This window comes from Bradyrhizobium sp. Ses1 (assembly GCF_059512365.1).
On sequence record NZ_JCAMOQ010000057.1, the window covers coordinates 1 to 53662 of the forward strand.

General features: G+C 62.3%; 44 protein-coding genes, 5 pseudogenes and 1 riboswitch. Of the genes and pseudogenes, 19 read left to right on the forward strand and 30 right to left on the reverse strand.

All coding sequences use genetic code 11. The annotated features are described in order from the left end of the window. Nucleotides 1-426: 426 nt before the first annotated feature. A complete protein-coding gene (locus AC5ZG5_RS38630) occupies nucleotides 427-867 on the forward strand; it encodes a VOC family protein (protein WP_456646068.1) in 441 nt (146 codons plus the stop codon). A 35-nt stretch (nucleotides 868-902) separates the two neighbouring features. On the opposite strand, the gene AC5ZG5_RS38635 is transcribed toward AC5ZG5_RS38630, so the two are convergent. From AC5ZG5_RS38635 to alaS, 7 genes are all read right to left on the reverse strand, one after another. Further along, nucleotides 903-1436: a class I SAM-dependent methyltransferase gene (locus tag AC5ZG5_RS38635; protein ID WP_456646069.1), complete on the reverse strand. Its 534-nt coding sequence runs from the start codon at nucleotides 1434-1436 to the stop codon at nucleotides 903-905. A gap of 223 nt (nucleotides 1437-1659) precedes the next feature. After that, entirely contained in the window at nucleotides 1660-2508 is an 849-nt protein-coding gene (locus AC5ZG5_RS38640) for an SDR family NAD(P)-dependent oxidoreductase (protein ID WP_456646070.1), read from the reverse strand. Between the two features lie 183 nt (nucleotides 2509-2691). Next, entirely contained in the window at nucleotides 2692-3708 is a 1017-nt protein-coding gene (locus AC5ZG5_RS38645; RefSeq protein ID WP_456646071.1) for an AraC family transcriptional regulator, read from the reverse strand. Nucleotides 3709-3716: 8 nt separating this feature from the next. Further along, a complete protein-coding gene (locus AC5ZG5_RS38650; protein WP_456646072.1) occupies nucleotides 3717-4547 on the reverse strand; it encodes an oxidoreductase in 831 nt (276 codons plus the stop codon). A 267-nt stretch (nucleotides 4548-4814) separates the two neighbouring features. After that, nucleotides 4815-5285, reverse strand: coding sequence for a DUF2147 domain-containing protein (locus AC5ZG5_RS38655; protein WP_456646073.1), 471 nt, complete (start codon nucleotides 5283-5285; stop codon nucleotides 4815-4817). A gap of 363 nt (nucleotides 5286-5648) precedes the next feature. Beyond that, nucleotides 5649-6923, reverse strand: a complete 1275-nt coding sequence (locus tag AC5ZG5_RS38660) for a cyclic nucleotide-gated ion channel (protein WP_456646074.1) — start codon at nucleotides 6921-6923, stop codon at nucleotides 5649-5651. Between the two features lie 106 nt (nucleotides 6924-7029). Then, nucleotides 7030-9702, reverse strand: a complete 2673-nt coding sequence (alaS, locus tag AC5ZG5_RS38665; protein WP_456646075.1) for an alanine--tRNA ligase — start codon at nucleotides 9700-9702, stop codon at nucleotides 7030-7032. 203 nt (nucleotides 9703-9905) lie between these two features. Beyond that, a riboswitch (glycine riboswitch) is annotated at nucleotides 9906-9995 on the forward strand. A gap of 133 nt (nucleotides 9996-10128) precedes the next feature. On the opposite strand from alaS, the gene gcvT reads away from it, so the two are divergent. From gcvT to gcvP, 3 genes are read left to right on the forward strand one after another with little or no spacing between them, the layout of a single operon-like run. Beyond that, entirely contained in the window at nucleotides 10129-11274 is a 1146-nt protein-coding gene (gene gcvT, locus AC5ZG5_RS38670) for a glycine cleavage system aminomethyltransferase GcvT (protein ID WP_456646076.1), read from the forward strand. 12 nt (nucleotides 11275-11286) lie between these two features. Beyond that, on the forward strand, nucleotides 11287-11652 hold the full coding sequence (gcvH, locus tag AC5ZG5_RS38675; protein WP_028163506.1) for a glycine cleavage system protein GcvH: 366 nt from the start codon (nucleotides 11287-11289) through the stop codon (nucleotides 11650-11652). Nucleotides 11653-11661: 9 nt separating this feature from the next. Next, on the forward strand, nucleotides 11662-14535 hold the full coding sequence (gcvP, locus tag AC5ZG5_RS38680) for an aminomethyl-transferring glycine dehydrogenase (protein WP_456646077.1): 2874 nt from the start codon (nucleotides 11662-11664) through the stop codon (nucleotides 14533-14535). 153 nt (nucleotides 14536-14688) lie between these two features. Here the strand turns inward: gcvP and AC5ZG5_RS38685 are convergent, their stop codons facing one another. Both AC5ZG5_RS38685 and recA read right to left on the reverse strand, forming a co-directional pair. After that, nucleotides 14689-15669 carry a hypothetical protein gene (locus tag AC5ZG5_RS38685; protein ID WP_130228481.1) on the reverse strand — a complete coding sequence of 327 codons (981 nt, stop codon included), beginning with the start codon at nucleotides 15667-15669 and terminating at the stop codon, nucleotides 14689-14691. Between the two features lie 107 nt (nucleotides 15670-15776). Then, nucleotides 15777-16865, reverse strand: a complete 1089-nt coding sequence (recA, locus tag AC5ZG5_RS38690; protein WP_130228480.1) for a recombinase RecA — start codon at nucleotides 16863-16865, stop codon at nucleotides 15777-15779. A gap of 259 nt (nucleotides 16866-17124) precedes the next feature. Between recA and AC5ZG5_RS38695 the strand changes: the two genes are divergently transcribed. The 4 genes from AC5ZG5_RS38695 to AC5ZG5_RS38710 all read left to right on the forward strand — a co-directional run bounded on the left by AC5ZG5_RS38695 (nucleotide 17125) and on the right by AC5ZG5_RS38710 (nucleotide 18977). Next, nucleotides 17125-17304, forward strand: a complete 180-nt coding sequence (locus tag AC5ZG5_RS38695; RefSeq protein ID WP_130228479.1) for a hypothetical protein — start codon at nucleotides 17125-17127, stop codon at nucleotides 17302-17304. Between the two features lie 130 nt (nucleotides 17305-17434). Continuing rightward, nucleotides 17435-17602 (forward strand): hypothetical protein, encoded by a 168-nt coding sequence (locus AC5ZG5_RS38700; RefSeq protein ID WP_165435424.1) that lies wholly within the window; start codon nucleotides 17435-17437, stop codon nucleotides 17600-17602. Nucleotides 17603-18422: 820 nt separating this feature from the next. Then, the gene (locus tag AC5ZG5_RS38705) at nucleotides 18423-18632 is read left to right on the forward strand and encodes a hypothetical protein (protein ID WP_130228478.1); all 210 of its coding nucleotides are present in this window, start codon (nucleotides 18423-18425) and stop codon (nucleotides 18630-18632) included. Nucleotides 18633-18743: 111 nt separating this feature from the next. After that, nucleotides 18744-18977: a DUF6894 family protein gene (locus AC5ZG5_RS38710; protein WP_130228477.1), complete on the forward strand. Its 234-nt coding sequence runs from the start codon at nucleotides 18744-18746 to the stop codon at nucleotides 18975-18977. 27 nt (nucleotides 18978-19004) lie between these two features. On the opposite strand, the gene AC5ZG5_RS38715 is transcribed toward AC5ZG5_RS38710, so the two are convergent. Both AC5ZG5_RS38715 and AC5ZG5_RS38720 read right to left on the reverse strand, forming a co-directional pair. Then, nucleotides 19005-19235, reverse strand: a complete 231-nt coding sequence (locus tag AC5ZG5_RS38715) for a hypothetical protein (RefSeq protein WP_028163513.1) — start codon at nucleotides 19233-19235, stop codon at nucleotides 19005-19007. Nucleotides 19236-19315: 80 nt separating this feature from the next. Further along, the gene (locus AC5ZG5_RS38720) at nucleotides 19316-19594 is read right to left on the reverse strand and encodes a hypothetical protein (RefSeq protein ID WP_130228476.1); all 279 of its coding nucleotides are present in this window, start codon (nucleotides 19592-19594) and stop codon (nucleotides 19316-19318) included. Between the two features lie 192 nt (nucleotides 19595-19786). Here AC5ZG5_RS38720 and AC5ZG5_RS38725 point away from each other — a divergent pair, with 192 nt between their 5' ends. Beyond that, nucleotides 19787-20248, forward strand: coding sequence for a PaaI family thioesterase (locus AC5ZG5_RS38725; protein WP_028163515.1), 462 nt, complete (start codon nucleotides 19787-19789; stop codon nucleotides 20246-20248). Nucleotides 20249-20262: 14 nt separating this feature from the next. Here AC5ZG5_RS38725 and AC5ZG5_RS38730 read toward each other — a convergent pair whose 3' ends face one another. The 3 genes from AC5ZG5_RS38730 to AC5ZG5_RS38740 all read right to left on the reverse strand — a co-directional run bounded on the left by AC5ZG5_RS38730 (nucleotide 20263) and on the right by AC5ZG5_RS38740 (nucleotide 24172). Next, nucleotides 20263-22278, reverse strand: a complete 2016-nt coding sequence (locus AC5ZG5_RS38730) for a pyrroloquinoline quinone-dependent dehydrogenase (protein WP_456646078.1) — start codon at nucleotides 22276-22278, stop codon at nucleotides 20263-20265. 67 nt (nucleotides 22279-22345) lie between these two features. After that, complete coding sequence (locus AC5ZG5_RS38735; protein ID WP_456646079.1) at nucleotides 22346-23806, reverse strand: caspase family protein; 1461 nt, start codon at nucleotides 23804-23806, stop codon at nucleotides 22346-22348. 132 nt (nucleotides 23807-23938) lie between these two features. After that, a complete protein-coding gene (locus tag AC5ZG5_RS38740; protein ID WP_130228473.1) occupies nucleotides 23939-24172 on the reverse strand; it encodes a hypothetical protein in 234 nt (77 codons plus the stop codon). A gap of 146 nt (nucleotides 24173-24318) precedes the next feature. Between AC5ZG5_RS38740 and AC5ZG5_RS38745 the strand changes: the two genes are divergently transcribed. From AC5ZG5_RS38745 to AC5ZG5_RS38755, 3 genes are all read left to right on the forward strand, one after another. After that, a complete protein-coding gene (locus tag AC5ZG5_RS38745) occupies nucleotides 24319-24732 on the forward strand; it encodes a hypothetical protein (protein WP_130228472.1) in 414 nt (137 codons plus the stop codon). A gap of 147 nt (nucleotides 24733-24879) precedes the next feature. Then, nucleotides 24880-25218: a hypothetical protein gene (locus AC5ZG5_RS38750; RefSeq protein ID WP_028163520.1), complete on the forward strand. Its 339-nt coding sequence runs from the start codon at nucleotides 24880-24882 to the stop codon at nucleotides 25216-25218. A 199-nt stretch (nucleotides 25219-25417) separates the two neighbouring features. Further along, nucleotides 25418-26641, forward strand: a complete 1224-nt coding sequence (locus AC5ZG5_RS38755; protein WP_456646081.1) for a GNAT family N-acetyltransferase — start codon at nucleotides 25418-25420, stop codon at nucleotides 26639-26641. Nucleotides 26642-26758: 117 nt separating this feature from the next. Here AC5ZG5_RS38755 and AC5ZG5_RS38760 read toward each other — a convergent pair whose 3' ends face one another. The 12 genes and pseudogenes from AC5ZG5_RS38760 to AC5ZG5_RS38815 form a co-directional block, all read right to left on the reverse strand. After that, the gene (locus AC5ZG5_RS38760) at nucleotides 26759-27397 is read right to left on the reverse strand and encodes an NIPSNAP family protein (protein WP_456646082.1); all 639 of its coding nucleotides are present in this window, start codon (nucleotides 27395-27397) and stop codon (nucleotides 26759-26761) included. Nucleotides 27398-27527: 130 nt separating this feature from the next. Beyond that, entirely contained in the window at nucleotides 27528-28193 is a 666-nt protein-coding gene (locus AC5ZG5_RS38765) for a DsbA family oxidoreductase (RefSeq protein WP_456646083.1), read from the reverse strand. Between the two features lie 60 nt (nucleotides 28194-28253). Beyond that, nucleotides 28254-29075, reverse strand: coding sequence for a helix-turn-helix domain-containing protein (locus AC5ZG5_RS38770; RefSeq protein ID WP_456646084.1), 822 nt, complete (start codon nucleotides 29073-29075; stop codon nucleotides 28254-28256). A gap of 410 nt (nucleotides 29076-29485) precedes the next feature. Beyond that, entirely contained in the window at nucleotides 29486-30004 is a 519-nt protein-coding gene (locus AC5ZG5_RS38775) for a hypothetical protein (RefSeq protein WP_456646085.1), read from the reverse strand. Nucleotides 30005-30754: 750 nt separating this feature from the next. After that, nucleotides 30755-33855 (reverse strand): annotated as a pseudogene (locus AC5ZG5_RS38780) (DEAD/DEAH box helicase). Nucleotides 33856-34382: 527 nt separating this feature from the next. Continuing rightward, a pseudogene (locus AC5ZG5_RS38785) lies at nucleotides 34383-34659 on the reverse strand (non-homologous end joining protein Ku); the annotation flags it as partial. A 167-nt stretch (nucleotides 34660-34826) separates the two neighbouring features. Next, nucleotides 34827-35804, reverse strand: coding sequence for an AAA family ATPase (locus tag AC5ZG5_RS38790; RefSeq protein ID WP_456646086.1), 978 nt, complete (start codon nucleotides 35802-35804; stop codon nucleotides 34827-34829). Next, the gene (locus AC5ZG5_RS38795; protein ID WP_456646087.1) at nucleotides 35804-36079 is read right to left on the reverse strand and encodes a hypothetical protein; all 276 of its coding nucleotides are present in this window, start codon (nucleotides 36077-36079) and stop codon (nucleotides 35804-35806) included. The genes AC5ZG5_RS38790 and AC5ZG5_RS38795 overlap by 1 nt, the downstream gene beginning before the upstream one ends. A 33-nt stretch (nucleotides 36080-36112) precedes the next feature. Then, on the reverse strand, nucleotides 36113-36343 hold the full coding sequence (locus tag AC5ZG5_RS38800) for a hypothetical protein (protein WP_456646088.1): 231 nt from the start codon (nucleotides 36341-36343) through the stop codon (nucleotides 36113-36115). A gap of 150 nt (nucleotides 36344-36493) precedes the next feature. Then, nucleotides 36494-37141 (reverse strand): carbonic anhydrase, encoded by a 648-nt coding sequence (locus AC5ZG5_RS38805; RefSeq protein WP_456646089.1) that lies wholly within the window; start codon nucleotides 37139-37141, stop codon nucleotides 36494-36496. 57 nt (nucleotides 37142-37198) lie between these two features. Next, the gene (locus AC5ZG5_RS38810) at nucleotides 37199-38026 is read right to left on the reverse strand and encodes a hypothetical protein (RefSeq protein WP_456646090.1); all 828 of its coding nucleotides are present in this window, start codon (nucleotides 38024-38026) and stop codon (nucleotides 37199-37201) included. 498 nt (nucleotides 38027-38524) lie between these two features. Next, on the reverse strand, nucleotides 38525-39571 hold the full coding sequence (locus tag AC5ZG5_RS38815; RefSeq protein WP_456646091.1) for a hypothetical protein: 1047 nt from the start codon (nucleotides 39569-39571) through the stop codon (nucleotides 38525-38527). Nucleotides 39572-40408: 837 nt separating this feature from the next. Here AC5ZG5_RS38815 and AC5ZG5_RS38820 point away from each other — a divergent pair. Next, nucleotides 40409-40765 carry a PilZ domain-containing protein gene (locus AC5ZG5_RS38820; RefSeq protein ID WP_456646092.1) on the forward strand — a complete coding sequence of 119 codons (357 nt, stop codon included), beginning with the start codon at nucleotides 40409-40411 and terminating at the stop codon, nucleotides 40763-40765. 166 nt (nucleotides 40766-40931) lie between these two features. On the opposite strand, the gene AC5ZG5_RS38825 is transcribed toward AC5ZG5_RS38820, so the two are convergent. Then, nucleotides 40932-41408 (reverse strand): hypothetical protein, encoded by a 477-nt coding sequence (locus AC5ZG5_RS38825; protein ID WP_456646093.1) that lies wholly within the window; start codon nucleotides 41406-41408, stop codon nucleotides 40932-40934. 577 nt (nucleotides 41409-41985) lie between these two features. Then, nucleotides 41986-43713, reverse strand: coding sequence for a T3SS effector NEL-type E3 ubiquitin ligase NopM (nopM, locus tag AC5ZG5_RS38830; protein ID WP_456646094.1), 1728 nt, complete (start codon nucleotides 43711-43713; stop codon nucleotides 41986-41988). A 246-nt stretch (nucleotides 43714-43959) separates the two neighbouring features. Between nopM and AC5ZG5_RS38835 the strand changes: the two are divergent. From AC5ZG5_RS38835 to AC5ZG5_RS38845, 3 genes and pseudogenes are all read left to right on the forward strand, one after another. Beyond that, nucleotides 43960-44685, forward strand: a pseudogene (locus tag AC5ZG5_RS38835) (ISL3 family transposase); the annotation flags it as partial. A gap of 43 nt (nucleotides 44686-44728) precedes the next feature. Continuing rightward, on the forward strand, nucleotides 44729-45022 hold the full coding sequence (locus AC5ZG5_RS38840) for a VRR-NUC domain-containing protein (RefSeq protein ID WP_456646095.1): 294 nt from the start codon (nucleotides 44729-44731) through the stop codon (nucleotides 45020-45022). A gap of 93 nt (nucleotides 45023-45115) precedes the next feature. Then, nucleotides 45116-46204, forward strand: coding sequence for a hypothetical protein (locus AC5ZG5_RS38845; protein ID WP_456646096.1), 1089 nt, complete (start codon nucleotides 45116-45118; stop codon nucleotides 46202-46204). Nucleotides 46205-46850: 646 nt separating this feature from the next. Here the strand turns inward: AC5ZG5_RS38845 and AC5ZG5_RS38850 are convergent. After that, the gene (locus tag AC5ZG5_RS38850; RefSeq protein ID WP_456646097.1) at nucleotides 46851-47342 is read right to left on the reverse strand and encodes a calcium-binding protein; all 492 of its coding nucleotides are present in this window, start codon (nucleotides 47340-47342) and stop codon (nucleotides 46851-46853) included. A gap of 96 nt (nucleotides 47343-47438) precedes the next feature. Here AC5ZG5_RS38850 and AC5ZG5_RS38855 point away from each other — a divergent pair. The 3 genes and pseudogenes from AC5ZG5_RS38855 to AC5ZG5_RS38865 all read left to right on the forward strand — a co-directional run. Beyond that, nucleotides 47439-47631: pseudogene (locus AC5ZG5_RS38855) on the forward strand (IS5/IS1182 family transposase); the annotation flags it as partial. A gap of 620 nt (nucleotides 47632-48251) precedes the next feature. Then, entirely contained in the window at nucleotides 48252-50417 is a 2166-nt protein-coding gene (locus AC5ZG5_RS38860; RefSeq protein WP_456646098.1) for an anthranilate synthase component I, read from the forward strand. A gap of 962 nt (nucleotides 50418-51379) precedes the next feature. Continuing rightward, nucleotides 51380-51847, forward strand: coding sequence for an IS4/Tn5 family transposase DNA-binding protein (locus AC5ZG5_RS38865; protein WP_456646099.1), 468 nt, complete (start codon nucleotides 51380-51382; stop codon nucleotides 51845-51847). Here the strand turns inward: AC5ZG5_RS38865 and AC5ZG5_RS38870 are convergent. Beyond that, nucleotides 51793-52038 (reverse strand): annotated as a pseudogene (locus tag AC5ZG5_RS38870) (hypothetical protein); the annotation flags it as partial. The gene AC5ZG5_RS38865 and the pseudogene AC5ZG5_RS38870 overlap by 55 nt on opposite strands. Between the last annotated feature and the right edge of the window lie 1624 nt (nucleotides 52039-53662).

Genomic DNA, 53662 nt, shown 5'->3' on the forward strand with positions numbered 1-53662 from the left:
TCGGATCATCCTCCGCGCAAGGCTGTCGGTATTCGTCGGGTATCCCGGATACTGACAATTAAAGTCGGATAGCAACCCTTTGAGTAAGATTAGTAGCGGTCTCGGTGCATCGATCGATTTTACCTCGGGCGTTGGTTTCGGCAATTGCCCGCTCTCTAGTTGGTTTTGCCGTTGTATCTGTCCCTTAAGCTGAAGAGAGGTAACGCCGGTTCCTGTGCGACTTTCGCAAGTGGAGGGCAATAGCGTCGCAAAAATCGGGAACTTCCGAGTCTGGCCCGAAGCAGACTTCGCCGCGGGCCAGCCCGCCTACCGTGCGACGGAGCGAGCTGGTAGCCTTGCAAGAGCCGAACGGCCAGTTGCGCACAGCTCCGCCCGGCCGAGGTAAGCGCTGCCGAGTGTGCGGCGTTGATGATAGGGAGTGGTGAGATGATACTCAATCCAGATCATGTTACGATCGCAGTGGCGGACGCCGGCCCGGCGATCGCGTTCTTCGCGCTGCTTGGCTTCACAAAGGATCACGTCGCGACGATCGACGGTGGCCTTCCCGCCCGGTACATGGGCATGCCGGGCATGAAAGCGCAGCACATCACCCTCGCGCTCGAAGGAGCGGATCCTCCTTTCGAGATCCAGCTGCTTGAGTTCGACCCGACACCAGGGACCGATCCGGGTGCGCACCCGACGAATCTGCGACAACGGGGCTTCAATCACCTCGCATTCCGCGTCGACGACATTGAGGCGGCCACCGCGCACCTCCTGGCCCACGGCGTAACCGTGCTGAGCGACGAGATGGACTATATCAGCCGAAAGCTGCGGCTCTTCGAGGGTCCTGAGGGCATCACCGTTGAGTTGGTCCAGCGGGGCGGCTGAGGCGCGTCTGGCTAGGGCCTCCTGGGCCCGCTCGGTTATAGACTTCCTTGTTTGCCCAGATCGTCGCCGTTGTAAGGTAGCTGTGTTCCCTCGATGCGCCTCTGTGGGCGCCGCCGGATGCGGTAGACGGAGGCCGGGGGAATATTCAATGCCGTCCTCGCGACGAGGCTGGCCTTCAGCCCGAGACGATCAAGAATTGGCCGTGGCACCGGACAGCGCGGCCCATACGTGAACTGATAGAAGGTGCCGTCATCGCGCATGTGGCGGAAGGCGCCGCTGAGAATTGCGATCACCTTGCGCGGCGACATCGACAGGAGCGGAAGTCCGCTGACCACCGCGGCGGCGGGGGCCATGAAGGGCTCGTATTGCGAAAGCTGACGCGCATCCATCCACAGCACCCGCGCCCTCGGGAAGCGCTCTTGCAGCAAACGGACGAAGTCCGAGCCGTATTCGACCAGCAACAAGTCGCGTTCCGGAACGCCGCGCCGGATCAGCGCATTGGTGAAGGTGCCCGTCCCTGGTCCCAGCTCGATGACTGGCCCGGCGCCGGGAACGATCTCCTGCGTCATCAGACGAGCCAGCGTCTGGCCCGACGGGGCGATCGCAGAGACTTGCCTCGGATTTGCAACGAAGGCGCGGATGAACTCAAAGAAGTCCAAAACGGCAGCGGAACCCAAGGAGACGCTCCTCTCTGGTTGCGAGTAAAATTGTTCGGCACGAGTTTCCGGATTTTCTCGACGAAAGCGGTCGACCTCCAGCCGACGCCGGAGCGCCGAGGCCGGCTCCTCGGCGCTACGATGCGATGTTGTGCTGCCTTGCCTCGCCTTGGGCGGCGTTGGAAAGAGCTTCCCACGCTTCCCAGGTGGCGAGGCGGTCGGCGTAGGCGGCACGGGCGCGCGGCAGACCTTCCGTGCCGACGAAGAACCGCAACGGCGGGTCCTCCGCGTCCACGATCTTCAGGATCGCATCCGCCGTTGCTTGCGGATCGCCAAAGCCGAGCTTGGCACCCGCCGCAAACACCTCGGCTCGGGTATTGCTGTAGGCCGCGATGACGGGCGTGATCTTCAGCGAGGACATGCTGGCAAATCCTGTCGCATACGCGCCCGGCTCGAGCATCGTGACCTTCAGCCCGAAGCCCTTGACCTCCTGCGCGAGGCTTTCATGAATGGCTTCGAGCGCGAATTTCGAGGCGTTGTAGAATCCAGTGATGGGCCCGGCGACGATGCCGGCGACGCTCGACACGCCGATGATATGGCCGCTGCCCTGTCGCCGCAGCAGAGGAAGCGCGGCCTGGATGACGCGAAGAGTGCCGAAGACATTCGTGTCGAACTCGGCGCGCACATCGGCCTCGAGCGCCTCTTCGATCGCCCCGACGAGCGCATAGCCCGCGTTGTTAAGGACGACATCGAGCCGCCCGAAATGCGCGAAGGCCTTGGTAACGACGTTCTGGACTGCCACGGCGTCGGTCACGTCCAACGCCAACGGCAGTACGGCGTCGCCATAGCGTTCCGCAAGATCGGCCACGTCCGCCAAGACCCGGGCGGTGGCCGCGACCTTGTCGCCACGCTTGAGGGCGGCCTCGGCCCAGATGCGGCCGAAGCCGCGGGATGCGCCGGTGATGAACCAGACTTTGTCTGACATGCGATCTTCCTTGGTGAGTTGACTTTCAGCAAATGCTGTCGGGTTCTTCGTATCGCTGGAGCAGCCAACCGGCAGTGGCGAACCACGCCAATGGACTTGCAGCAACCGCCAAAGAAGTGGGCCAGGCCGAAATCGAGGAGCTGCATGCAGCGGCCGCCTCAATGTTCATCCGGATTCCGTTGCCTAGTGAAGTTTGTTGCCGTGCAGCTCCCGCCAGCGGCTTGGCGTCACGCCTTCCCAATATCGGAAGGCTCGATAGAACGAACTCGCATCCTGATAGCCCAGGAGGCACGCGACTTCGTCAATTTCGGCCGACGGGTCGGACAGAAGCTGCCGCCCGAGCTCTTGGCGCGCTTCGACCAGAAGATCGCGGAAGCTTGTGCCCTCTTCGGTGATGCGGCGCTGAAGGGTGCGCTCGCTCAGGCCTAGATCACGCGCGACGTCCGACAGCTCCGGCCGTCCGCTCGCAAGGCTCCGCTTGAGCACGACCTTGACCTGCTCCTTGATGGAGCTGCGCGCCTGCAGTTCTCCGAGTGCGGAGGTCAGCGCCGGCGTGAGCATCTCGAGCAGCGCCTGATTGTATCCGGGAAACGGACGATCGAGATCGGTCGGTTTCAGGATGAGCGCGTTGCGTGCCGCGCCGAAGCGGATGGGGCATTCGAAATATTTCTGGTAGACGTCACCCTTCGGACGAGGGCGGACGAGCTCGACGCGCTTCGGCGTCAAATGCTGTCCGGTGCCACGACGCCCGAGCTCGACCAAGGACGCGAAGGTCACGTCCGTCGAAATCGCGGGCTCCGGCTCGCTTGCGTGAGGCCATTCGACCGTGACGGCGCATTCGTCCTTGCTTTCCGCGACACTCAATTGCTCCGGCGAGCAGAGCCGCTTGAAACGCGCGATGCGAAGCAGCCCGTCGCGGTAATCCTTCGCGTAGAATGCGACGAGGCTCGAGGGGGGATGCACCGCCGTGTCGGTCCGCTGCACCAGCTCGATTCCGAGCCCGGGCTCCGGCTTCAGCTCCTCGAGGGCCTTCCAGAGAGCAAAGAACTGATCCGTGGTGACATGCCCCTGCTCGTTCAGGTGCAAGGTCGCCGGCAGGCGCGCCTGCCGCAGCAGAACGGGCGCCGGCACGCCGATGCGCTCGACCGTCTGCCAGAAGGCCTGTGGCACCTTGCATCTGTCTGCGGCCGCTCCACTCATGGCTGGTCCTAGCGCATCTGGCTCATGATCACGCGATCGAACATGCGGTCGCCGAACCATTCGCGGATCTTGATCATCGGCTGGGCGTATTTGCCCGCAACGTAGCGCGTGCGCGGCTTACTCTCCCTTACGGCCTTGGACACGACATTGGCGATCACGCTCGGATCGGTGCCGCGGCCCTGGCCGTACGCATCGCGGGTCGACTTCGCGACCGCCTGGGTCAGCTTGGCGTAGGGACCTGCACCCGACCGCTTGAGCAGCCCATTGGCGACCACGTCGCCGAACCCCGTCTCGATCAGGCCGGGCTCGACCACCACGACCTTGATGCCGAAGGCGGCGAGCTCGAGCCGGAGGCAATCCGACCAGCCTTCGAGCGCATGCTTGGTGGCGTGATACCAGGCGCCCAACAGAGTATAGATCTTGCCGCCCATCGAGGTGATGTTGATGATGGTGCCGGCGCGCTTCTCCCTCATCTTCGGCAGCAGAAGCTGCGTCAGGCGGGCGGCACCGAACAGATTGACCTCGAACTGATATCGCGCCTCCTCGATGCTGACGTCCTCGACGGGACCATACAGGCCGAAGCCGGCGTTGTTGACGAGCACATCGACACCGTTCACCTCGCTGAGAATGGCGTCGACCGCCGCCTTGATTTCGACCTCCTTTGAGATGTCCATGCGCAACGCCCTGGCTCCGAGCTCGACCAGGTCATCCATCTTGTCGATGTGGCGCGCGGCGACGTACACCTGAAAGCCGTCCTTGATCAGGCGTTTTGCGATTTCCTTGCCCATGCCCGAGGACGCCCCGGTCACAAATGCTGTCTTCTTGCGTCTATCAGTCATCTCAACCTCTCAGTGGTTGGCTAACCCTACGGCCTCCAGGCGCCGCGACACTGACGAAGTCCGCCAAAAGACTTGCACATTGCGCCAACCGACGCCAGCGAAGCCAAACAGAGAGTTAACAGCGGCAGGAATTTTTCTCCGAGGCACTGGATGACAATCCCAACCAGGCCGAGATCCAGAACACGGCGGGACGCCTCTAACGGTCTCGGATGCTGGAGCCGCCGTGCGGCCCCGAACACCGGTTTCTGGCTTGTTGCGTCGAGCGCGTCATCCGCGAACGCGATGGAAGACCCTGGTCTGTCCCATGGCCGAAATGCCCAGAAACCCCCTTAGGTGCATCTTGCCGTCCTTGAGCGCCGCCTTGCAGTTGTAGGTGCGTCCGGAGGAGGCATCGTAGATCGAACCGCCGCTCCACTCGCCGTCGGCCCAGCGGAGACCCGTCACGACGACGACATTTTTAAGCGAGCGCGAACGCAGCGCGGGGTCAGGGTTGTTGGCGTCCTTCTTGAAGGTAACGTTGTCGGCCTCGACGATCTCGTTCCCGTAGAGCATGCGCGCCTGGATTTCCGATCCGGCCTTGTACATGTCGAGCTTGACCGTGCCGTCATCCGCCTCCCAAACTCCGACGATCGCGTCGGCCGGCAGCGGCTCGGCACTCGCCACAGGCGCAAGGAACAGGGCCGAGGTGGCGAGCGCGAGCACAAGCGCTGCGCGCCGTGAAAGTCGAGGTGTGTTCATTCTGAGAGTCCTTGATTTGTTAGGGGCGCGTAGGCAACCTGTTCGACACCATGCTCAGGCTATGGTGTGACCTGACCTCCGGTTACCTCACGAAACTGACCCTAGATGCTTGGGATGGGCTGCGCTGTGGCCGTAGACGCCAAATGAATTGCAGCCCCCGCCATTGGTCGAACCTCTTCGCAACGAACGCACTGGCGGAGCAGCCGATCGACGTGTTCTGATAGCCGCAGCCGTTCCTTATTGGCGCATCCGAGGCGCGAGGATCCGACCAGACGTCTGCTTTGCGCCAAGAAGCTGCCGCTCTGACGAGGTTGCCTCCTGCGTCGATATTGGCTTGTCTGCTCTTGCGCCGCTCTTCAGGATTCAGCGGGCATGATCTTTTGAATGCACAGCCTGATCGTCGTTTCCGCTGCTGCTCCCAGCCAGCTCCGCCTGTGCGATCTCGGCCGCGGCGATATCGCCCTTGCTGACTTCCCCGGTGTCGGCGATCCGCGCCTCTGCCGTTTCCTTCACATGCGCGGCCAGCGCCGGCAGGCGTTCGATCAAAGCGTGGAAATCCTGCGCGTCGAGCGCCAGCAGCCTCGTCTTGCGTGTCGCTGTCACGGTGCCGGAGCGGCTGGTGCGCTTGAGCAATGCGATCTCGCCGAAGAAGGTGCCGTCGGACAGCCGGACCCGCTGGCTCGGCAATTCGATCTCCACCTCGCCTGCGGTGATGAAATACATCGAGGACGCGACGTCGCCGCGGCGGACCAGCACTTCGCCCTGTTCGATGGTCTGGGCGCGCAACAGGCGCATGATATCCGCGATCTCGGCGGCGCCGAGATGGGAGAACAGCGGCACCCGCGCCAGCATGCCCCAGGTGACGACGAAATCGCGCCGGCGCACCTCGTCGGCGAAGGCGGTCGAGATGATCGCGACCGGGAGCGCGATCATGGCAAATCCGAACACGATCGCGAACGTCGTGACGATCTTGCCGAGCGGCGTCACCGGAATCACGTCGCCATAGCCGACGGTGCCGAGCGTCACCATCGCCCACCACATCGCCTGCGGGATGGTGCCGAACTTGTCCGGCTGGACCTTGTGCTCGATGGCGTAGAGCAGCGAAGCGAACAGCAGCACTGCGCCTGCGAGGATCACGAGGCAGCCGACCAGCGTGCGCCGCTCGGCGTGCAGCGCCGCCAGCAGCGAGCGCATCGCCGGCGAATAGCGCACCAGCTTCAAGAACGGCAGCATGCCGAACATCACCACCGCGGTCTTGTCGCCCAGCATCAGCGCGATCGCCGACGGCACGAACGCGATGAGGTCGATGATGCCGAAGCTCGAGAACACATATTCGAGCCGCGCCCGCACGGCCGTCGTCGCGTGCAGGGAGTGACCGGCCACGCTCCAGATCCGCACCGCATATTCCAGCGCGAACACGATGACCGCGGCGACCTCGATGGTCGTGAACAGCGTCCCGAACGAGGCGTCGAACTCCGGCACCGACGCCAGGATCGCCGCCAGCACATCGATGGCGATGATCAGGACCAGCAGCCCGACCAGGCGCGCGCCGGGCGTATAAGGCAGATGATCGTGTTCGAGCAGCTCGTAGAGCCGGTCCCGCAACTCAGGGGCACCGGTCTCGCGCTTGCCCGGCATGGTCAATGAGATCGTGATGCGATTAGACGGAATCGCATCACGATCTCATCTCTTTGCTTGAGCATGATCTCTTCGGAAAACCGGGTCCACTTTTCCGGATCATGCTTTACACGCCGGCCAAAGCTTGCTCGATCGCGGATAGCGCCGCATTGGCCTTCCCACCGTCAGGTCCTCCGGCCTGCGCCATGTCGGGCCGGCCGCCGCCGCCCTTGCCGCCGAGCGCCTCCGATCCCTTGCGCACCAGATCGACCGCGTTGAAACGCGAGGTGAGATCGGCGGTGACGCCGACCACGATGCCGGCCTTGCCGTCCTCGGTGACGCCGACGATCGCGACTACGCCGGAGCCGATCTGTTTCTTGCCGTCGTCGACCAGGCTCTTGAGGTCCTTGGTCTCGACGCCCTCGACCGCGCGCGCCAGCAGCTTGACGTTACCAACCTCGCGCACGCCGGCGTCCCCGCCGTTCGAGGCGGCGCCGCCGCCCATCGCAAGCTTCTTGCGCGCATCCGACAGGTCGCGCTCGAGCTTCTTGCGCTCTTCCATCAATGAGGCGATGCGCGCCGGCACGTCCTCGACCGAAGTGCGCAGCTCCTGCGCCGCGGTCTTCGCCAGCGCGATGGTGTCGTTGGCATGCTTGCGGGCGTAGCTACCCGTCAGCGCCTCGATGCGGCGGACGCCAGAGGCGACCGCGCTCTCGCTGGTCACCGAGATCAGGCCGATGTCGCCGGTGCGCCGCACATGGGTGCCGCCGCACAATTCCACCGACCAGCCAAACGCGTTCTGGCCCTGCTCGCGCGGGCCCTTGCCCATCGAGACCACCCGGACCTCGTCGCCATACTTCTCGCCGAACAGAGCGCGGGCGCCGGCTTCGCGGGCGTCATCGACCGCCATGACGCGGGTGGTGACCTCGTCGTTCTCGAGCACCACGTCATTGGCGATGTCCTCGACCCGGGCGAGTTCCTCCGCCGTGATCGGCTTCGGGTGCACGAAGTCGAAGCGCAGCCGGTCCGGCGCCACCAGCGAACCGCGCTGGGCGATGTGGTCGCCGAGCACCTGCCGCAACGCCTCATGCAGGAGGTGCGTCGCGGAGTGGTTGCGCCGGATCGCCGAACGCCTGCCGTGATCGACGTCGAGTTGCAGCGCGGTGCCGGCCTTCAGCGTGCCCTGCTCCACCTGGCCGATGTGGACGAAGAGATCGCCGGCCTTCTTCTGGGTGTCGGTGACGCGGAAGGTGACGCCCTCGCCGGTGAGCAGGCCGGTGTCGCCGACCTGGCCGCCGGACTCCGCATAGAACGGCGTCTGATTCAGGACCACCGCGCCGCTCTCGCCGGCCTTCAGGCCGTCGACCTCGGCGCCGTCCTTCACCAGTGCCGCGACCACGCCCTCGGCACGCTCGGTCTCGTAGCCCAAGAATTCGGTCGCGCCGAGCTTCTCGCGCAGCGGGAACCAGATGCTCTCGGTCGCAGCCTCGCCGCTTCCGGCCCAGGCCGCACGCGCCTTCTCGCGCTGGCGCTCCATCGCGTCGGTGAAGGAGGCCTGATCGACGCTGATGCCGCGCGACTTCAGTGCGTCCTGGGTCAGGTCGAGCGGGAAACCATAGGTGTCGTAGAGCGTGAACGCAGTGTCGCCATCGAACATGTCGCCCTTTTTCAGGCCGGCGCTCTTCTCATCGAGAATGGCAAGACCGCGCTCCAAGGTCTTGCGGAAGCGGGTCTCTTCCAGCCGCAGTGTCTCTTCAATCAGTTTCTCAGCGCGCACCAGTTCCGGATACGCCTGGCCCATCTCGCGGACCAGCGCCCAGACGAGGCGATGCATCAACGGCTCGCGCGCGCCGAGGAGCTGCGCATGGCGCATCGCGCGGCGCATAATGCGGCGCAGCACGTAACCGCGGCCTTCGTTGGAGGGCAGCACGCCGTCGGAGATCAGGAACGAGGACGCGCGCAGGTGATCGGCGATCACGCGCAGCGAGGCTTTCTGCTCGCCTTTGGGATCGGCGCCAGTGAGATCGGCGATGGCGCGGATCAGCGAGACGAACAGGTCGATGTCATAATTGTCGTGGACGCCCTGCAGCACGGCGGCGACGCGCTCCAGCCCCGCGCCGGTGTCGATCGAGGGCTTCGGCAGCGGATTGCGCACGCCGCCCGCGAGCTGCTCGAACTGCATGAACACGAGATTCCAGATCTCGATGAAGCGGTCGCCGTCCTGCTCCGCCGAGCCGGGCGGCCCCCCCCAGACCTTGTCGCCATGGTCGTAGAAGATTTCCGAGCACGGGCCGCACGGGCCGGTATCGCCCATCTGCCAGAAATTGTCGGAGCCGGCGATGCGGATGATGCGCGATTCCGGCAGGCCGGCGATCTTCTTCCAGAGATTGAAGGCCTCGTCATCGTCGATATAGACGGTCGCCGTCAGCTTGTCCTTCGGGAGCCCGAATTCCTTGGTGACCAGGTTCCAGGCCAGCTCGATCGCGCGATCCTTGAAGTAATCGCCGAACGAGAAGTTGCCGAGCATCTCGAAGAAGGTGTGATGGCGCGCGGTGTAGCCGACATTGTCGAGGTCATTGTGCTTGCCCCCGGCGCGCACGCATTTCTGCGAGGTGGTCGCGCGCTGATAGGGGCGCTTCTCGACGCCGGTGAAGACGTTCTTGAACTGCACCATGCCGGCATTGGTGAACATCAACGTCGGGTCGTTGCGCGGAACCAGCGGCGACGACGGCACGATCTCGTGGCCGTTCTTCGCGAAGAAATTCAGAAAGGTCGACCTGATGTCGTTGACGCTGCTCATAGCCATCCAACCGGAAAAGGGGCCCGGAATCCGCCACAAAAGGGTTAATCTTCCGGCCGAACGCTTTTAGACAAGGCGCACGGCGGTGTCCAGAAACTGTGCAAGCACATCATAGGCTTGCCGCGATCGCGTAAACCGGCCGTTGATAGTTGCCGCAGCCGCGTTGACAGCCTTGGCCGCGCCGTGTTTCCCTCTTATCTAGTATCAGTCACGTCGGGAGAGACCGGCCTTGAGCCGGCGCCGAAGGAGCAACCGCCCCGGAAACTCTCAGGCAAAAGGACCGCGTGACCACTGACATCTGGAAAGAGGCGCGTGAGGCTTCAAGCCGGGCGCGCCCGCCGACGGGATAATACTCTCAGGCAAAGCGACAGATGGGGCTTTTGGGTTTCCAGGGGATGGTCCCCAGGGAACCGCGAGGGCCCTACAATGCTTGCGCGAGACGAATCCGACCTCAAACGCACTCCGCTTTATGCGCTGCACCTCGCCCGCGGAGGCAAGATGGTGCCGTTCGCGGGCTACGAGATGCCCGTGCAGTTTCCCGCCGGGGTGCTGAAGGAGCACCTTCATACGCGCGCCGCCGCCGGGCTGTTCGACGTCTCCCATATGGGCCAGCTCGCGCTGCGGCCGAAATCCGGCAAGGTTTCCGACGCAGCTTTGGCGCTGGAGCGGCTGGTGCCGCAGGACATCCTCGGCGTCGCGCCGGGACGGCAGCGCTATGCCCAGTTCACCAACGCCGACGGCGGCATCCTCGACGACCTCATGGTCGCGAATTTCGGTGATCACCTGTTCCTGGTGGTGAATGCGGCCTGCAAGGCCGAGGACGAGACGCATCTCCGGCGACATTTGTCCGATGCCTGCGATATCGATTCGCTGTCGGGCCGCGCGCTGATTGCGCTGCAGGGGCCCAGGGCCGAATCGGCGCTGGCGAAAATTTGTGCAGACGCGCCGTCGATGAAGTTCATGGACGCCGGCCCGCGCCGCGTCGCTGAGTTCGACTGCTTCGTCTCCCGCTCCGGTTACACCGGCGAGGACGGGTTTGAAATCTCCGTTCCCGCGGAGCATGCCGAAGCGCTGGTGACCCAACTCCTGGATAATCCGGATGTGTTGCCGATCGGGCTCGGCGCGCGCGACAGCCTCCGGCTCGAGGCCGGGCTCTGCCTCTACGGCCACGACATCGACACCACGACCACGCCGGTCGAAGCCGCGCTGGAATGGTCGGTCCAGAAGAGCCGCCGCAAGGGCGGCGCCCGCGCCGGCGGCTTTCCGGGCGCGGACAAGATCCTCGACCAGTTCGAGCATGGCGCCCCGCGCCGCCGCGTCGGCTTGAAGGCGCAGGGACGCGCGCCGGTGCGCGAGGGTGCGCCGCTGTTTGCCGATGCTGATACGGGCGCGGCGATCGGCAAGGTGACGTCGGGCGGCTTTGGCCCCAGCCTCAATGCACCGGTCGCGATGGGCTACCTGCCCACCCCGCTCTCCGCCATCGGCACCAATGTTTTTGCGGAGGTGCGCGGCCAGCGCCTGCCGCTTGCGGTCGCCGCCACGCCTTTCGTTCCCAACACCTATAAACGCTAGAGGACACTTTTCATGACGACGCTCTACACGTCCGACCACGAATGGCTCAGCATCGAGGGCGATGTCGCCACGATCGGGATCACCGATTACGCGCAGCAGCAGCTCGGCGACGTCGTGTTCGTCGAGCTGCCGAAGGTCGGGCGCGCGCTAAAGAAGGCGGAAGCCGCCGCCGTCGTCGAATCCGTGAAAGCGGCCTCCGACGTGTACGCGCCGATCTCGGGCGAAGTGCTCGAGGTCAATGATGCGCTCGCCGCCGAGCCGGCGCTGGTCAATTCGGATGCCGCAGGCAAGGCCTGGTTCTTCAAGCTGAAGATCGCCGACAAGGGCGAACTCGGCGGCCTGATGGACGAAGCCGCCTACAAAGCCCACACCGCCTGAGAGGTTGCCATGAACGCGCCGTTCAAACCGACCAGTGAAGCCGCGGCCACCTTCGTGCGCCGCCACATCGGCCCCTCGCCGCGCGACGTCGATGCGATGCTGCAGACCGTCGGCGCCACCAGCCTCGCCGCGCTGATGGGCGAGACGCTGCCCTCATCAATCCGGCAGAAGGCCCCGCTCGATCTCGGCCGTGCGCTGAGCGAGACCGAGGCGCTGGCCCACATGACCGAGCTGGCCGCGCAGAACCAGGTGTTCACCTCGCTGATCGGCCAAGGCTATTCCGGCACGATCCTGCCGGCGGTGATCCAGCGCAACATCCTGGAAAATCCGGCCTGGTACACGGCCTACACGCCCTATCAGCCCGAGATCAGCCAGGGCCGGCTGGAAGCGCTGTTCAACTTCCAGACCATGATCTGCGACCTCACCGGGCTCGACGTTGCCAACGCCTCGCTGCTCGACGAGGCAACCGCTGCGGCCGAAGCGATGGCCCTTGCCGAGCGACACTCGCAGGTGAAGGCGCAGGCATTCTTCGTCGACCACGAAGTCCATCCGCAGACGCTTGCGGTGCTGCGCACCCGCGCCGAGCCGCTGGGCTGGAGCCTGATCGTCGGCGATCCCCTCACCGATCTCGACAAGGCCGACGTGCTCGGCGCCCTCCTGCAGTATCCCGGCACATCAGGCGCGGTGCGCGACCTGCGGCCCGTGATCGCAGCGCTGCGTGCCAAGGGCGCGCTCGCGATCGTCGCCGCCGATCTTTTGGCGCTGACGCTGCTGGCGTCGCCGGGCGAGCTCGGCGCCGACATCGCGATCGGCTCGGCGCAGCGCTTCGGCGTGCCGATGGGCTATGGCGGCCCGCATGCCGCCTACATGGCGGTGCGCGATGCGTTGAAGCGCTCGCTGCCCGGCCGCATCGTCGGTCTGTCAGTGGATTCGCGCGGGATGCCTGCCTACCGGCTGGCGCTGCAGACCCGCGAGCAGCATATCCGCCGCGAGAAGGCGACCTCCAACATCTGCACCGCACAGGTGCTGCTCGCCGTGATCGCCTCAATGTACGCGGTCTATCACGGCCCCGAGGGCCTCACTCATATCGCGCGCAATGTGCATCGCCGCGCGTCCGTGCTGGCGGCGGGATTGCGCAAGCTCGGCTTTGCGCCGACGCGCGAGGCGTTCTTCGACACGCTGACCGTCGAGGTCGGCGCGAAGCAGAGCGAGATCGTCGTTCGTGCGCGCACGGAGAAGATCAATCTGCGGATTGGCGACAGTACGCTCGGCATCGCCGTTGACGAGACCACGACGCCCGAAATCATCGAGGCGGTGTGGCGCGCATTCGGCGGTACGCTTGCCTATGCCGGCATCGAGACGGGCGCGCGCGAGGCGCTGCCAACGGAATTGAAGCGCACCACCGCGTTCCTGACCCATCCCGTGTTCCACGCGCATCGCTCCGAGACCGAGCTGCTCCGCTACATGCGCAAGCTGAGCGATCGCGACCTCGCGCTCGATCGCGCGATGATCCCGCTCGGCTCCTGCACGATGAAGCTGAACGCGACCACGGAGATGGTGCCGCTGACCTGGCCGGCGTTCGGCAGCCTGCATCCGTTCGCGCCGGCAGATCAGGCCAAGGGCTATCAGGCGCTGTTTACGCGATTGGAAAAATGGCTGTGCGACATCACCGGCTATGCCGCGGTGTCGCTGCAGCCGAATTCCGGGGCGCAAGGCGAATATGCCGGCCTGCTCGCGATCCGCGGCTATCATGCCGCGCGCGGCGAGGCGCATCGTAAGATTTGCCTGATCCCCTCCTCCGCCCACGGCACCAATCCGGCATCCGCCGCGATGGCCGGCATGGACGTCGTGGTGGTCGCCTGCGATGCGCGCGGCGACGTCGACGTCAACGATCTCCGCGCCAAGGCGGAGAAGCATTCGGCGAATCTTGCGGCTGTGATGATCACCTATCCGTCGACGCATGGCGTGTTCGAGGAGCACATCAGCGAGATCTGCGATATCGTGCATGCCCATGGCGGACAGGTCTATCTCGACGGCGCCAATTTGAACGCGCAGGTCGGACTGTCGCGGCCCGGCGATTACGGTGCCGACGTCAGCCATCTCAATCTGCACAAAACGTTCTGCATTCCGCATGGCGGTGGCGGCCCCGGCATGGGCCCGATCGGCGTGCGGGCGCATCTGGCGCCTTATCTGCCCGGCCATCCCGCAACCGATGGCGCCACGCCCCATCCGGTCGGGCCGGTGTCGGCCGCGCCGTTCGGCTCGGCGTCGATCCTGACCATCTCCTACATCTACATCCTGATGATGGGCGGCGAAGGCCTGACGCGCGCCACCGAGATCGCGATCCTCAATGCCAACTACATCGCCGCGCGCCTGCAGGCGCATTTCCCGGTGCTGTACCGCAACGCCAAGGGCCGCGTCGCGCATGAATGCATCGTCGATCCGCGGCCACTGAAGACCTCGGCGGGCGTCACCGTCGACGACATTGCAAAACGCCTGATCGATTACGGCTTCCACGCGCCGACCATGAGCTTCCCGGTGCCGGGCACGCTGATGATCGAGCCGACGGAATCGGAATCCAAGGCCGAGATCGATCGTTTTTGTGATGCCATGATCGCGATTCGCCAGGAGATCGCCGAGATCGAGAGCGGCCGCTTCAAGGTCGAAGCCTCACCGCTCCGGAACGCGCCGCACACCGTGCACGATATCGCCGACGACGAATGGAATCGCGCCTATAGCCGCACTGAGGGCTGCTTCCCCGACGGCGTCTCCCGGTCAGACAAATATTGGAGCCCGGTCGGCCGCGTCGACAATGTCTACGGCGACCGCAACCTGGTGTGCTCCTGCCCGCCGGTCAGCGACTACGCACAGGCCGCGGAGTGAGGTGACGCCGTCATTCCGGGGCGCGCAATGGCGCGGCCCCGGAACCTCGAAATTGCAGAATTGTAGGATGGGTAGAGCGCAGCGAAACCCATCGCGCCCGTGCGCTTGGCGGCAATGATGGGTTTCGCTGCGCTCTACCATCCTACGGCCGTGTCACGGCGCGACGAGCCTCGGATTCCAGCGCCAGAGGTTATCGTTGGTCAAATGTGTGCCGCCCCACCAGCGGTCGATCGGGTTGTGGCGGCTGAAATCTTCCTTGTGGGCGACGACGGCCTTGCCAAACTTAGTGAGCGACAGCCGGCTACGCAGGAGCGCCGTATGCCGGTCCCGCAAGTTATCCCGTCTGATCGTCCGCAGCTCTTCGTCGAGTCCCGCGACCGCAGGCGTCGGGCCGAGCCCAAGCCCGTCAAGCAGGTAACCCCGCTCCCACTCGTTGAAGACGCGCGTTTGGCGAAGCTTCCTGAGGTGGAAAAGCGGGTTGATGTTCGCATAGCCCCTTGAGATCAGCTCCAGCATCCGCATTTCCGTAGCACCCAGCCCGGTGGAAGCCGAGGGAAGCTCTTCGAGCAGATCAATCAGAGTTCGCCTGAGCATCGGCAGCGCACTCAAATCCTTGCCCAGGAGGTGAAAGCAAGGTTCTGACGTCGGCGCCCTATACGCCTGCCAGCTCATGCTTCCCGTTTCAAGCATTGCCCCGGTAACATCGACTTTGCGAACGTGCTGCGCGGCCGGCCCCTCGTGGTCCATCATGATCAGATCGAAGTCGACAATGCGCAACTTCAACTTGGCTGCTGTTTCCGGGTAGGAACGAAAGAAATCAAGCAGCAAGATCAGCTTCAACTGATCATCGGGCTCTGGATCAAACCATAGTTCGATAGTCTTGTATGGCTTGCAGAAGTCGACCAAGGCGAGGTCCTTGCGAGCTTCGCTGTCGTTGCGAAACTCGCCGACGAAGTCCGACCAATGAGATCCCGGACCGTGTTGCTCCGAACGCGCGGCGACATAGGTGGCGAGATCGTCGGGAGACGGCAAGCGCCCCCATACAAGACGAGTGGTGAAAGGAATGACAGCTTCAGCGAGGTCCATGCGCATGAGGCCGTAGCCGGACGAACTGGTCAGGATCAGGCGCTTCATGGCCCCCTCGGCAATCGCGCAAAAAACAAAACGGGCGCCGAAGACGTCGGCAACTCAACGTCCTCAGCGCCCGCTTCCCGCGAAGAAATCGGATATTTCGAAAAAACTTACTCTTCCGCCGGCTCCTCGCCGTCGGCGTCACGCTCGGGGGTGCCCGCGAGGATCTGCTCGGCGATCAGGCCGGAGTTCTGCCGGATCGCAAGCTCGATCTTGCTGGTGATATCGGGGTTGGAGCGGAGGAACGCCTTGGAGTTCTCGCGGCCCTGACCGAGCCGCTGGCTGTCATAGGAGAACCAGGCGCCGGACTTCTCGACGATGCCGGCCTTGACGCCGAGGTCGAGGATTTCGCCCATCTTGGAGACGCCTTCGCCATACATGATGTCGAACTCGACCTGCTTGAACGGCGGCGCCAGCTTGTTCTTCACCACCTTCACGCGCGTGGTGTTGCCGACCACCTCGTCGCGCTCCTTGATCGCGCCGATGCGGCGGATGTCGAGGCGAACGGAAGCGTAGAACTTCAGCGCATTGCCGCCGGTGGTCGTCTCGGGCGAGCCGTACATCACGCCGATCTTCATGCGGATCTGGTTGATGAAGATCACCATGGTGTTGGACTTGTTGATGGAGGCGGTGAGCTTGCGCAGCGCCTGGCTCATCAGGCGCGCCTGCAGGCCGGGCAGCGCATCGCCCATCTCGCCTTCGAGCTCGGCCTTGGGCACCAGCGCCGCCACCGAATCGACCACCAGCACATCGACCGCGCCCGAACGCACCAGCGTGTCGCAAATCTCCAGCGCCTGCTCGCCGGTATCCGGCTGCGAGATCAGAAGCTCGTCGATATTGACGCCGAGCTTACGCGCATAGACCGGGTCGAGCGCGTGTTCGGCGTCGATGAAGGCACAGATGCCGCCCTTCTTCTGCGCTTCCGCCACCGTGTGCAGCGCCAGCGTGGTCTTGCCCGACGACTCCGGCCCGTAGATCTCGACGATACGTCCCTTCGGCAAGCCGCCGACGCCAAGCGCGATGTCGAGCCCAAGCGACCCCGACGATACCGTCTCGATATCCATCGAGCGGTCGCTCTTGCCGAGCTTCATCACCGAGCCCTTGCCGAACTGGCGCTCGATCTGGGACAGCGCAGCAGACAGAGCTTTGGATTTATCCATAGAGGATCCTTCGACAATACGCAGCGTAGTGGCGGACATTGGATGTGCTCCTTATGACGGGGATTCGCTAGCGGGACAAACGGGGCGCGATTAAGAAATCGATGGTTTATTGCGTTGGAAATTCTGTACCACCTTTGTTCCATGTTCGCAATATGTTCTTTTTGCCCCCAGCCACTTCGAACCAAACCTGCACCGTCCGAGTTGCCCGTCCATCATCGGCAGCGGATCCGCCCCGTAGGCGTCGGTGGCTGAGAGACCAATCGCGCTCCCGCCTGCATAAATCTGAGGGAGCCCGAACATGATCGACTGGCGCACTCATATTTGCCGCCCTTCCCGGACACAGGACGATGTCATCGCTACACGGTCGCGCGAGATCGTCGCCCAGTCCTTCGAACTCCTCGAACAAAGTGCAAAGCCTGACACGTTCCTGGGACGTCAAACCTTTGAGCCGTTTCCGAGAGAGGGCGACAATCCGTAGTTCTCCGACCGAGAACGAAGTTCCTTTCGAGCTTAACGCAAGTTAGCGGGCATCCGGGTTTCCTTCCTTGCGAGGGAGCATCTCTTCCGTTCCGGAATTGTCTTTCAGACAGATCAGAACGGGAAATGCCATGAGGAACACGCTGCAAGACCCGCGCTACTGGCGAGAGCAAGCGGAGGAAACCCGTACCAAAGCAGAGTCGTTTGCGTACCGTAGCTCGCGCGAAAGGCTGCTTAAGATCGCCGAAGAATATGAGCGGCTGGCTGTCTACGCCGAGCAATGGCAGTTGCAGCAATAAGGCCGCCATCCCGTCGAGATGGTTGGGAAGAACTAGCAGTCGTGAACTCGACTGCGATCGATCAGGCGCTCGCGCAAAGCTCGTCGCGTGCCTTGCGAAGGTTCCTCGAACACGCGCTCCAGATCGACGCTTGCGCGCAATGGCTTGCTCGCTGGCATCCGATCGCCGCCAACGGCAAGCACTGGAGCGACAGCCCGCGCAGCCTGCAGTCCCATCGCCCAGCTACGATTGCTCCGCCCCGATGACAGCGATCGTCCGCGACTGAAACCCAATGTGGGCGAGCACTGGGTGTCCATGTACCGATCGAGCCCGCGCGGGCGCCGTAGTTCTCCGGACAAGAACAAAGTTCCATCAAAATGTTCGCGATTTGGTGCATCTGCCCGAGAACGCACGAGTTTTCGAACGGGCCTGCTTGACGGTATCCCTCCACACCTGACGGGATCGTAGAGTGCTTCCGGCTCCTCGGACGACAAGTTGCTCGTCGGTCCGGACGCGTCCGAGCTTGCCCAAGGGCCGCCGCGGCTACCACGTTTCGAGATGGTTCCGTCACGCATCGCATGACGCAGTTTGATCGACCGCGTCGGCAACGGCGTGTCCAAGCGGAACTGCCAAACCCTGGGAAAAATATGCAGCCGCTGGAACGGTCGAATTCGATCGATGTTAACCTGCGTTAAACTCGGGGACGGCGATTGAGGTTTGGGAATACCGGGACTGGCGATCGGATCGCGCAAGGCTGCGGCAACTGCCCTTCGGCAGACTGCAAGGTGGCGCAACATTCGTTCGGCCCGGAATACCGCCGGGTGTGCGCGGAGCCTAAAAGATGATCCATAAAGGCGTCGAATATACCGTCACACCGGCCACCCCCGGTGTGTGGAAGTGGCAGTTTCAGATCGGCGATACAATCAAGACCGGCAAGACCGAGGCGAAGCTTCAGTTGCTCGCGATCCGACGGGTTCAGTTACGCATCGACCGCGAGCTGAAGAAAGCCAGCCGCGAAGCGAGCAGCGCCGCAGGCTCATCATTGCGCTGACAGCACTCCCGTAAACAACCGGGATTGATCTTTCCCCCGTCAGGACCTCCACTGAGTTTTTACTCCCAGTGGGTTGCCGGTCGGCGGCCATTGATGCGCCGGTGCCATCTCATGCCGCTCTATTTCTTTCGCATCCGAACCGCCGACGGCACCGGCATCTGCAACGACGGTGCCGAGTTCGCTGATCGCGACGCTGCGTGGAAGGAGATGACGCGTGTCTGCGCCGACATGATCGGCGGCGTGTCGCGTCATCTTCAGGAAAATGCGGAGTGGCAGATAGAACTGCTGGACGAGGCCAAGAGCCTGGTCTTCCGGATCCGGCTGGTCGCGAAAACGCTGGAGTAGATCAACACGGTTTGGGAGTCTGGCTCGTCAATCGGCGCTGGCGAGACGACGCATCGTGAATTCGATCCGGTCGCCGGGCAATTCGCGCCAGCTTTCCACCGCGCTCATATAGGCGGCCTTCGGATACCGGTTGAGGAAGTCGCGCGCCTTCAACCGCGCCTCGTCGCGTGGCAGGGTAAAGGTCTCGCGCAGGAAGCCGTCGCCCCGCTTTCGCCGGGCGGCCATTCGGCTCGCGAGATCACGCGGACGCAAGGCCATGTCGCAATTCCAAACCAGGTGACGACAGGCCAAATATAGGGCGAGCGGAGACCGAATCCGAGTCTCCGCGCGGGCCGGCGCTACTGCTGCGCGCTGCCCGTCTTGGTCTTCGGCTTGGCCGGGGTAGCGGCTTTGGGGGCCTCGCTCCGCACATTACCCCACGGATCGGATGAGGTCTTGGCATCCGGAATCTTCTTCAGCGATTCCCTGTAGGCCTTGTCCCTGACCTGGTCCTGCTCGATCTCGTCCGGCGTCTTCGTCGGCCCGTCGGAAAGCAGATTGATATGGGGGGTCGATATTTGCGCGTAGGCCGGTGTTGCCAGCATCGCCACGACAGCGATGGCGCCCAGAATTCTCATGAAATGCTCCCTTGCTACTCCCCTGGGGATTGGCCTCGCGTATAGCATCGCCCAAGCCGCACCGCAAAGCAGCGCCTCGGGCGCGATCCGGCGCCAAAAGTCTGGCAATTTCAAGCCGGCCGCCCTGCTGTTCCCTTGCCCGAAATGCCCTCTAGAATACCGTCATCATCCAGGGAGAGGAACGAGCACCCCATGCAGCAGGAAGAGGTCACGGAATTCGGCATTGATGATGCGCGGCGGGTGCTGGCCGAGGTCTTCGCCCCCTGGGTGCTCGATCTCAATCTCTCGATCGAGGGCTTTGATGCTGCGCCGCCGCAGGAGGCCGGCGCCGATTGGCAGCCCGGCGCGCTCTTGCGCATGCCGTTCTCCGAACGGCTGTGCCGCAACGGCGGCGTCGTCTGCGGTCAGGCACTGATGGCGTTCGCGGACACCTCGATGGTGATTGCCAACCTCGCCGCCAACCGCAGCTATCGGCCGATGACCACCGTCGACCAGACCACGCATTTCATGCGCGCGGTCAGTGCCGCCGACGTGCTGGCGGACGCCCGGGTCGTCCGCCTCGGCCGCACCATGAGTTTCGGCCGCGTCACGCTGCTCTCCGCCACCGACAACAAGCCGGTGGCGATGGTGTCGAGCGCGTTTGCAATGCTGTGACCGCACAGCATTGCTTAGCGAGCATCGCTCCGGCGACGCCAGCGCCACGCCCCAGCCGCGATGAGCGCAACAACGAGCCCCGCCGAAATCGCACCGCCTAGGAAGCGTCCGCCCGGCCGGTCGATCGTGCGCGACCACAGCGATGGCGCTTCGCCCTGCCGCGGCAAACGGAAAGCCACTACGCTGTCGCCGATCGTGGTGCCCGCTTCCGAATGGCCGCCGGCGCTGATCACGACATATTGCTCGCCCCTCCACAGATAGGTCATGGGATTGGCAACGCCGGGCACCGGCAGCCGGCCCTGCCACAACTCCCGGCCGGTTTTGGCATCGAACGCGCGCAGATAAGCATCCATCGCGCCGGTGAAGACGAGCCCACCCGCGGTGACCACGACGCCATTCACCAGCGGCGTGCCCCAGGGGCGTGCAATGCCGAGCGGCGCGCGATCCTCCGTCGTGCCGACCGTCGAACGCCAGAGAATCTTGCCGGCCCTGAGGTCAACCGCGACCATCTCGCCCCAGGGTGGCTTGTTGCACAGCAATCCGAGCGGCGACATCACCACTGCGCGCGACATCGCGAAAGGCGCGCCCTCCTGCCGGCCGAAATCATGGCCGGGCGGCGGATTGAAGCCAATCGCCTGCTCGCGCGGGATCAGCTTCACCAGATGCACGGCACGGCTGACATTGGCGTAGAGGATCTGATGGACCGGATCGAACGCGACGCCGCCCCAGTTCACGCCGCCGCCGGTGAATGGAAACAACAGCGTGCCTTGCGTCGATGGCGGCGTGTACAGGCCCTCGCTGCGCGCGCTTGCAAATTGCTCCTTGCAGGTGGAGCGGCCGAGCAGCGGAAACGGATCGAACGCGTCGTCGACCGAGATCTTCTGTGGCACCAGCGTCGGCACATGGGTCGGGAATGGCTGCGTCGGCGAAGGCCTCTCGCCCTCCGCCGTGCCTTGCGGCACCGCGCGCTCCTCGACCGGCCACACCGGCCTGCCGCTGTTACGGTCGAGCACGAAGAGGAAGCCTTGCTTGGTCGGCTGGATCACGACATCGCGCATCGCTTCGCTGACATCGATCCGCGCCAGCGTCGGCTGCGCCGGCAGGTCGTAGTCCCATAGATCGTGATGCACGGTCTGGAACGACCACACCAGTTCACCCGTCTCGATCCGCAGCGCGACGACCGAGTTGGCATGCTCGTTGTTGCCCGAACGCTTGCCGCCCCAGAAATCCGGGCTCGGCGACGTCGTCGGCAGGAACAGCAGGCCGCGCACTTCATCCACCGACATCGGCGCCCAGACATTGGCGTGGCCCGCCTCAATGCCGTCATGCCGCAGCGGATCGAAATTCCAGCGCGGTGCTCCGCTGCGCGCATCGAAGGCGCGCACCACGCCGCGCGGTGCGTCGACGCGGCGGTTGTCGCCGATCGCAGAGCCGACCACGATCACGCCGCGGCCAACCACCGGCGGCGAGGTCACCTGAAATTCGCCCGGCCATTCCAGCGTCATGCCGATATCGAGCCTGACCTCGCCGGCATTGCCGAAACCGGTGCAACGAATCCCGCTCTTGGCATCGAGTGCGATCAGACGGGCATCGTTGGTGCCCATGAATATCCGCGATCGGCAAACGGCCCCCGCAGGCGCATTGTCGTCGACCCAATAGGCGACGCCGCGGCAGACATAGCGGTTGGCGGGACGCTGGCGGGTGCTGATACCGGGATCGTAGCGCCACTTCTGCGCGCCGCTCCCGGGATCGAGCGCGATCACCTCGTTGAACGGCGAGCAGAACACCAGGCTGTCTTCGACGAACAGCGGCGTCGCCTGGAATTTCGTCCGCCGCATCACCTCTGGCGCGCGGCGGTCGAGATCGCCGGTCCGGAATTCCCAGGCGCGGATCAGGTTGGCGACATTGTCAGGCGTGATCTCTTTGAGCGGCGAGAAGCGCGATCCGCCGCGATCGCCACCCCAATGCTCCCATGCAAGGGCCGGCGTCGCGACACACAACACGGCAAGCAGGCGGACGAGATGGCGCATGGCGTCCCGCTGAAGATGCGGTCATGGACTGCTGCACCTTCCCCGGATGATTTACGCCATTACCTGGTCAGTATCCACTCCTGCGACCGCTCCAGCCATCGCCGCCGCGGCCGCCATAGCCACCATAGCCGCCGGGCCGGCCATAGCCACCGCCGACGCCGATCCCGATTCCGATCGAGACCGGCGGTCCGGCGGGTTCGTAGACGACGCGCGGCGGCGGACGGCGCACGACCACGACGTCCTCCTCCTCGACGAAGCGGCGCGGCGGCGTGCTGGCGCGCTTGGGCGGCGCCGGCTCGGCGCGCTTCCTGGCCGGCGTATCGACCCTCTTGATCGGCGCCGGTTGCGACGGCGCGTTGCAGGGACAGGTCAGCGCGGCGTTGGTCGCGGGCACGCTGACGGGCGCTGCGAGAGCCAGCGCCATGTTCGGGCGGTTGCGCTGCCGCTCCTCCAATTTGCGCGCGGTCGCGGTGAGATCGCTGTCCGGATATTGGGCGAGGAACGCGCGATAACCGGCCGCGGTGTTGATCAGGACGGCGTTGTTCCAGGCCACCATGCGGCGATGGCGATCGAGCCAATCACGCGCCTGCAGCCCGCGCGGCGTCGAGGCATAGAGCGCAGCAAAGGCTTCATAGGCCTCGTCGGTGCCGTCGGCGACGATGATCTCATTGGCCGTGTCGACCGGCTTGCCCTGCAAATCGCGCTTCCACTCCTCGACCGTGCGCTTGGCCGATGCGAGTTTCGGCGCGGCAGTGTTGGTGCCGGCGGCATCAGCTACGAAGCGGAAATCTTCGGTCAACGACGAACTGTCCCACGGCGTCTGCCGGCCAGCCGTCGCCTTGTTCACCGCGACACGAACGCGCTTGAGGGTCTCCTCGATCGGCGCCGGCTCTTTCGCTGCCGCGAGCAGCGCCGTCGTGTAGGGACTGTTGCTGCCGTCGCCGTCTTCGGCTTCCGCACCGGGCGAGGTCGAGAACGACACGAAGGTGCCGGGCGCGCCGGTCTTGGCGTCGACAATCGCAAGTCCCTGGCCGGCGCTCTTGAGCTGCGGGAACGGATTGTTGCGGCACGCATCGAGCAGAAGGATGCGCATCTTGCTCGGCACCGAATTCAGCGTGTTCAGGACATCATTGAGGCGCACCGCCTGGATCGGAATGTCGGCCTCGCGCTTCGGATCGACGTCGGTCGGAACGAGGAAATTCTCGCCATCGACCTGCAGGCCGTGTCCGGCATAGAACACCAGCGCCACCGTGTCGGCGCCCTTCGCCGCGACCTCGCCGGCGAATTCGCTGACTTTGGCCCGCAATTCATTCTGCGAGAGGTCGGACGCCGATAGCACCTGGAAGCCCGAATCTGTGAGAAGTTGCGTCATCGCCTTGGCGTCATTGGCCGGGTTGGGCAGCACCGGCACTGATTTGTAGGCGGATTGTCCGATCACCAGCGCCAGCCGGTTCTCGGCCAAAGCGGGACAGGCGCCGAGCAGCACGGCAGCGGAAACAAGCAGTCTGGCGAGCGAGCGGCGCGACATCGAACGATCTCCGGCAATGCGATGGCTTGCCGGATTGGTCGTGAGGTTTGACGGCAAGGTTCATGCGCCGGCTCACGTGTCGCACGACCCCATCGACATTGCCGCATTATTCGACGATGGATTGCCGTCAGATCACTTCGATTTCTTCGCAGGCTCCGTCGGCCGCGCCACGCCCCAGGGATCGTATTTCTCCTTGGGCTCGGGGATGCGTTCGAGCGCGGCCTTGTAAGCCTTCTCGTCGACCTTCGGCTTGCTGTCCTGCTTGCTTCCGGCCGCGTCGCCGCGATGCCGCTTGCCGCCCATCTGGGCATGGGCTGGCATCGCCATCAGCGCCAATACCGCCGCGGCGACCGTTAACTTGCGCATTGTTACTCTCTCCCTGCCACTCCGCCCCGGTATCTTCATACTGGAAAACGGCAGCATGGCGTGCCCCGGACCAATTCAGCAATAGTTGATCGATAGCGCGCCGTTCGGGGGCAGCCAAGTTTATTCGCGCAGGGTAAGTACCTCGAATGGGGTGGGACAACGCTCGCATTACATTGCTGTTAGGTTTGGCGGCTACGCTGGCCGGTTGCGGCTTCGTGGATAGCCGCTCGCCGCTGCCAATGCCGGCGTTCTTGCGCGCCAGGGAGGCCGAGCCGCCGCCGCTTGAAGCGCCGCCCGATATCAAGCGGCTGGTCAGCGAAAAACTGGACTCGGTGTTCGTATCGACGTCGCGTCCCGCCAATGTTCGTGTCTCGCAGCCGCTGCACGATCTGCGCGGACTGGGATGGACCGCCTGCGTGCGCGCTGAACTGACATCGGTGATGGGCCAGCCCTTGGGCACGCAGACCTATCGCGTCTTCATCAATGAAGGCGCCATCGCCGACCGCCGCCGGATCGACAGCGACGATACTTGCGCGACGGAGAATTACGAGCCGATCTGATCTCTGTTCGCCGACGACTGAATTGTTCCACCTCGGTACAAGCGCGCGCGCAACGGAACCGATCGCGCTAAGCCAGTTCCTTCGGAACGAAACCCTCCGCGCAGCTTTGTCAGCCGAGAGGGCAGTATCTTATGCGGAGGCGGAACCATGAAGACATTTGCAATCGCTTTGCTGGCCGGCGTCGGCGCGTTGTCTGTCGGCAGCGCTGCCAAGGCCACGGACATCTATAGCACCACGGAGTACAGCAACCCTGAACTCGTGCAGCATGTGCGCATGGTGTGTGACGATGACGGGAACTGCTATCGCACCCGCGGCGGTAGGCGCGTGATCGTCCGCGATTCCTACAACTACATGCCGCGCGAGCGTTACATCGAGCGCCGCGAATATCGCGACCGCGATTACTACGATGGCGGCCCGCGCGCGGGTGTCGGCATTCGTACGCCCGGCGGGACCGTGGGTATTGGCGTCGGTGACGATCGCTGGTAAGCACTGAACAAGACAAAAGGGGCCGCCGAACGCATTTCGGCGGCCCCTTTTTGGTGAACGATCCGTTAACAGTACCGCTTAAATTGCAGCGCCGAACCAACCGTATTTTGCATTTCTTCCGCTAGCTTTCCGGTAAGCGCGATCACGAGGGGCGACGTTGACAGTCCCTCCATCGCTCACGCACGGGGAAGCGGGGAAAGTGGCCGAGATCGCCGACAAAGCGGTTATTGATCGCGCATCGAGCGACGATGCCATGCCTGCGCGTGCGCCGGCGAGCGGCAGTCCCGCGCTCGCGCCGCTTGCCGATATTCCCATGAGCCAATGGCGCGCGCTCGCCGAGCACGTGGCCGAGCCGAATGCCTACTACCTGCCGGATTGGGTCTTGGCGGTGAGCGCCTCCGCTCGCGGCCGCACAGGCGCGCTCGCGCTCAGCGCCTTCAGCGATGCTCCGCTCGCCTATGACGGACCGGCGCGGATGATCGGGCTGTTGCCGGTCGTCTCGCTGTGGCGCGCTTATAAAATCCCCCTGCCCGCGCTGGTGAGCGCACAGCCCTATGGCACGCTGTGCACGCCGCCGCTCGATGGCGAGGTCACTGAGGCAGCAGCGGAGCGGCTGATGCAGGAAGCGCGCAAGGCTGGTGCGCATGCGCTGATCCTGCGTGACATGTCGCTGGACGGCAAAGCGATGCGGGCCTTCACCGAAGTGCTGCGGCTGAACGGCATGCGTCCGCGCCTGATGCAATCATGCCTTCGCGCCTGCCTCGACGCGACGCGCAATGCGGACGAACTGCTGCTCGAAGCACTCGGAACCAAGAAGCTGAAGGAGCTGCGCCGGCTGCGTCATCGTCTCGACGAACACGGCGCGGTGCATTTCGAGGCGGCGCGCTCGCCCGATGACGTCGCAGCCGCGCTCGAAACCTTCCTCATCCTCGAAGCCAGCGGCTGGAAAGGCAAGCGCGGCACCGCGCTCGTCCAGCACGATGGCGACGCCACCTTCATCCGTCGCGCCACCGCGGCGCTTGCCGAAACCGGCCAATGCGAGATCGTAACGCTCCGCGCCGGCGACACCGCGGTCGCAGCCGCGATCGTGCTGCGGCACCAGGAGCGCGCGTTCTATTTCAAGCTCGGCGTCGACGAGCGCTTTGCCAAATATTCGCCGGGCGTGCAGTTGACGCTCGATCTCACCCGCCATCTCTGTGGCGATCCGGCGATCCGCTCGGCGGATTCAACCGCGGCGCCCGAACATCCCATGATCAACCCGATCTGGCGCGGGCGCCTTGCCATCGGCGACGTCCTGATCCCGCTGCGGCGACACGATCCGCTCGTGCCAATGATCCATACCGCCCTGGCTGTGCACCGTTTTGCGGAGGAAGCCGCACGTAGCGGTGTTCGGTTCATCAGAAATCGCGGCAAGTCCCATTAGCAATCGTAGCCCGGGTGAAGCGCAGCGTAACCCGGGGCCGCTCGCCCTGGTGAAGCAGCCGTCCCGGGTTGCGCTGCGCTCCACCCGGGCTACGGGTCACGGCATTCGTCCCGCAACTCATTGCAACGGCGTGTGTGGCGCGGGCAGCATGATGGTCGAGTGCATCTCGTCGAGCAGCGGGCCGCCTTTGGCGAGGAATTCCTGCCATGCCGGATCTTTCAAGGCGTTCGCGCGGGCTTCAACACGCGCATTGAGACTGGGATAAGCCCAGATGTGGCAGACTTCGTTCGGCTGGCCTGCCTCGGTCTGCCAGAGGCCGACGATCTTGGAGTATTTCTCGCGCGCCGGCAGCGCCTCCATGAGCGCTTCGAGCCATAGTTTGATCGCGCCGCCCGGCTTGGCGCGATAGTTGCGGAATTCATAGATGTTGCCCGTCGATGCCGGAGCAACCGGTGGCTTCACCGCGTTGAGCAGGCGGATATCCTGACGCTGCAGCAGCGGGCGGATCAGCGGAACATACTCGCCGGTCCAACGCGGATTTTTGGCGAGCTCGCCGCGCAGCCTGCTCCGCTCGTCAAAATCCTTATAGCTCCACAGGTGCATGACCTGATTGAGTGGACCGATCTCGGTCGTCCAATAGCCTTCGAGCTTGCCGTAGTCATCCTTGCGGATGTCGCGCGACACGGTGCTCGCTGCTTTCACCACCTCGCCGAGGGTCCCGGGCTTCACCGTGTAGGTCCGGAGCTCATAGAGCATGACGTTCTCCCAATTTTCTTTTGATGTTTTTTGGTTCGTAGCCCGGGTGAAGCGCAGCGTAACTCGGGACTCTCGAAGACGCTGATGCAGGTGTCCCGGGTTGCGCTAAGCTCCACCCGGGCTACGGGCGCTACTCCGCCGCCTCGGCGTTGATCTCGGCCGATACCTGGCGGATGGCGCGGGCGAGTTGCTCGGCCGGCTGCGCGCCGGAAACCGCGTATTTCTGTGCGAACACGAAGGTCGGCACGCCGGAGATGCCCTTGTCGGACGCCTCCTGTGCCTGCGACGAGATCAGCGCGACATCTTCATCGGTTGCGAGGCGCCCGCGCACGTCATCGGCATCGAGCCCGACATCCGCCGCTGCCTGCACCAGCACGTCGATGTCGGTGAGGTCGCCCCCGTCGCGGAAGTAAAGCTCCATCAGCCGCTGCTTCATCTCGGCGGCCTTGCCCTTGGCCTCCGCCCAATGGATCAGCCGATGGCAATCGATGGTGTTGGGCTGGCGCTTGACGAGATCCGGGTGATAGGTCAGCCCCTCCTCGCCCGCGGCGGCGACAACGCGCCCGGCGATGCCCTTGTAGGCCTCGACCGAGCCGAACTTCGCGGTGAGATATTCGTCGCGGCTGATGCCCTCGCGCGGCACCCAGGCGTTGAGGAAGAACGGGCGCCAGCCCACTTCAACCGGCACATCCGGCACCAGCTTGAGTGCATTCTCGATCCGCCGCTTGCCGATATAGCACCAGGGGCAGACGACGTCGGAAACGATGTCGAGGCGAAGCGGCTTCAGGGTGCTCATCGGGCGTTCCTCCGCTGGAAAGACGCAGAGATAAGCCGCGAAGGGAACCCCGACAACCCGCTATTTCATGGCGTCAGCCATCTGCTTCAGCCGCTCGGCGGTCAGATCGTCGGCGGGAAAGAAGGTTTCCAATGCCAGTTCCGACAGCGTGATATCGACCGGCGTGCCGAATACCATGGTGGTGGAGAAGAAGCTCAACACCCCGCCATCGTGGCGCAGCTTGAGCGGGATCGCGACGTTGTCCAGCGGCAGCGGCCCTGAGCGTGCCGGGATCGGATAGCTCTTCAGGTCCTGGTAGAGCCTCAGCAATTCCGGATCGGCCGTTGCCTCGCATTGCCGGTGCAATCGCTCCAGGAGGTGTCCGGTCCATTCGGCGAGATTGACCGTGCGCGCCGCCAGCCCTTCGGGATGAAAGGCAAGCCGGAGGATGTTGAAGGGCTGGCCGAGCAGCCGCTGCGGAATGCCCTCGAGCAGCGGGGCCACCATGCGGTTGGCGGTGACCAGATTCCAGTGGCGATCATAGGCCAGCGCGGGGTTCGGCTCATGCGCCTTCAACACCAGATCGATCGCCTGCCGCGCCGATTTCAGCGCGGGATCGTCGAGCGAGCGCTGCGGGAAGGCCGGCGCGAAACCGGCGGCGACCAAGAGCACGTTGCGTTCACGCAAGGGTACCTCCAGCCGTTCGGCCAGCTTCAGCACCATCTCACGCGACGGCGCGGCGCGGCCGGTTTCCACGAAGCTCAAATGACGCGCCGAGATATCCGCCTCGATGGCGAGATCGAGTTGGCTCAGATGGCGGCGCTGCCGCCATTCTCGCAAGTGCTCGCCGACATGGATCGGCCTGGTTGGTTCGGCCCGCGCCGTGGATGCATGTGCGTTCATGCACGAAAAACTACCACGCGGCCTTCGGCCATTCCATTACGTCCGAGGTAATAGTTTTTGGCCCTCACCTCCTTGAAATCATACGATTTTCGCTCAACGACTCTGGTCTGATACCAACAGAAATACCAACAACGTTGAAGTCACTGCTAACGGCCCGCTGCACGGCCGTCGCGTTATGGGCTTCGAAGCCGGTACTTCCTTCAAAGCCGAACCGCGCATACTCGAAACGGAGTGGTTGTAAGGTCGCCGCCTCTGATGAGGGTTGAGAAACGCTGTATGAATTTTGCAAGAGACAGGCTTTACCGGCACGCACTGAAATCAAGGATACGAGAGATAAAGAAAAGTGCGAACCTGATCGGATGTGTCGAGGGCCTCCCCGATCTTACCACAATCCCCTTGAAGTGGACCTGCTAAAGCATTCCGTCCTTTTCCCGGCTGCTACGACGGCGGTTGGGCGCTCTATTTAGTAGGCCGGCAAGCCGCAAGCCTTCCAGGATGCCCTCCAGCCGCTGCACACGGATCATCGCAGCAACCATTGAAACGGCGTCCTGCTGTTGGATCGTGAAGTGCACATCCGGAAATTGCTCAGACATCGCCTCCAAGAATGTCTGCGGGTTGGTAACGTGATCTCGAACCGCATGTGCCGCTTCCTCCGCGAGGTACGTCGCAAGATCGCCATCGACGAGCCCGACGAAATTGAAGTCATAGCGGGTGCGCTCCTTGATCGATTGCCGAATCAGCTCGCTTTGGTGTTTTGCCTCAACGAAGAGCATAAAGACCGCATCGGGCAGGGTGTCGCGCGGCACGTTCTTCAAGTCAGCAATTCGCGCGTAAATGTCCTTCCCTGCCCGCTCGTTCTGCTCGAATCGGGCTTGAACCTCCTGGGTCTCCTGCTTCCGCAGCATTTTCTTCCGCTTCTTTCCGAACATCGCACCTCCTCCGAGCGGCGATATAGTTCGGTTCTCGCAAAAGATCAAAACGGCGTCTGGTAATCGTGGGCGGATTTAAAGGGACTGTGACGGCTGGAAGAAAGACAACGCGTTGCTAGCTCCGCATGAAAGGGCTCGTGCGACAACGCCAGAGTCAAAGCGCTAACTCGCAACGCAATCCGCTCTCCTCCGCGATCGGGGCGCGCGGATTACGAATCCACAACCATGCACCGACTTGAATCACAAGACTAACTGGAAAGGCCGTCTGGTAAGCGACTTCCGGGTGGCGCCCTGATGGGCATCCAGTGCTGAACCACAAAGCCTGTCATATACTTGCATCACAAACGAGCAACGAGATGAAGGCATTGAGCGCCGCATTGGCACGCCCAGCATGCCCGTTAGGAAAAATCGGACGGTCGTCGCGCTGGCCGCGGTAACCAGTACCCATGGAAGGCATGGTGCGCCGGGCATTCGCAGGATCAGCGGCAGCCGAGCGAGAAAGATGCGATAGCGATAAGCCCGAAGAGCCTCCCGGAAGTTCTACGAATTCAAATTGATCACCCGCAGCAGGTCCGTCAGCGTCATCGACACTGCGAGCGATCTTTCAGCCTGGCTCTTGACCTGCTGAAGCGGCTGAAGCCACCAAAGAAGCGCATACGGCTGCTCGGAATCTCGGCTCCCGGGGTTCACGCAATCGGAGGCGGAAAGCGGTTCGTCGACTCTCTCATCTGTGCAGATAGCGTAGTCGCTTCAATCGTCCAGAAGATCGAGGAACTCCTCTACCTGACTAACGGGTGCCAACCGACCGTTGCTTGTGCAGACGACCCGATCACCGTCGCGTTGCAGCGATCGCGCCCTGAACTTCCGGAGTCGTCCCGGCAGGAATCTTGCGCTACGGACTCTGGTCCCACATCCACTCTTATGATTCCTCTTCGCCTGAAGTCGATCCTAAGCCTTGCCGCAGCAAAGAAATCGCGGGCGGCCGGCGGCAATTTGCCGAAGCGGCGGGAAGTCTCGTCCTCCAGGTCGTCCAGTTCGTCTTCGCCTTGACACCTGGCGGCGCGGTCATAAATCTCCAGCCGAACCGCCTCCGATTGCACGTAGCTTGCAGGCAATATGTCCGGGATCGGCAGGTTCAGATCGGGTACCCACAGGTTGGCTGTTCTGTCATCGATCTTCTCCGAGGCCAGTTTGAGAAGGTGGCTGTAGAGCACCGGTCCGAACACCTGCACATGGCCCGACTGCCGCTCCGAAAGCAGGTCCCCCGCCCCTCGGAGGTCGAGATCGCTCGCGCTGATGGCAAAACCCGCGCCAGGTCTGCTGAACTCCTCCAGAACGGCCAACCGCTTCTCCGATCGCTCCGAGTCGGACTCGGTCAGCAAGTACGCAAACGCGCGTATCCCGCCGCGTCCGACTCTTCCTCTGAGCTGATGGAGCTGCGCAAGGCCAAACCTTTCGGGCCAACAAACCACGATCGTATTTGCACGCGGGATATCGAGACCGCTTTCCACGATGTTGGTTGCCAGCAGAACGTCGGCCGCGCCTTCGACAAAGCTCATCATTCGGTCGTCTATTTCGTCAACGGGCAATTTCCCGTGGAGACACACGATGCGGAGATCCGGGGCCGCCGATTGAACCCGCGCCAGCATCGGAGCAAGGTCCTGAATGCGCGGACAGATCAAGAAGCTTTGTCCATGGCGCCTTTGCTCGCGCAGCAACGCCGCGACGATAGCCGCATCCGAAAGCGGCGCGATCTTGGTGGCGACCGGAAGTCGATGAACGGGGGGAGAGGCAATGACGCTGAGATCCCTGAAGCCCGCGAGACCTGCCGCGAGAGTCCGCGGAATCGGCGTGGCACTCATCCAAAGGGTATGGATCCCCTTGGCCAGCTCTGAAAGCCTCGCTTTCTCCGCCGCCCCGAAATGCTGTTCCTCGTCGATGATAACCAAACCAAGCTCGGCGAACTTCACGTCCTTCGAGGCGAGAGCCTGCGTTCCGACCACCAGTCTTAGTCTTCTGCTCTTCAGCCCTTCCTTCGCCTCCCTTGTCTCCGCGGCTGAAACGGCTCGCGACAGGTTTCCCACTTTGATGCCGAACGGAGCGAAACGTTTCCGGAAAGTCGCGACATGCTGTCTTGCCAGCACCGTCGTCGGCACCGCGATTGCCACCTGCTTTCCGGATAGCGCGACGGCGGCTGCCGCTCGCAAAGCCACTTCGGTCTTGCCAAATCCGACGTCGCCGCAGATGACCCTGTCCATGGGGTGGCCGGACGCAAGATCATCCAGGACGTCGCATATGGCTTTCGCCTGGTCGACCGTCGTGAAGTACGGAAAGCGCGCGACGAACCTCTCGTACATCGGCCCCGGAGGTACAAGTTTCGGAGCCCGCCGACGGCGTCGCTGGCTGATGTGCTTGGCGAGCTGTTTTCCGGCGCTTTGAATTTCGTGCTCCGCCTCAGAGCGCCGAGCCCACCATGTACTTCCATCAGCCTTGTCCAACGTCAGCCCGCCGAGCTCCGACGCGTAAGGCCAGATCAGGGCAAGATCGGCGGGCGGAACGAGCACAGCATCGTCTCCTGCAAATTCGAGCCTGATTAGTTCGCGCGACATGCCCCCCGTTGCCACTGTCTGCAATCCATCGAGCAAAGCCAATCCTCGCTGCAGATGAATGACGACCGCGCCTAATTCCGGTACGTCCGTATGGTCGAAAGCTGCACTCCAGCTTCTAGCCATGGGCTGCGGATGATGAGCCCTACTGCCGAGCACGTCGGTAGCCGTCACAACGACAAGAGGTTTCCGGCCGGGCCCGACAAAACCCCTGTCGAAGTCGGCCAGAAGCGCCACTTCGCGTTTTCCGCCGGCCGTGGCCTTGCTCCAGTCAGGAAGGCGCTCCGCCTTAACCCCGCTCATCCGCTCCATGGCGCGCAGGTCTTCCTCCTGCGCTGCAACGAACATGAGACGTGAACCAGCGCGCCGGGTGTCGTCGACGAATGCACGAAGAGCCTTTCTCGGCGACGCGACCTTCGAAAAATCCGGCGTGGGCGTGAAAGGTGCCTTTTGGGGCAGGACGTTCATACGCCTGGACGCCTGCTTCCACTCGCGCCTACCGAGGTACTCGCGCTCTGTGTTGGTGCGACCAGCCGACTCTTCGATCGTGCTCAGCCAACTGTCGGCGTGCGCTGAAACCCCTGCATCCGCGATCCACTTGGCCCGGCCGCAATAGTCAAACAGAGTCGAGCGTTTTCCGCGTTTATTCCCGAACACCAGCCGCTCCGACATCGGGTCGACGAGCAGCTCTTTCGTCTCAAAAACAATGTCGTGTTGTATCGGGTCGAACGCCACGATCCGAAGTATCGTCCGACCGGAATGCTCTACCCTGAACGGGCCGAGTGCACCGGCCGGAAAAATCTCGAATGTCTGACCGTGAAACAGCGCGCTGCTGGGATAGTCGGCCTCTTCATCGAGGTCGTATCCGAGCGCCTCAAGTTGGGTCCGGAGCTCTTGTTCGGAAAACGCGGCGCCGACCTTCAGACGGAGCACGACGCGGGACCAACTCGTCGGCCCAGGCAGGCGCTTCATGACGGCTTCTGCGGTGGACACGAGCAGGATCGGCTTCTCAGGCTTGGCGAGGCGTCTCAAGACCGAGCTTCGTCTGCCCGCGATCTCGTGCGATGGCTCGAGCTGATCGAATGGCAGCGTATTCAATCTTGGAAGAACAAGCGCATCGCACGAGGGGTCAAGGGCGTGAATAACGGCACCCAGCCGCTCGGCCCTATTTTCGTTTTCAGCAAGAAAGACGAGGCCTTTGCGGCCAGACTTCCTCCATTGCGCGAGCAGATGGAGGGCGACCATGCCTAGAGGGGATGAAGAAGAGATCGCAGTCCGCGATGAAGGAGTCTTACGCTTCGTTGCCCTTTTGGCAACGCGCGCTTTGCTAGAACGGCCCACGTTGAACCCGTCGTTGATTCGCCACGGGCTAAGCCTCATGGCGAGTGTTGTTTTGAACAGGCCCGCTCTGATGTGGGAGCTACGCCCAAGGCTGCGTACATATGCGAATTTGGTCGCGGATGCACGTTTCCGATTCGATCATCCCGAGAAATATCGCTTGAGAGCGGAGGGTCTCAATCGTCGCCTTCTCCGACCGACGGATCGCAGTCCTCCTAACATTTCGGTTCGCCTTTCTGATCATGCTGCTGTGACTATCGGATCTCACGTCTTTGGCAACATAACGAGCCTCCGCGTAGATCGCGACGTCCGGGATCATTCACCGCTGCGCAAACTTGTTGCGAACAATTCTACGACGCAAAAGGGCATCGGGACTGCGCGCGAAGTTGTGGTTGTCGCCACGTGGCGCACCATGCGAACGCTGCATTACGCCATCAGGCCGACTTCTTCTGCTCCCTGGCCGCCGGCGGCTTCTTCGCGACGGTCTCCTTCGCTTGTTTGTTGCCTGCGATCGGCATCAGCATTTCCTTCAACCCGGCCGCTGCCTTCCGCGGCTTCTCGCCGGACCCGTTGGGACCTTTCGCCTCCGCCGCCGCGCCGCCGAGGCTTCGTCTCAAGGGTTCCATCAGAGCGACGACATTTGCTGGCGGCGGGCCTCTCCTTCGGCGTGATAGGCTTTCCGGCGCGCTTCTAATTGATGAGATCGATCAGCCGGACGCGTTTGCTGCTCGGGACGAGATTGGCGCCGGGACGAAGGATCGACCCGACGCGAGATCGTCATAGAGCACGACGTGGGCCTCGTGCAAGCGGCGCGGCGCCCTTGAGCGTCAGAAGCTCCGAATGCTCATGACCGGCGGAGATAAAAGAGACTGAGTCGTTCACCTCTCCTCCGCAATCAGATGGAAGAACGTGCCCGTCGCATGACGGCGCCGCGAACCGGTCTCCTCGACGTTCGCGCCGCTGGCATCACGGACGACCGCGAGCGGCGGATCGGGCTGGGCGAGGATCGTGGAATAGTGGAATTCGTGGCCGCGCAAGCGCGCGCCGGGCCGATGTCCGGGTATCGGCGCTGCGAGCTCGGCGAGACGATAGCCGAGATGCATGCGGCGTTGCGCAAAGCTCGTCTCTAGGCCGAGCAGACCGACCATCTCATGGCGCGCGCCTTCACTATCCGTCAAAGCTGCGCCCAGCACCATATAGCCCCCACACTCGCCGTGCACGGCTCGCGTCTCCGCAAAGGCGCGCAGAGCGGAGCGAAACCGCGCATTGGCCGCGAGGCGGCCGGCATGCAGTTCGGGATAGCCGCCGGGCAGCCAGCACACATCAGCGCTCTCATCGGGACCTTCATCGGCGAGCGGCGAGAAGGTCGCGATCTCGGCCCCGGCGCTGCGCCAGCGCTCCAGTATGTGCGGATAGACGAAAGAGAATGCCCCATCGCGGGCACCGGAATCGGCGAAGGCTTGGCGCACCAGCTCCTCGTGGCGCGGGCTCGCGACGCGGTTCAACACGACACCGGCAACCCGCACACCCGCGCGGAAATCACGCAGGCCCGCAGCTACGGCCGCGGCCGTCTGGGCTTGTCCGGACGGATCGATCACGAGCAGCACGGGCCAGCCCATCATTTCGGCAATATCAGCGGTCGCGCCGGTGCCGGAGACGCCGCGTACGGCGACGCCATCGAATAGGCCCATCGAACCTTCGGCCAAGACCAAATCAGCGTCCGCACCACGGCCGACGAGCTGTTCGACGGTCGCGCGATCCATGGCCCAACTGTCCAGGTTGACGGAGGCGCGCACCGCGGCGGCGGCATGAAACGCCGGGTCGATATAGTCGGGTCCGTTTTTGAAGCACTGCACTAGGAGACGGGCAAGTCGCTCATATCGCGCGTCTTACGCGCCGCAACGTCGTGGGCTGCGGGTGCTTCCGGTGAAGCCAGAGAAGCGGTCGAAACAATGCCGCGACCATCGACGGCAGGGAGATCCGGCGTGCAAGCGCTGGTTTCAGGCCGCACACCGATCTCAATCCGGAGCAGCTGAAGCCGGAGACCGATGTCGGCGCGCGGATCATCGTGCGAGGCACGGCGCACGCGCGAGTACTCGGCGATGAAGCACTTCTCAAGGAACCGCTGCACGTGAGTTTCGCGCCAAAGTATCCCCCAATCTGTTTACTCGTAGAGGCCGCCGCCAGCTCGCGCTAAGTCGATCTGCCCCAGGCCGAACTTACTTATGGCCTTGTTTTCACGATGGCCATATTTTTCCTGCTTCTCCGGATCTGGATCGAGGGCACCGTCCTCGATTACAAGTGCCTCACGATATTCCCGCGCGGCTCGACGATGCCTTTCTATCGCGGCGAACACCGGGTCCTTTGTGGTAGTGTGCTTCTTAGCTCTGGCCATTGGCTTACCTTTGGTTGGAGTTAGAGCCAGGGATACCCCGAAAAAGAAGCGAGGCAGGCCGCCGACCACTGGCCGGGGCACGCAGATCGGCATGCGTTGGCAAGACCTCGAACTGTCTGCCAGGATGCGTGGCGCGCTCTGTTGTTGCCGTCAGCTCAGCAGATCGACCTCGCCGGTGTCGAGCCGATAAAAACCCCCAACGACCTTCAGTTTCTTTTGCTCAGCTGCCGCGTTCAAAAACGGGCTCGCTGATCTGAGCTTTCTGACATTATCGGTCACATTTTGCAGGGTCGCGTTCGCGAGCGCGTCCCCTGTTTCCTGGGAAGATGCCTTTACCGCGGGAGCAAGTGCGGCGACGAGGGATGGAATATGCCCGGGCGGAGGCTTGTCGTCTTTCAGCGATTTGATCGAGGCCTCGACAGCGCCGCAACTTTCATGGCCTAGCACCAGGATCAGCGGGGTGTTTAGCACCTCCACCGCATATTCCATGCTGGCGATAGTTTCATCGCTGGCGAAATTGCCTGCGACCCGGCAGACGAACAGATCGCCAAGTCCGCTGTCGAAGACATATTCGGGTGCAACACGCGAATCGGCGCAGCTTAGGATCGCGGCATATTGATTTTGCCCAGCGACCAAAGCTTTGCGCTCCGGCCTGAGATCGTCGCATCGCGATATGCCCCGGACATAGCGCGCATTGCCTTCCATTAGTCGCTTCAGCGAAGCATCCGGCGAGAGCAGGTTATCCGGCTTGGGCAGCACTTTTGCCTCCTTCGCGTCAGCAATCCTGTCGCCGAGCAATGTGCCGACCGCCGAAGCAGCTGTTCGCCGTCAGCGCCTGCGAGACAAATTGAAGGATTACAAATCGAGATGCGCCCTGACGGCGTTGGGGTTGCCCATATTGGGCAAATTCGTGCTCGCGATGCCACCCTGTGCGCGAGGCAATTGGGCGCGCGCGTGACACGAAAGGCACGAAGAGGATTTGTTGTCGGCGGGTCCGTTCACGCGACCGAGAAACCCCATGAAAGGCCTCGCCGGCCATCCGTATGTTTTGCCCTGCATCGCAGGATTCATGTAGCCTTCCTGAAGCCCCGAGGTTTTGCCGGGGTCATTGCCCCAATGAAGTCCTACAAGCTGAAGGTTGTCCCAAAGGCCATCACCGGTTCGCGGTGCCATCCAGGCGAATGTTCCAAAGACCCAGCCGGTACCTTGTGCGCGGTTATCCTTCACCGCGAAGTCCACCTGCAGCAGGCGTAGTGAATCCCGCTTTCTGTTTCCGATCGGACCCGGGTTCGTGGGCGGATCGATCGCGGCGGGAATTTCCGGCGAGCCCTGCAGATATTGAACGACCGTCGCAGGAGCATTGGTGAAGAGCAGCTTTACCGAGAGCGTATGCTCCGGAAACAGACGCGCAGCGGCTTCGTCGGGCTGGCAGCGGTTTTGCCAGATTTTGCCCAACTGAAATCCGCCGAACGCATTGTACCAGCCGACCGCACAAACCTGGAAACCCGCTGGAGAATTCGGTGCAAGGTCACCGGCTCGCGCTGACCTCTCCTTGGTAAGCCCGTTGTAGTGCTCACGGCCGCTGTTCGTGTAGTTCATGAATGGTGTCGACCACCATTGCTGCTTGTCGATTTGTATCTTGCCGCCCTGAATGCCAATGGAGGATTTTGCAATCCCCTTCACGATGTCGGCGTAACCGTTCGGGTCTGTTGTGAAGTCTACCTGCCGCCAAGGAGGCGAGCCTCCTGGCATGTCGTAGGAAACGACTCATTCAAGGACTGTGCTGGCGAGGGCTGCTGACCGGCTGGGGGATCTGCGTCGGTCGCTCGAACCAATTCACAGGCCGCATTTGCGTTGGAGAAGCTCAGAACCGCGGTAAGCAACAGGAATGCTCTCATGAAAATCATTTCGGCCTCCTCAAAAAGACGCGGCAACTATAGAGTGTATGGAGGGGATATTGCTAGTCCTTGAGGCTCGGATGAGGTTTTATGCAAAACAATCTTTGAACGTTCGACACAGAAGATGGGCTTGAGACACAATAGGGCCGCGCGAGAATGCGTTTTGTCGAAGGAAGCAGGGGAGGATTGCACAGGAAAAGGCGCGGATAGCGACACGGTGGCACCGAACCAAGGGAGAGGCCCTCTCAGTCCGCGAGAGAGCCTCACCAGAGCACGCCGTCCGCTAGTGACCGAAGAGCGGACCCACGGATGGAAGGATCACAGCTGTGACCGTGCCTTTCTGCCCGTCGACGGCCGGATTACCGGGACCCAGATTGATCGGGTTAGGATATGCACCGGAAGGGCCACCGGGCGTCGCGCGGCAATAGCCGTTTCTGCCCGCACCAGATCCGCCCGGCCCAGGCGTTCCGGGATCTCCTCCACGTCCAGGCAGGCCAGCGCGGCCGCCAACGTTATTGATCCGTGAGAAACTAAGCACGTCATAGCTGTTCTTCGTGGTTACAAAGACCAGGTCAGCTCCGTCACCACCTTTGCCGGCGTCGCCACCTCTTCCTCCGGCACGGGCGGCACCGCCAACTCCACCTGGTCCGCCACCCTCCTTGCAGTCGAACAGGGAGGTGGCCCCTTCCTTTCCGTTTCCGGCCCGACCGCCATTTCCACCGCGGCCTCCGTTGCCACCGTCCCCGCCATCAAGCCCGCGGAAGAGAAACACGACGTTCAGCAGACCTGGTGGAATGGGCCCGCGAGGATCGAGCAGTTCGCCAACGACGACATACACGTCGGGGAGCTGCTTCGTGGATCCCGCTAGCCCGGGTCCGCCGGGGCCACCGGGATAGCCCGGATTTCCAGTCCTGTTTGTCTCGCCTGGATGATCTGCCCCCGTTGCACCGGGTGCTCCCGGGCTCCCGTTGGCAGCGCTGAGCTTCGAAGTGTCTCTCTGGATAATGCTGTACGCATCCGGCTTGGCAAATTTCATTCGCTGCGCCGCCACGACAATCCAGGGAGCGTCAACGTTGGTGAGAGTCATTCGTGCCCCTTCGGAGAACGAAATCTCATCCGCCTTGATGATCTGTTGCGAAAACTTTTCCTCTCCCGAGATCGGGATCAGCGTCTGCGTCAGGGGCGCGGCCTTGATCGCGCTGGCAACTTCCGGCGGCAGATTGCCTATTGGTATGGCCTGCTGCGCGGACGAGGCACCAGTCCCGAGCGATAAGATGAAAGCAGCCAGCGCCAGACCACGGCATCCGCAAATAGAGCTTCTCGATTCCACTCTCAATTCTCCAATGGTTGATGGGGTAACAGGAAACGCGCGCGCTCACGCCGCTCCGCGCGCCGCCGAATCGATTCAAGTTTGAGTCAGCAAGGCTTTCCGTTGCAGAGACGCGAGTCGGCCCCCCGGTCAGGCGGAAATTGAACGCCGACAGAGCCACCGGAGTTGTTGTCCGGCGGCTTGGGAGGCGGCGAGGTCCAAATGTGCCCCCGCCTAGGGGCGCGGTCGTCTTGGGCGGAGTTGAAGGTGGATCTCCCGCAACGGCTAATGACGGTACAATCAGAAAACCACCAGTGAGAAAAATGCGCCGCAACTGAATATGCATAAGCTGCCCCCGGACAGAGGTCTAATGCTGAGGATGCTACAACGATTCATTATCAAAGACATGACGCGGTGAACCTTTGCGGCGCACGAGCGTAAGAACAAGAGTCGCTGTAGTCGTTTGCCCGGACTCCATGTCGGCAATTGTTGGCACAGGATCGCGCAAGGAAAGTGCGTTTTTAGGAAGATAACGAGGAGAAGCTGCATTCTGGGCGGAAAAATAGCCTGCAAAGGGCCCGTGCGGTGTTGCAGGATCTGGATCGTGCGATGCATACCAAGCGCTGACCATCTGATACTGTTTTTACTCAATCACCTGCCGGGCTACTCAGCTCACGATGACAACGGTTGCCGACAGGCGACTGTTAGCTGCCGTGCAGGATACCGGTGCGTCCCTGATTGCCAAGTTTCGAGTAGGGGTTGGTGGTGCGTTAGCGCTGAAGAGAGCCATTTGGCTCTTCTCGAGAGCCCCATTGTGATGTTGCATTTTGAAGACACAACTGAATCGGCGCGGAGCCTATGAGTTGGGACAGGCGAAAAGCGAAGCGCGTTCAGTTTGAGCATGAATACCGAGCGACCCTTGTGGGCTCTGACGGCACATGGCGGCGCGATTGCATTCTCCTGGATGTTTCCGAAACGGGGGCGCGCCTTCGCATAGAGGGGTCGGCAGACGTCCTCAAGACACGAGTGTTTTTCCTGTTGCTTTCGACCACGGGGCTGGTCTTCCGCCGCTGCGAGTTGATCCGGTTAGACGGCTCGGAAGTTGGCGTTCAGTTTATTACGAGCCGGACCATTCGCGCAGGGGCGGCACTCGGCCAAAAAGGTCCAACGCGAGGCCCTGGTTGTCCCATACAGATATCAAATCGCCGTGTGTAGTGGTGGAAGAGGCAAGAAGAGGATTGCATCAAGACATCTGGAGGCAAGCTCTCCAGATGGTTGGCTCTCGGCAGCCACGGCACCGCGCCCCTTTGGGGCGCGGCAAATTTTTCCGACGCGAAGAGCCGGGCCGCCTTCGCGGCCCGGCTCAATGGTCGGCTGGTGACTACGCGGCCAGTGCAGCCTCCGGCGTCCGTTGCAGCGACCGCAGCACCTGCGGCAGCCAACCCTTGTCGGCCAGCAACCGCTCGGCCGCTTCCGCAATCGCGGGCTTCTTCAAGTCTGCCAGTTGCGCGGCGGCTTCCTCGGAGACGCCCTCTCGTACGGTCTCAACGATGACCGCCTTGGTCACCTGCCCAAGGTAGCTGGCGACAGTGGGCTGCCAGTGTGCCGCCATATCCAGCGAGACCGCCTCAGCGAGCGCCTCGGCGTGTTTCAGAGGTGGTGATACGCTTGCACCCGGGCGGACGACCGCATCGACCGTAAGGGCCGCACAATGCGCCAGCAGGCGCATCAACTGCTCCTGCGTGAAGCCCACCAAGGCGTCCCAGAGGTCTTGCACGTCTGCGGGCAAGAGCTTGGCAAGCTCCGCCTGCCGGTCGCTGCACGCGCGCCCCAGCGGGCTCTCATCAATCCCCGCCACGTGACTCGACAGGTAAGGCCAATGAACTCGCCGAATCTGGGAACGAGGTCCTGATCAAGGACCTTGCCGGCAGGGTCCTCGACCCGGCGGTGAACGTTGAACTCGCCGTGCGCGAATAGATTTCTCGTCCCGGCGCCGGTTCGCTCGGCGGCTACGGGGCAAAACTGTTCGTTCCGCCCTTTGCAAGAGCTGCCTTGTGGGCCGGCCAAGCCTGAAACCTCTTCACCAACGTGTCGATGTTGGGGCATGCGGAGATTTCGAACCGCCCGGCCGCGAGTTCTCTGATGAAACTCAGCTGATGTCGGCGGCTGACTGCTCGTCCCGACCTAGCCCCACGGGCTTAATCCAGTTTGAAGTTCGTTCTGGCCCACGGTGAAGTGCTCCCCGACTTTAGGCCAGCCAACGCTGGAATTTTCCGGGGTTAGGGCTCATTCGGCGGAAGCGCCGGTGAGCGGTTGATCAGCGATATCGGCGGCTTGTTGTCAATCGGCGTTCAAATTTGCAAGCCGATTGACAATCGATCTTTAGGTAGCGCCACAGAGCAATGAAAAATATCCCTGCGGGAGTCTTGGAAACCTCATTGTTCGAGGCCACGCTCTGCGAGCAGCCGGTGCATGACCTCGCGTTTGATCTCGCCAGCGATTTCGTTTCGGACTTGGGCTCCGAGCACCCGCTCGGCATCCAGGTCGCCTAGCAGACCATGCTCGGCCAGTCGCTGATCCAAGCGGGTTTGAAACTCCTCGCCCATGGCTTCGACGAGTCGGTCTTGCATCGCTGCATGTTCGTCCGGGGCGATGCGCCTCAGCACCGTCTCCCAGGGTTGCCAGCGGGTTGCCATGTAGTCGGTGAATTGGTTCGCTTCCCGCTCCCGAACCAGGTCCAGCGCCCGCGCCGCATCATCCGGGGTTACGTGAGAGACCGCCAGGAAGCGCATGTTAGGGGCGACGTGACTCAGCTCGAGCGGCTCGCGCAGCAGATGTTGATAGGCCAGGTAGACTTCGACGTCGTCTATGCTCGGGTCGACGCTGAGGAGCGAGTTGACCCTGTCGCGCGCGATCGCGTCCAGCGCCTCCAAGCGGAACGCAACATGGCCGCGCTGGATCAGTTCGCCAAGCCGATCGTCATATCGACCGTCCTCGACGTCAGCGTTAAGGCGCGCGGTCTGCATACCGTTCCAGTGCAAAGTAACACGATCCTCGCAGCTCGCGTTGGCCTCGGAAGCCTGTGTGAAAAACTGCTCGCGCAATCTCGGATTGGTCGCCGCCTGCCGCAGATCATCAGCCACTGCCTGCCGAAACTCGTCATTGCCATAGTTCACGGTTCCTCGCAGCCTCTCTAGGAACCGTGCGTAGTCCTGGGCGCCTGGCTCATCCGCAAAGTGCTGCCATTCGGCCAGTGCCGCCGGGTCGTCCCCGAGCCAGTGCGCGGCAGCCTCGTACAGAGGCACCTGCTCAAGCTGCGGTGACGCTTCAGCCCCCGCCAGGTTAGCGCGGACCTCGTCCGGCAGTGGGTTATCCCCGAGCTCGAGGTTCTCCAAATGGGGGTAGCTAAAACTCGATAAGAGATCCTCAGGCAGGCTGGTCAGCCGGTTACCGCCGAGATTGAGCGATTGGAGCGCGCTCGGAAGGAGTTCGGGGAGGTTGGTCAATTGATTGCTGCTGACATCGAGTTCAGTGAGCCCGGATGGGAGGGGCTCGGGGAGGTCGGTCAGCTGATTGCCGCTAACCGCGAGCGAGGTGAGCCTGCTCGGGAGAGCGTCGGGCAGGCTACTTAGTCGGTTGTTGTTTGCGTTCAGGATCTCGAGCCGCGCCGGGAGGTTGGCCGGCAGACTGGTCAACCTGTTACCGCTCACCTCCAGCCGAAGGAGGCTCGCCGGAAGAGCGTCCGGCAAACTGGTCAACCGGTTGTGGCTAATGAGAAGATGCTGGAGACCGGGTGGCAGCCCAGCGGGCAGGCTGCTTAGCTCGTTGTGCATGGCGCGGAGTTCCAGCCGCCTCGGCGGCAGGGCGGCGGGCAAAGCGGTCAGGGAGAGCGATGACAAATCTACCGAATGCGAGCCCATGTTGTTTGAAACCCTAATTCGTGAGGCCCCCTGTTGCCGATTCTCGGCTTCGCCCTGCCCCTCTTCGGCAACCCAGTTTTCCAGGATCTGCTCGCGCGAGGAGGCGGGGGTCCGATATCCTGTCAAGACTTCGACCCAATCCGCCACGGCTCGAGTGAAGCCGCGGAGGTAGCTTTCCTGCTCCCCCTCTTCAGAAATGTCCGTGGAAGAACCTGCACTCCGCTGTGCCTGTCCTGTGTTCATCAATACCTTTCCCCGTCGTCAGAATAAAGAATACGCCCGCCGCTTCTCAAGGCCGCGAAGCAGGTGGTTGCGCAGCGCAATGATCATTCGAGAGCCAGTGCACGTGCGCTGCGGCTCCCGAGCCCGACTCGAGCCGGTACAGGTTCACACGAATCCCACCGCGGCAAATGGATCGATACTGCTGCGAGGCTTCCTGCCATTTCGCTGACCAGATAAGTCCCGGAGCACAGTCAACGTGGAAGCGTTCTGCCCTTAGCAGGCCTACCTGTCGATCAGCTGACGAGTGTCGCTGCCGAACACCCAGTTCGCTCGACTGTTGCCATCAGCGACCGAAGCGGGTCCACCTCGCGTAGCCGATATCGGCGACACGTGACCGATCTGCCGCTGGCCCGGCGGGTCGTAGAGCTCCTGGTGATTGCCCGCCGCTTCCGCTGCGACGCCGTCCTGTGCGGACGCCAGATCTTCACTGAGCGTTTCGCCGACGGGATATTGGCGCCATCGGCGCGACGCACGGCGCGGCTGGACTCTATCGTCCATCATCTCGGTCTGGCGCTTGGCGGCCGACCGGCAGCGGGCTTCGCAAAACGGCTAATGCTGCCAGAAGCAAGGACACGCTTCTGCGTGTTGTTCGACGCCGCAGCCGTTCGCCGGCCGATTGTCTAGAAGATCATCGGCATCGATGACTGGGCCTGGCGGCGCAATCACCGATACGCCAGCATCATCTGCAACCTTGAAAGGCGCCGGGTTGCCAACTTGCTGCCGGATCGCGAGCCTGCGACCGCCCGAGCCTGGCTGGCTGCTCATCCCACGATCTCCATCGTCGCTCGCGATCGTGGCGGGGGATATGGCGAAGCCGCAGCAAAGGCACTGCCACACGCGGTGCTGGTCGCCGACCGTTGGCATTTGATGGAGGATGCCAGTCGGGCACTCGTTAACGCCGTCCGCATATCGATGCGCCAGATACGTACGGTCAGCATTTTTCTTCAAGCCCGATGGCGAGGCGGATCGCGGTGCCTTGCTTGAGTTGTTTGCCTATTGGCTGAGCCCCAGCGACGGGCTGCGTCAATACCTCTGGGCGCATCGCGAGGCCGACGTGAGCCGGGCCCGGCGGCTCATCGAGATCCTGCCGCCGGACACGATCCTGCTGATCCTGCGCTACCTCGTCGCCGACTATTGGGGCCATTATATCGGCTGGCCGGATCTCATCCTCCATCGCGACGAAGCGTTCATGCTGGTCGAGGTCAAATCCTCGTCCGACAAGCTGAGCGCCGAGCAGATGGGATGGATCAAGACAACCATGATATCCTGAAGCTGCAATTCCGTCTGGCCAAGCTGCATCGGCTGGCGCGGCAGGTGAGACGCGGCGAAAGCCAGCATGTGAGTCCACACATTGAAGGAGGTGATGCAGACTTTTGCCGGTGAGATCAAACCGCCGTGTCCAGGCGGGCATGTCTTCACTTTCCGAGAGATCGAGCATCCGGACGGCGGCGCGCCCAGGACACTCACCTTCACCGAGGTCGATATCAAGCCTCGTAGCTATGAGGAGCTCGACGCGGCCAAGCTCCACCAAGCGGTTACCATTCCGCTTGAGATGTACAATGGCCGGATCCTCGAGACCGACGTCGAAGGCGTCGATCTTTCTAAATATGCGCATATCACGGCGATGCTCGAGAGCCCCTTCACTGCGCAGGCAATCGGCCTCGTGCGTGGGGGCTGGCTTCCATCGGTACTCGCCGCCACGCGCGACAACGCCGTGGTCTTTCCCGACCGCAACATCATCTCCGAGCTCTCCGGACGCTTTGCCGGTGGCCACACGGTCGGGCGCGAGCCAGATTTCCTCGATCTGTTCGCAGGCTCACAGGTCAAGATCAATCCAACGCTCGCAGCGATGGAAGGCAATGGCCGGGCGCTCTCGACGCCAGACGAGGCGCGCGAACAGTTGGATGAGGCGGTCGCAAAGCTTAAGAGCGCTTGCCACAAGCGGCTGATGGTTGGGCCAGACTCGCTCAAAGGCTTGCTCGGGCTGATCGAGGATATGCGGCCGGGCCTTGAACGAAACCAGGCGCGGCTTAAGGCGCTGGCGCCATCGCTCTGCAAGCCGACCGCCCGACGCGAGATAGATGCCCGCTGGAATACAGTGCTCGAGGCGGCCGATGCACATCAGGTGCCGCGCTCGTCGCTCTTGGTTCTGGCGCTACTGAGCGCACTCGTCCATCCGACTGTACGGTGCGCATCGAAGCGGCTGCTGAAGCTGCACGACAGTTATACGGATGGTGACGCGTATAATGCTCTCAGCGATCTCAGGGCGCTGGAACTGCTCCTCTATGCCCTTGCCTTCTTCCCCGATTTCGAGGCGCAAATCTGCACGAAAGACCGCCAATTGGCCCTGTTTTGGGTGGGAGCAGGCGCCCACGACATCAAGCGGGCGGGCGTAGGCATCCGCTGCTCGCTGACGCCGCACGTATCCTGTTTGCCGCGCGGCAGCGGCTGATGGAGCTGGCTGGAGCGGCTCTCCCGAACACTAAACCGTGGGCTCGCCTGAGCGAGCGGATCAGGACAACACCTCGCTCCGCTTTTGGATCAGGCCGGTGCGGCGGTCGAGATGCGCGCTCTTCAGATCGTAGGCAAGCTGGCGAGGAACAAGTCGATCAGCGGGGCCGCAGTAATCGAATCGCGCGCCGACTGCAGGTTGGCAACGTCGGCCGCCCGCTCACGTTGGGCGCCGGATAGCGAGCAAGCAAACGCATTGCTGTTCGTCCCCTCACAGGGGACGCCATCGACGCATGCGTCACAATCCCCCGTGATGAGCCAGGAACCAGCGGAGGAGGCCGGGCAGCAAAGCAAATGAGGCAACGGACCGTACTCGGCAGCATGGATGCGTGAGGCAATCCGCGCTTCCAACCTGATTGCGGCGCGGCAGCCGAGGTTATTGCGGCACTCAGATCAAACAATCGGTCCTTACTGACAGCGAGCTGAGTATGCGCGGAGACGCTATGGCGATGAACCGACCGCCATGTCTCTGTCCTGTTCAATTCACCTTATCGGGAGCGGCGGCGAATCGCCGCAGGCAGACAGGGTGTGCCCTAGCGATCGCCGTGCCCGGCCGCGCTGCTCGGCCAAAAGGTATGCCGAGAAAATCAGGTGAATAGATCGTTGGAATGCAAGATCGAGAAGTAAGTTTCCGGGTGTTGCTGAACGTCGTTAGCACTTACATTGGAGAGCGTGATCGAATTGCCCTTTCCGAGGTCAACGACCGCGCTGTCCGCGCCAGCCGCCTCCACGTGAGCGACAAGATCCGCAACCGTGTGAATATTAGTGGCATTGATCCCTTCCTCGATATGCAGCTTGTCCCCCACCGTGAAGTCCATCACGGCATCGTTGCCGCCGCCGCTCGTGAAGAAGAAGTTGTCGTTGCCCTCATTGCCGAACAGGGTATCGTTGCCCTCATCGCCGAACAGAAAATCGTCACCCTCATCACCAGAGAGCGTGTCGTTGCCCTTATTGCCTTCCAGATTATCGGCGCCCGCTCTACCGGAGAGCCAGTCGTTCCCGTCCAAGCCCTTAATATAGTCCCTCGCGGGCGTTCCATTCAAGTGATCGTCGGAGTTTGTGCCGCGGATTACAGCCATGTCTTTCTCCCGTGTTGTATCAGCTTGGCGAGCGTCATCGCGCTCTGCCTTCCACACATACACATCGAAGCTGACGGTAATCTGATTTCACACCAGTCGCGCGACCATTTGTTGGTCGATGGCACGCTGATCGAGGCTGGGGCTTCGAAGGACGGCTCCGGCGAGCCGCCGGCTCAAGGCGGCGGGCGCAATGCCGATGCGGACTTCCATGGCCAAAAAGCTCGAGCAACACCCATGCTTCGACCACCGATCCGGACGCAGGCTGTACCGCAAGGACAAAGGCAAGGAGTTGATACTCGAGCAGAATATCTGCCTGCATTCTCGACCGCGGGATGAGCAAGCTGAAGATCGACGACGGAGGTGATGTGAGTAAAACAGTGGAATATTTCAGGCGTTCGCCGCCTTCGTGTTGGGCGAGAACCCAGATGTTCTGGGGATATCGATCGCGAATTCCTTGAAGGATATCAACTTCGCGATCCAACTCGCAGGCGAAGCAGCAATCTCGATGACTTTCCTGGCTGCGGCCGCGCGCAATTGGACGGAAAAGGTGAGCTCACATTGCCTCATCCGGCGCCATCATAAGGATCTGGATGGGCTTGGCGGTGTGCGGGCGGACTTTCCCTGGGAAAGCAGCGCGGTTGCGATTGACCCACTGTATGTTCTGGGACTCGTCAGCTTCTCAACAGCTAAGTCTCCTAGCATGGAACCATCGAATCTAGGCAATCCCGTCTACCGGAAGCAGCACGGAGTGGCAGATCCGACGATCGGAAGAGTGGCGGTCGGTGGCTGTTGTCAGGTAACGCGACGGTGCATCGTGTTCTGGCTTCGAGGATCCGAAGAATCGGAATTTGTGCCCAAGGTTTCGTTCTGTGTGCGGAGTTCCCTTGGCCAAGCACGTAAGAGGATCACATGAACCGGCCAGTCTTCGCCCTCCCGGCCAGAAGCGACTATGTGACCCGTGGAGGTCTCGCGATCACGCGCGTGGCCGAGCAGTTCACCGGCGGCGCGAGCCGGCTCGACGATCTCGTCAGCCTGCTCGACCGCCGCCGCGGCGTGGTGCTGTCCTCGGGCACGACGGTGCCCGGCCGCTACGAGAGCTTCGATCTCGGCTTCTCCGACCCGCCGCTCAAGCTCGAGACATCAGGTGTCAATTTCAAGCTGGAAGCGCTGAACGAACGCGGGCAGGTGCTGATCGCCTTTCTCACTGAGGTCCTGCGCGAGCCCTGCGTGGTGATCTCCGAGAAGGCGGCCACGCGGCTTGCAGGTCACATCATCCGCGGCGATGCGCCGGTCGAGGAGGACCAGCGCACCCGGCGTGCCGGCGTGATGTCGCTGGTGCGCGATCTCGTCGCCGCCTTCTCCGCCAATGACGACGGCCTGCTCGGCCTGTTCGGTGCCTTCGCCTACGACCTCGTGTTCCAGATCGAGGACCTCGTGCAGAAGCGCCCGCGCGAGCAGGACCAGCGCGACATCGTGCTCTATGTGCCCGATCGCCTGCTGGCCTATGACCGCGACACCGGCCGCGGCGTGGTGCTGAGCTACGACTTTGCCTGGAAGGGCAAGTCGACCGAAGGCCTGCCGCGCGAGACCGCCGACAGCCCGTATCTGAAGACGCCGCGCCAGGGTTTTGCCGATCACGCCCCCGGCGAATATCACGCCACCGTCGAGATCGCGCGCGCGGCCTTTGCTCGTGGCGATCTGTTTGAAGCCGTGCCGGGTCAGCTTTTCGCCGAGCCCTGCGACCGCTCGCCGGCCGAAGTATTCCAGCGCCTGTGCGTCATCAACCCCTCGCCCTACGGCGCGCTGATGAATCTCGGCGAGGGCGAATTCCTGGTGTCGGCCTCGCCGGAGATGTTCGTGCGCTCGGATGGACGCCGCGTCGAGACCTGCCCGATATCGGGCACGATCGCGCGCGGCACCGATGCGATCGGCGATGCCGAGCAGATCCGCCAGCTCCTGAACTCGGAGAAGGACGAGTTCGAGCTCAACATGTGCACCGACGTCGACCGCAACGACAAGGCGCGCGTCTGCGTGCCCGGCACCATCAAGGTGCTGGCGCGGCGGCAGATCGAGACTTACTCAAAACTGTTCCACACCGTCGATCATGTCGAAGGCATGCTGCGCCCCGGCTTCGACGCGCTCGATGCCTTCCTCACCCACGCCTGGGCGGTCACCGTGACCGGCGCGCCAAAGCTCTGGGCGATGCAGTTCGTCGAGGATCACGAGCGCTCGCCACGGCGCTGGTATGCCGGCGCGATCGGAGCGGTGAATTTCGACGGCAGCATCAACACCGGTCTCACCATCCGCACCATCCGTATGAAGGATGGCTTGGCTGAAGTGCGTGTCGGCGCGACCTGCCTGTTCGATTCAGACCCCGCCGCCGAAGACCGCGAATGCCAGGTCAAGGCCGCCGCCCTGTTCCAGGCGCTGCGCGGCGATCCGCCAAAGCCGCTGCCGACCTTTGCGCCCGATGTCACCGGAAGCGGCAAGCAGGTGCTGCTGATCGATCACGACGACAGCTTCGTGCACATGCTCGCCGACTATTTCCGCCAGGTCGGTGCCAGCGTCACCGTGGCCCGCTATGTGCATGCGCTCGACATGCTCAAGCAGAAGAGGTGGGATTTGCTGGTACTGTCGCCCGGCCCCGGGCGTCCGGAGGATTTCGCGATCAAGAAGACCATCGATGCGGCGCTAGAGAAGAAGCTGCCGGTGTTCGGGGTCTGCCTCGGCGTGCAGGCGATCGGCGAATATTTCGGCGGCCGGCTCGGCCAGCTTCACCAGCCCGCCCATGGCCGCCCCTCCCCCATTCAGGTGTGGGGTGGCCGGCTTCTGCAGGGCTTGCCCAGCGAGATCGTGATCGGCCGCTATCATTCGCTATACGTCGAGCGTGATAGCGTCCCCGAGGTACTTAGGGTAACGGCAAATACCGAGGACGGCATTCCTATGGCGCTCGAGCACAAGAGTTTGCCGGTCGATGGCGTGCAATTTCATCCGGAATCGCTGATGTCTCTGGGCGGCGAGGTAGGCCTACGGATTGCCAAAAATGCGCTTCGTCTCAATGAGACGGCGAACTGAAACTGGCCTTGTGCAGGGAAACCACGTTGGCTCCAACTCGAACTCGGCCCTTCAGTTTTTGGAGACATTGAGTTGAAACTCAACCTCTGATGCGGCACGAAACACCTTGAGACTTGCGGCTTGCGCGACTGGATTGTCGGGCTCTTGGCAAAAAGGCCGGCGCGGCTGGTGACCGTCCCTCTTGCCAACAAGTTCGCTCGGATCATCTGGGCAATGATGAAAACGGGAGAGTGCTTCTGCACCGAAAATGTTCGCCAAACCTTGAACGTGAGTTTCTGCCAGCCACTTCCGAATCAAGAACTATAAGCTTGGTGAGTGCAAGAAAGCATGATGAAATACAACGGTCGCCGCCAAAAACCAGGAAACCCCGGTCGTGTGAGCTTTAAAGCTCGCATCTTTTGATGTGACCACTTGGTTGTCTGACTTCGTCGGGGGCCCGCGGAGATATGATCCGCGCTAAAGGCCGGACATGCGATCGGACCCGTATAAGTCGTTCAAAGTGCCAAATTGGGCTTGCCATCAGAGGCCGTCCACAAATGACGACTGTGGACCTGCCTCGATGACGGCCGAGCAGCAACGCGACCTGCTGGAGATGATGGAGGATCGCGTGGCCGCGGCTCAACCGCGGTGACAAGCCATCTCCGGTCGAGCAATGGCACGAGCGCATCGCCGATGCTATTCTCGGTCGCCTCGAGCTTCCCCGTAGCTCTTTGACAGAAAGCCGACCCACCTTCTTTTGATCGGCCCAGCCGAACATCGTACCGCCCCGCCGTCATGCGACGCTGAACGCCGATTAATGGGGGACTTGCTCAATAACGCAAGACCACCGGTTTCTAGGGTGCTGAATTACCCACAAGTGCTTGAATTAATTGCGAGGCCTGATCGAGAACCGAATGAATCGCTTGTGATTCGCTGCTGAGCACCTGAATCGCAGCAGCGAGGTGCTTCATGTGTTTAAGCGGGTGACACCTTTTCGTTCGGCATGCCAGATTGGAGGCCATGATCATGGTGATGCGAGCGGGATCGAACACTGGACTGAGCGTGAGATCGACGAAACCGCGTTCAAAGACGCCCGTCTTGGTCGACGATTTGGCGAGCTGTTAAAGAAAATCGGTGACGGCATGGGCGGCAGCATACCGTTCGCGTGCCAGGACTGGGCGAATACGAAGGCGGCCTACCGCTTCTTCGCCAACGAGCGCGTGGAAGAGACCGATATTCTCAGCAGCCACTTCACCGCGACGCGCACGCGTTACGATGATTGTAAAGGCCCGATTCTTCTGATCAAGCCCAGGGCGAGCACGTTGCTGGAGACTCCCGCAACAGCTCCGCAATCAGACGAAGAGTGCGAAATGCTTCCGACGACTTGCGAAGGCCAAAGAGGAGCCCGGTCTACTCTCGACAAAATCGGAATAGGAGCGAAACCCAGATGATGCAATGCCTCACGAGCGTGATGCCGTCCCCAGGCGAATTCACGCTGACGACGTAGCGATACGGTCCCCAACATGTCTGCTTCAGCGGGAAATGGCAGGGGAGCCGGATCACGTATTGGTCCGCCTGAAAAGCTGATGTCATGCGCCAAAGCTGCGGAGATAGTAGCCCCTAACGTCGTAAGCGTCCTCATAGCCGGGACGAATCCTTGTTCGGAGTGTGAAGTTGCGAAATGATATACCTTATCCGGTAGCTAGCCTGAGATCGAAGGCAACTCAAGATCTATAGGCCCTCCAAGATGAGGTCTTGATCTTCGATCACGATATTTCGACGGCAGCGTCGGATGGATAGACTGCGTGCATGTCGAACCACCTCACGGCTCTACGCGGAAGCTTTGGAGATAAACGGCGCCAGACTGATCGCGGCCGCTGTGCTTTACAAAAAGACGATTGAGCATAATCCCCCTCTTCATCGCCAAACTTTCTAGCAAACGATTGATGCGCTCTATCGTCTCGCGGGGAATCGCGGCCTTCGCGCGATATTGTCGCCCGATGCGGTTTTGACTAGGACCGAATGGCGCCGATAACAATTTCCCTCGTTTATATCTGCTGCATAGATGCAGGACATGGCGAACAGATGCAATTTCCGCTTTCCAGCCAGCCCATAGTTGCCCGGTCGAACGGAGTGCTCGTCAACACTCCATCGGGGATCACCAAAACAATATCTCTCCGAATTTTGCAGGCACGACTGCGCGCCCCGAGTTCACCCAGACAGACCAAACCGCACCGCTGCACTCGGGTCGTGGTCGAGTAGCTCGGCCATTTGGCTTTGCCCTCACAGATCCGGGCGGGCGGCTTTCCCGCACCCGGCTCTTCCCGAGAGTAACCCGCATCATATCCGCGCCTGCGCCCATGTGCTGATGCGTGGAGTTGGCAGGCGGAAGCGTGACGTCAGGGTCTCGAACTCCGGCCAACCCATGCGCCGGCTTTTTCTGGCTGCGCCGTCTCAGACAGTAGCACCGAGCTTGCGCTCAAGGGCTCGTAAAATCGGCAATTGACCCTTTGTGATCTTCAACTGGGCCTCTGCCGTTTGAAGCCACCTAGCGCTATCAACTTCAGGAAAGTCCTGTGTCCTTCGATTTCGGCGACCACTCCATCGAGAAGGTGTTGCTTTTGAGCAATCCGGGGGCACAATCGCCACTCATTCCCCAAGCACTGATTGTTTTCCGCTTGGCTGCTTGAATTCGCCGAGCTCAAGGAATTCTCCATCGATGCTGAATCCGGTCTCGTCCTCCTGCTTAGCGGCGGCTAATGGATTCTCTCCCTCGCCGTATAGACCCTTCGGGTAAAGACCATGATCCTTCATCCTTCTTGGACCCAAAGGGCCCATCTGGATGAGCAGGAAAAGCTCGAGTTCGCCTGACTGCCATCCGAACAGAAGAATTCCTGCTTCGTTTGCTCATAAGATAGCTTTCTTATCACGTACTCCGAAACCAGTTGGTCGATACCACGCTTTGCCGCGCGACCACTCCACGAAATATGAATGTCGCGCATTGGGGCCTGCCTCGCACATTTACCGCGCGATTGAGAGACTATCGGACGCTTCGATTGTCAGCCTTGAGACCACTGTCAGGAAGTTGACGCGACACACTCTTAGGAAAGTCCCGCAAAATATACGAATTCAGTTCGGCACGCAGCTTGCTTCGTTCAGGACCTCATCACCAATCGCAGTGCGGTGATCTGAAATGGACCCGCGGAGCGGGACCGCTTGAACCGGTTTGTTAGTTGGAAACTGACCGCTCCTGATCCCTTTCTATC

What these genes read in the sequence shown, in the direction of transcription:
- AC5ZG5_RS38630 (WP_456646068.1), top strand. Translation starts at nt 427, where the DNA reads ATGATACTCAATCCAGATCATGTTACGATCGCAGTGGCGGACGCCGGC.
- AC5ZG5_RS38635 (WP_456646069.1), bottom strand. Translation starts at nt 1,436, where the DNA reads ATGACGCAGGAGATCGTTCCCGGCGCCGGGCCAGTCATCGAGCTGGGA.
- AC5ZG5_RS38640 (WP_456646070.1), bottom strand. Translation starts at nt 2,508, where the DNA reads ATGTCAGACAAAGTCTGGTTCATCACCGGCGCATCCCGCGGCTTCGGC.
- AC5ZG5_RS38645 (WP_456646071.1), bottom strand. Translation starts at nt 3,708, where the DNA reads ATGAGTGGAGCGGCCGCAGACAGATGCAAGGTGCCACAGGCCTTCTGG.
- AC5ZG5_RS38650 (WP_456646072.1), bottom strand. Translation starts at nt 4,547, where the DNA reads ATGACTGATAGACGCAAGAAGACAGCATTTGTGACCGGGGCGTCCTCG.
- AC5ZG5_RS38655 (WP_456646073.1), bottom strand. Translation starts at nt 5,285, where the DNA reads ATGAACACACCTCGACTTTCACGGCGCGCAGCGCTTGTGCTCGCGCTC.
- AC5ZG5_RS38660 (WP_456646074.1), bottom strand. Translation starts at nt 6,923, where the DNA reads ATGCCGGGCAAGCGCGAGACCGGTGCCCCTGAGTTGCGGGACCGGCTC.
- alaS (WP_456646075.1), bottom strand. Translation starts at nt 9,702, where the DNA reads ATGAGCAGCGTCAACGACATCAGGTCGACCTTTCTGAATTTCTTCGCG.
- gcvT (WP_456646076.1), top strand. Translation starts at nt 10,129, where the DNA reads ATGCTTGCGCGAGACGAATCCGACCTCAAACGCACTCCGCTTTATGCG.
- gcvH (WP_028163506.1), top strand. Translation starts at nt 11,287, where the DNA reads ATGACGACGCTCTACACGTCCGACCACGAATGGCTCAGCATCGAGGGC.
- gcvP (WP_456646077.1), top strand. Translation starts at nt 11,662, where the DNA reads ATGAACGCGCCGTTCAAACCGACCAGTGAAGCCGCGGCCACCTTCGTG.
- AC5ZG5_RS38685 (WP_130228481.1), bottom strand. Translation starts at nt 15,669, where the DNA reads ATGAAGCGCCTGATCCTGACCAGTTCGTCCGGCTACGGCCTCATGCGC.
- recA (WP_130228480.1), bottom strand. Translation starts at nt 16,865, where the DNA reads ATGTCCGCCACTACGCTGCGTATTGTCGAAGGATCCTCTATGGATAAA.
- AC5ZG5_RS38695 (WP_130228479.1), top strand. Translation starts at nt 17,125, where the DNA reads ATGATCGACTGGCGCACTCATATTTGCCGCCCTTCCCGGACACAGGAC.
- AC5ZG5_RS38700 (WP_165435424.1), top strand. Translation starts at nt 17,435, where the DNA reads ATGAGGAACACGCTGCAAGACCCGCGCTACTGGCGAGAGCAAGCGGAG.
- AC5ZG5_RS38705 (WP_130228478.1), top strand. Translation starts at nt 18,423, where the DNA reads ATGATCCATAAAGGCGTCGAATATACCGTCACACCGGCCACCCCCGGT.
- AC5ZG5_RS38710 (WP_130228477.1), top strand. Translation starts at nt 18,744, where the DNA reads ATGCCGCTCTATTTCTTTCGCATCCGAACCGCCGACGGCACCGGCATC.
- AC5ZG5_RS38715 (WP_028163513.1), bottom strand. Translation starts at nt 19,235, where the DNA reads ATGGCCTTGCGTCCGCGTGATCTCGCGAGCCGAATGGCCGCCCGGCGA.
- AC5ZG5_RS38720 (WP_130228476.1), bottom strand. Translation starts at nt 19,594, where the DNA reads ATGAGAATTCTGGGCGCCATCGCTGTCGTGGCGATGCTGGCAACACCG.
- AC5ZG5_RS38725 (WP_028163515.1), top strand. Translation starts at nt 19,787, where the DNA reads ATGCAGCAGGAAGAGGTCACGGAATTCGGCATTGATGATGCGCGGCGG.
- AC5ZG5_RS38730 (WP_456646078.1), bottom strand. Translation starts at nt 22,278, where the DNA reads ATGCGCCATCTCGTCCGCCTGCTTGCCGTGTTGTGTGTCGCGACGCCG.
- AC5ZG5_RS38735 (WP_456646079.1), bottom strand. Translation starts at nt 23,806, where the DNA reads ATGTCGCGCCGCTCGCTCGCCAGACTGCTTGTTTCCGCTGCCGTGCTG.
- AC5ZG5_RS38740 (WP_130228473.1), bottom strand. Translation starts at nt 24,172, where the DNA reads ATGCGCAAGTTAACGGTCGCCGCGGCGGTATTGGCGCTGATGGCGATG.
- AC5ZG5_RS38745 (WP_130228472.1), top strand. Translation starts at nt 24,319, where the DNA reads ATGGGGTGGGACAACGCTCGCATTACATTGCTGTTAGGTTTGGCGGCT.
- AC5ZG5_RS38750 (WP_028163520.1), top strand. Translation starts at nt 24,880, where the DNA reads ATGAAGACATTTGCAATCGCTTTGCTGGCCGGCGTCGGCGCGTTGTCT.
- AC5ZG5_RS38760 (WP_456646082.1), bottom strand. Translation starts at nt 27,397, where the DNA reads ATGCTCTATGAGCTCCGGACCTACACGGTGAAGCCCGGGACCCTCGGC.
- AC5ZG5_RS38765 (WP_456646083.1), bottom strand. Translation starts at nt 28,193, where the DNA reads ATGAGCACCCTGAAGCCGCTTCGCCTCGACATCGTTTCCGACGTCGTC.
- AC5ZG5_RS38770 (WP_456646084.1), bottom strand. Translation starts at nt 29,075, where the DNA reads ATGAACGCACATGCATCCACGGCGCGGGCCGAACCAACCAGGCCGATC.
- AC5ZG5_RS38775 (WP_456646085.1), bottom strand. Translation starts at nt 30,004, where the DNA reads ATGTTCGGAAAGAAGCGGAAGAAAATGCTGCGGAAGCAGGAGACCCAG.
- AC5ZG5_RS38800 (WP_456646088.1), bottom strand. Translation starts at nt 36,343, where the DNA reads ATGGCCAGAGCTAAGAAGCACACTACCACAAAGGACCCGGTGTTCGCC.
- AC5ZG5_RS38820 (WP_456646092.1), top strand. Translation starts at nt 40,409, where the DNA reads ATGAGTTGGGACAGGCGAAAAGCGAAGCGCGTTCAGTTTGAGCATGAA.
- nopM (WP_456646094.1), bottom strand. Translation starts at nt 43,713, where the DNA reads ATGAACACAGGACAGGCACAGCGGAGTGCAGGTTCTTCCACGGACATT.
- AC5ZG5_RS38845 (WP_456646096.1), top strand. Translation starts at nt 45,116, where the DNA reads ATGCAGACTTTTGCCGGTGAGATCAAACCGCCGTGTCCAGGCGGGCAT.
- AC5ZG5_RS38850 (WP_456646097.1), bottom strand. Translation starts at nt 47,342, where the DNA reads ATGGCTGTAATCCGCGGCACAAACTCCGACGATCACTTGAATGGAACG.
- AC5ZG5_RS38860 (WP_456646098.1), top strand. Translation starts at nt 48,252, where the DNA reads ATGAACCGGCCAGTCTTCGCCCTCCCGGCCAGAAGCGACTATGTGACC.